Genomic DNA, 57,671 nt, shown 5'->3' on the forward strand with positions numbered 1-57,671 from the left:
AACGAGCCGATGAGGGCCCAGTCGAGGGTGACGTCCTGGCCGAGGCGGGAGAGCAGCGAACTGGCGCTGTTGATGGTGATGACCACCAGGGAGGTGCCGACGGCCACGGGCATGGGCAGCCGCATGGCCAGCACGAGGGCGGGCACGACGGCGAAGCCGCCGCCCACGCCGAAGAATCCGGTCAGCAGCCCGACGGCGGTGGCCGTCAGGAGCAGGACGCCGAGGGCGTGGCAGTCGCAGCGGAACGGGCGCAGGGAGACCACCGGGGTGGTCCGGGCCTCGACCTGGCCGTGGCCGGCGGCCTGGTTGCGGGCGGCGGCCCACCGGCGCCGGGTCATCACCGCGGCGACGACGAGCATGAGGCCCGCGAAGGCGGCGAGCAGGACGTTCTGGGGCACCGCCGTCGACAGCAGTGAGCCGACGAAGGCCCCGCCCAGGCCGAGGAGGCCGAAGACGACGCCCTGCCCCAGGCGCACCCGGCGGGCGCGCAGGTGCGGGAGCATCCCGATCAGCGTCGTGACGCCGACGATGACGAGCGAGCCGGTCGTCGCAGACCGGGGGTCGAGCCCGAGGAGGTAGACCAGGGCCGGGACGGTCAGGATGGATCCCCCGCCGCCGAGGGCGCCGAGGGTGATGCCGACGACGAGGCCGATCGGCAGGGTCAGGGCAAGCACGGACCGGGGGTCCTTCCCGAGGTTCGAGGGCACGCGACCCACCAGGTGCCCGCCCGGTGGTGCGTGCACCGCGGAGCGTGCCGGGGTGGTTGCCGTGACAAGCGGGGCCGCAGCCCACTCACGGTCAGGCGGAGGCCGGGGTCGCCTCGGTGACGATGGGCAGGCCGGCGGTCCGGGCGGAGCGGTCGAAGCTGTCGTCGACCACGACCACGCGGCGGCCGGTGGCCGCGACCAGCGAGGCTGCGATGGAGGCGCGGTAGCCGGACGCGCAGTGCACCCAGACCTCACCCTCGGGCACCTCGTCCATGCGCTTGACGATGTCGTGGATCGGGATGTGCACGGCGCCGTCGATGTGGGCCTCGCGCCACTCGCTGCCCCGGCGCACGTCCAGGACGGTGACGGGCCGGTGGTGGCGGACCTGGGCGAGGTCGGTGAAGCTCGCGGACGGCAAGGTGGCGAGCGGGGCGTCGGTCCACTCCTGCGGGCGGCCGGTCGCGGCCGCGGCGGGGCGGTCGATCCCGATCCGGGTCAGCTCGCGCTGGGCCTCGGCGACCTGCTCCCGGGACTCCCCGAGCAGGGTGACCGGGGTGCCCCACGGGATCAGCCAGCCGAGATAGGTGGCGAACTGCCCGTCCAGCCCGAAGTTGAACGTGCCCGGCACGTGGCCGGCGGCGAAGGCGGTGCGGGTGCGCAGGTCCACCAGCCACTCCCCGGCCGCGAGCCGGCGGCGGAGCTGGTCCTTGTCGGCCCGCTCGGGCTCGGACAGGTCCGAGGCGCTCGGGCCGACGGCGTTGGCCGGGCCCATGTGCACGTAGTAGGCGGGGTAGTCGTCGAGGCCGGCGAGGGTGTCGGCGACGTAGTCCCTCTCGTCCTGGCTCAGCACCGGGTTGATCAGCCGCTCCTGGCCGATCGTGGAGGCGGTGGTGTTCCCGCCGGCGGAGGTGGCGGCGCAGAAGGAGCCGAAGCCGTGGGTGGGCATGACCTTGGTGTCCTCGCTCAGCTCGGCCGCGAGCCTGCGGGCGGAGCTGTACTGGTGGCGGGCGAGGTCGTGGGTGTGGGCCTCGCCGAGCAGGTCGGGCCGACCGGTGGAGCCGAACAGCAACGACCCGCCGGAGAACACCGCGGGCTCGGCGCCCTCGAGCACGTAGGACAGGTGCGTGAAGGTGTGGCCCGGGGTGTGCATGGCGCGCACCCGCAGGGCGGGACTGACCTCGACGACCTGGCCGTCGCGGATCTGGGTGCGCTCGAAGGAGACCTCGTCCTCGGCGTTGACGTAGTAGCGCGCGCCGGTCTGCTGGGCGAGGGCGTAGCCGCCGGTGACGTAGTCGTTGTGGATGTGGGTCTCGAAGACGTGCGTGATCCGCACGCCCGCCTTCTCGGCGGCGTCCAGGACGCGGTCGATGTCGCGCTGGGGGTCGACGACGAAGGCGACCTCGCCGTCGTGGACGAGGTAGCTGCGGTCGCCGAGGGACGGGGTCTCGATCGAGATAATCGTGGTGGCCATCAAGGTGGTCCTTTCAGGGGGGTGAGGTGGCGGTCACGCCGCGGCGTGCGGGCCGGTCACGACGGTGTTGCCGGCGCTGATCCAGTCCTGGGTTCCGCCGCGGACCGAGTAGGCCTCGAAGCCCGCACCGCGCAGGTGGTCGGTGGCGCGCCGGCTGCGGTTACCGCTGGCGCAGATGACGTATACGGGCTGGTTCGTCGGTAGAGCGGCGGTCCGCTCCGCGACCTCGCCCAGCGGGAGCAGCTCGGCACCGGGGACGTGACCCTGCACGTACTCGAACGGCTCGCGCACGTCGATGACGAACGCGCCGTCCGCCTTCGCGGCGGCGAACTGGTCGATGGAGACCTCAGTCATGGTCTTTCCTTCCTGAGAAGATACCCCTGGGGGTATAGGTTCGGGAGTCTATAACGCGCCACCCGCCGACCGCATTCCCCGCCCGGCAACGACCCTCGAGGCCGCGGCTCGCCGCGCCGCCACATGACACCATCATACCCCCGGGGGTATAGTGCCGGTTGAGAGGAGTTCACCCATGACCACCACCACCCTTGTGACCCGGCTGCGCGCCTTGTTCGGCCGCGGCGCGGACGACGGGCGGCTCGGCTCGACGGTCAGCGCGGCGCGCGCGGTCGAGCTGGTCCGTGACGGCGCGGCCCTGCTCGACGTGCGCGAGCACCACGAGTGGCGCACCGGGCACGCCCCCCAGGCTGTCCACCTCCCCCTCGGCCAGCTCGACAAGGCCCCGCAGCGCCTACCCAAGGACGGCCCCGTCGTGGTCGTGTGCGCGAGCGGCATGCGCTCACGCACCGCCGCGAAGCGGCTGCGCGACCTCGGCTTCGAGGCCGCCAGCGTTGCCGGCGGCATGGGCGCCTGGCAGCGCGCCGGCGGCGCCGTCCGCCGCTGAGCACGCCGACCGACGAGCCCCGACACGCACGACCACCCCCGGAGATGACCCATGTGCAGTCCCGCACGTTGCACCACCTGCGGCAAGACAACCTGGACCGGCTGCGGCATGCACGTCGACGCCGTCCTGTCCGGTCTCGACCCGGCCCAGCGGTGCACCTGCCAGTGACCGCGCCCTGCAGACCGACGACCGACACCGGGCCCGCCGACACCGGGCCCGCCCACGCCGCCCGGGCGGAGGCGCTCCAGCGCGAGGCGATGACCCGACTGACCGAGACGGCCGGGAACCAGTCCCTGTGCACGCTCTCCCGCGACGGCTCGGCGTGCTCCGTGGCGAAGTACCACGAGGGTGCCATCGCCGCCCTGGCCCAGGCCCGACGCGCGCTCACCGCGGCCGAGCCGGGAGCCGACCCGGCCGACCGGATCAGGGTCGTGCGCGCCCGTTGGGTCGGGCAGGCAGGCGCAGGGACCACCGGCGCGGCCTGGCGGGCCTACCTCGAGGGCGGCCGTGACGGTCTCGACGTCCTGCTGGCCCCGGCCGCAGCCGGTGAGCGGGCCACCGGACCGGCGTCGCGAGTCCTTGTCGGTTCCGCCGCGGCAGGCCGGCTCGGCGGCGGGCGCTGGCCCCGCCGCCGCGTCACCGCCACGGCGGTGCTCACACCCGCACTCTTCGCCGTGCTGGTCGCCGCGGGCGGCGGCTTCCCCGCCGCTGCGCTGTGGACCGTGCTCGTCGCCCTCGTGGCGGTCGCTGCGGCCGCGACGCTGGCGACCTACCTGCCCGGCCCCGGGAAGGGCCGCCGACCGGACCTCGGGTGCTCCCCGTGCGCGGCCATGGCGGCGATGACGGTCCTGGCGGCCGCCTGGTTCCTCCAGGCGGCGCCGCACCAGCCGTCCATGGCCGCCGCAGCCCTCGCCGCGGTGGGGTTCGGGCTTCTCCAGCGCCTCACCCAGACCGACGCCAGCTGCGCCAGCTGACCCGCGCCGGTGCGGGCACCCGGACCGGAATATCGGCGTCCCACGAGTGTTGTATACCCCGGAGGGTATCTTCCGGAGACCTACGCAAGGGAGTTCGCCACATGGCTACCGTCAACCTCACCGCCCACGCCTTCATGGAGACCATCCACCGGGACGGCATCGTCCTGGTCGACTGGTGGGCGTCCTGGTGCGGCCCGTGCCGGATGTTCGCCCCCGTCTACGAGCGGGCCTCCCAGGCCCACGACGACATCGTGTTCGCCAAGGTCGACACCGAGGCCGAGCAGTCCCTTTCCGCCCAGGCCGGCATCACCTCCATCCCGACGTTGATGGCCTTCCGCGACGGCATCGGCGTCTTCGCCCAGCCGGGTGCGCTGCCCCCGGCGGCGCTCGAACAGGTCATCGCGGCCGTGCGCGACCTGGACATGGACCAGGTCCGCGCGCAGCTGGCGGAGCAGGAAAAGCAGTCCGCCTGACATCGGTCAGGTCCGACCCGAGAAACGGAGAGCAACCATGAGCTACAGCATCACCACCACCGTCGACCAGCCGTTCGACCAGACCGTCACCGCGGTCCGCGACGCTTTGGCCGGGCAGGGCTTCGGCATCCTGACCGAGATCGACATGGCCACGACACTGAAGAACAAGCTCGACGTCGACATCCCCCCGCAGGTCATCCTCGGCGCCTGCAACCCACCCCTGGCCCACCGCGCCCTGCAGGCCGAGGAGTCCATCGGACTGCTCCTGCCCTGCAACGTCGTCGTGCGCTCCGCCGGCCCGCACCGCACCGTCGTCGAGGCCCTCGACCCGCAGATCATGGTCGGGGTCACCCACAACGACCAGCTCGGCGCCGTGGCAGACGAGGCTGCCGGCCGGCTGCGCACGGCCCTGTCCGCCCTCCAGCGGGCATGACGACAACCACACCGTGGGCACGACCTGGCTCGATACCCGGCGGGGTAAATTGGCTGAACCAGCACGAGGGAGGCACGGTCATGGAGCTCGACCCCAGCGAGATGGGCAAGGTCGTCAACCGGCTCAAGCGCGCCCAGGGCCAGCTCGCCGGCGTCGTGCGCATGATTGAGGAGGGCCGGGACTGCGAGGACGTCGTCACCCAGCTCTCCGCCGTCTCCAAGGCCCTAGACCGCGCCGGGTTCGCGATCATCGCCTCGGGCATGAAGCAGTGCCTGCTCGAGTCCGACGGCCAAGACACCCTCGATGTGCAGAAGCTGCAGAAACTCTTCCTCTCACTGGCCTGACCGGAGCGCCGCGCGCCAGCGCAGCGCAGCTCGGCCCGTCTCAAGCTGCTCGTCCTCACCGGCGCGGCCACCGCGGGCGGTGCGCTGACCAACGCGATCGAGGTGGAACGCATCCCGGCTCACGGCACTGACGGTCGTGAGCTGATGCAGGACGTGCAGAGGCAGACCCTGCGCGGGGCGCGCCCGTCTGTCGCGAGCTGGAAGGCCACCACCAAGACGTCGCCGTCGACCTGACCGGCGTCACCAGATGGATCACACGCTTTCTTGTACGTCACGTTCTTGTACGTCACGCCGGCCGACAACGGCACCGCTTGTGTCGACCGCTACGACTCAGCGTGGAGGTGGATTGTGGGTTGGAACCAGATGGGGTCGGGGATGGGCTGGGGCTGGTTGTTCCTCGCCCTGCTTGTGATCGGCATCGTCGTGCTGGTGGTGGTGCTGATGCGTCTCCTGGCCGGGGGCGATCGTGGCCGGCCGCGTGACCCAAGGGTGACCGGCCGCAACCCGGCCCGGGAAACCCTTGATGAGCGGTACGCCCGGGGAGAGATCGACGCCGCGGAGTACGACGAACGGCGCCGGCGCCTCGCCGGGGACCGGGAGGGCTGAGGGGTGGAACCGATCACGCGTCGCCGGGCGCTCCAACTCGGCGCTCTCGGTGCGCTCGGTGCCGCGGCCGGCGGGGTGGGCCTGTCCCGGACCGGGCTGCCCTGGACCAACCCGTCCACCTGGTCGCCGACGTCGGAGGGAGCCCGCGTGGAAGCCGTCCCGGGCGGTGAGCTGCTGGAACCCGAGGTGCTGCGAAGCCAGGACGGCGTGCTCCGCGTGGACCTCGTGGCCGAAGCTCGGGTGACCGAGGTCGCCGGGCGGCGGGCACAGGTCCTGACCTACAACGGCACCCTCCCGGGGCAAACCTGGCAGGTGCGGCCCGGGGACCGGCTCGAGGTTCGCCTGCGCAACGAGCTCGACACCGCGACCAACATGCACACTCACGGGCTGGTGGTCTCCCCGCAGGGCAACGGGGACAACCCGTTCATCAGCATCGCACCCGGAGAGAGCTTCGACTACCGCATCGATCTGCCCGAGGACCATCCCACCGGGGTGTTCTGGTACCACCCCCACCGGCACGGCACGGTGGCCGACCAACTCTTCGGGGGCCTGTACGGGGCCATCATCGTCACCGGTGACGAGGTCCCGGTCAGCCGGGACCGCAGCCTCATCGTCTCCGACATCTCCCTGACCACCGACGGGACCATCGCACCGGTGTCCGCGCAGGAAGTGATGATGGGCCGCGAAGGAGACCTGGTCCTGGTCAACGGTCAGCACAAGCCGCGCCTGGCCGCCCGGCCCGGTGAGCGGGAACGGTGGCGAGTGATCAACGCCTGCACCTCCCGCTACCTGCGCCTGGCCCAGCCCGGGCAGGACCTGGAGCTGCTCGGCGTCGACGGCGGTCACGAACCGGCACCCCGGGCGGTGGATGAGGTGTTGCTGGCCCCCGGCAACCGCGCGGACCTGCTCGTGACCATGCGAAACGGGACCAGCGAGCTGCGCACGCTCGGCTACGACCGCGGCGGGATGGGCATGATGGGCGCAGGCATGTCCGGGCCCGTCACCCTGGCCACCCTCGCCGTCACCGGGCAGGACACCGGCACTACCCGCCCGGTCCCCGAGCGCACGGCTGACCCCGACCTGCGCGAGCGGCCCGTGGACCGGCGGCGGGAGATCGCCTTCACCATGACCATGGGCGGAGCGATGATGGGGCCCGGCGGGATGGGCGAGATGATGGACCTCGGGTTCGACGGTCGCGCCTTCGCCGCGGACCGGGTTGACCAGCAGGTCGCGGCCGGTGCGGTGGAGGAATGGACCATCACCAACCCCACCCCGATGGACCACCCCTTCCACCTTCATGTCTGGCCCATGCAGCTCATCGAGACCGACGGAGAACCAGTCCTCGAACCCACCTGGCGGGACGTCGTCAACGTCCCCACCCAAGGGCAGGTCCGTGTCCTGGTCGACTTCAGCCGCCACCCAGGCCGCAGCGTCTACCACTGCCACATCCTCGACCACGAAGACGCCGGCATGATGGCCACCGTCGAGACAGGCTGACCCCCGGCCCCACTGGCCATTCTCGAGAACGCTCGACAAGACAGGGCCGCCACTACGTCGGCACGTTTGATGGCCCCCGTGACCGACTCAGCCGCCACCGTGTACCCACAGAACCCCGCCACATAAGAGCGCAAGCCACAGTCGAGATCAACGCCTTCGGCGTCCTCGACTACAGCGCCATCACCGTCAAGTCCTGACCCTTTCAGGTCCGTTGAGATAGCAATCGCCCTGGCCGGTCACCGGTGCCCCCGGTGGCCGGCCAGGGCTTTGCGCGACTACCGGCGGAGGCTCGATTACCGGCCGGGGCGTGGCGCGATTAGAGTTCACCCCCAACAGATGTCCGAACCGAGCCGGGCGCTTCGCCCGGCTCCACTACGAGTACCAAGTGAAGGGTTGTGCGCATGGGGACCTACATCCTGCGACGCCTGCTGCAAATGATCCCCGTCGTCCTCGGGACGACATTCCTCATCTACTGGATGGTCTTCTCACTGGGCGATCCGACTGTCGGGCGATGCGGCGAGCGGGCTTGCCCCGACTCGTACGTGGCCAAGATGGTCGAGGAATACCATCTCGACAGGCCGCTGCCGGAACAGTACGTGCGCTACCTGGGCAATGTCGTCCAGGGTGACCTGGGAACAAGCTTCAACGGCGATTCGGTCTCGGAACAGCTTTCTGTCCGCTGGCCCACCACGATCCGGCTCTCGGTGATAGCGATCGTGTTCGAGACGCTCATCGGCATCGGTGCGGGTCTGCTGGCCGGACTACGAAGACGAAGTTTCTGGGATTCACTCGTGTTCGTCACAACCCTCCTCATCATCTCGATACCGTCGTTCGTCCTGGGTTCGGTAGCCCAATTGGTGTTCGGCGTCCAGCTCGGCTGGTTCCCGGTGACCTCCACGCAGGGCACCTGGAGTCAACTGATGCTTCCAGGATTCGTGCTGGGCTCGATGTCGATGGCCTACATCGCACGCCTGACCCGCAACTCGCTGACCGACAACCTCTCCGCCGACTATGTGCGCACGGCCCGCGCGAAGGGCCTCACACGCGGACGCGTCGTCGGCATCCACACCTTCCGCAACTCCCTGATTCCCGTGGTGACGTTCATCGGAGCCGACTTCGGTGCCCTGATGGGCGGAGCCGTCGTCACGGAGCGCATCTACAACATCCAGGGCATCGGCGGCTACATCTTCCATTCGATTCAGACGAAGGATGGCACCGCGGTGGTGGGAACGATCACCTTCCTCGTGATCGTCTTCCTCATCATGAACCTCATCGTCGACTTGCTCTACGGAGCCATGGATCCGAGGATCGCGCATGACTGAGCCCTGGCAGATTCCCACGGACGGCACGAACCAACTCGCTGCCCCGGAAGCGGGCGCGGAAGAGGACGCCGCTCCGGCCGGACCTCCCGAGAAGGAGGTGTCGCGCAGCCTCGGCCGTGACGCCTGGGACGATCTGAGGAAGCGTCCCGCGTTCTGGGTGTCGTCCGCGTTGATCGTCATCATGGTGCTGATGGCCGCGGCGCCCACTCTCTTCACGTTCTTCTCGCCCCAGCCCGACCCGACGTACGCCGACCTGTCCAAGGCCAGGCAGACGCCCTCGGCACAGGCCTGGTTCGGCTACGACGGCCAGGGCTACGACGTGTACTCGCGGACGATCTTCGGGGCACGCGCATCCATCCTCGTCGGCGTCCTGACGACCATCCTGACCACCATCCTCGGCAGCGTGGCGGGCCTGGTGTCCGGGTTCTTCGGCGGCTGGATCGATGCGGTCCTCAGTCGTCTGGGCGAGATCTTCTGGGTGATCCCGCTGCTGCTCGGCGGCGTGTTGTTCCTGTACACGTTCCCGTCCAACCTCAACACTCCCTACATGGTGGTCATCGGCAAGGTTGTGCTGGTGCTGTCGATCCTCGGCTGGCCGCGCATCGCGCGCATCATGCGCTCCACGGTGTTGCAGGTGAAGCCACTCGACTACGTCCAGGCCGCCCGGGCGCTCGGTGCCTCACCTTGGCAGATCATCGTCAAGCACGTCCTGCCCAACGCCTTCACTCCGGTCATCGTGGTGGCGACCATCGACCTCGGCGCCTACATCGCCACCGAGGCCACCCTGTCCTTCCTCGGCATCGGCCTGCAGCCGCCGACGATCTCGTGGGGCGTCGCGATCTCCGAGGCGTCCGGCCTCGGCCTGCTGCGCAGCGCGCCGCACATGCTGTTGTTCCCGAGCATCTTCTTGTCGATAACCGTCCTCGCGTTCATCATGCTCGGCGATGCCGTACGCGACGCGTTCGATCCGAAGGGCCGGTGAGGTTCTCATGACGCAGACTGCCACCGCAGGAACGGTGTCCCGTGGCACCGAGGCCGCGCTCGAGGACTGGTCGCCGGGAGACGGCCACCTTCTCGATGTCCACGACCTGCACGTCGAGTTCCGCACCCGCGACGGTGTGGCCCGCGCCATCAACGGCGTGAGCTTCCACCTCGACCCCGGCGAGTCGCTCGCGATCCTCGGGGAGTCGGGTTCCGGCAAGTCGGTGACCGCGCAGGCCATCATGGGCATCCTCGACACCCCACCCGCCTTCGTGACGGGCGGCGAGGTGCGCTTCCGCGGCGTGGACCTGCTGAAGATTCCCGACGACGACCGTCGCCACGTGCGCGGCCAACGCATCTCGATGATCTTCCAGGACGCCCTGTCCGCCCTGAACCCCGTGTTCACCGTCGGGTGGCAGATCGCAGAAATGTTCCGCGTCCATCGCGGCATGAACCGCACGGACGCCCGCGAGGCGGCGATCAAGCTGATGGAGCGGGTCAACATCCCCGGGGCCAGGCAACGCGCCGGCAACTTCCCGCACCAGTTCTCGGGGGGCATGCGCCAGCGGATCATGATCGCCATGGCACTAGCGCTCGACCCGGAGATCCTCATCGCGGACGAGCCCACGACCGCCCTCGACGTGACCGTGCAGGCCCAGATCATGGAGCTTCTCAAGGAACTGCAGACCGAGACCGGCATGGGGCTCATCCTGATCACCCACGACCTGGGCGTCGTGGCCGACGTCGCCGACCGCATCAACGTGATGTACGCCGGGCGCATGGTGGAATCCGCCCCCGTGCGCGAGCTCTACGCCTCCCCCGCACACCCCTACACCGAGGGGCTGCTGGACTCGATCCCCCGCCTCGATCAGACGGCCGGTGAGTTGGCCGCCATCGGCGGGCTTCCACCGAATCTGACCAGCATCCCGCCCGGCTGTGCGTTCAACCCGCGCTGCAAGTACGCCCGCGACGTGTGCCGGGTCGACCCGGTGCCCCCGCTGGTGGACCTCGGCGCCGGCCGGAGCAGCGCCTGCCACTTCACGCACGAGTTGCTGGAGGGGCGGCTCACGGTCACCGAGCCGGAGGTCATCGAGACGGTGCCGGCAGAGACGTCGGAGGGTTCGCATGAGTGAGGTCATCCTCCAGGCCAAGGGCCTGAAGAAGTACTACCCGATCCGCAAGGGCGTGTTCCGCCGGGTCGCGGGCCAGGTGAAGGCCGTCGACGGCGTGTCCTTCGAGCTGCACAAGGGCGAGACTCTCGGAGTCGTCGGCGAATCGGGATGCGGCAAGTCGACCCTCGGCCGACTGCTCGTCCAGCTCGAGAAGCCCACCGAGGGCACTGTCGAGTTCGAGGGGCAGGAGATCCGGCTCGGCAGCAACCAGATGCGGCGCCTGCGCCGCGACATCCAGATCGTGTTCCAGGATCCGTACACCTCGCTGAACCCCCGGATGACGGTCGGCGACATCATCGCCGAACCCCTGCTCATCCACCGCAGGGAGCTCGGCCTCAAGGGCGGCGAGCGCGACCGGGTGAAGGAACTGCTCGACCAGGTCGGCCTGAACCCCGAGCACATCAACCGCTATCCCCATCAGTTCTCCGGCGGGCAGCGCCAGCGCATCGGGATCGCCCGCGGTATCGCCCTCAACCCGAAGGTGCTGGTCTGCGACGAGCCGGTCTCGGCCCTGGACGTGTCGGTGCAGGCCCAGGTGGTGAACCTGCTCGAGAAACTGCAACGCGAGCTGGGTCTCACCTACGTGTTCATCGCACACGACCTGGCCGTCGTCCGCCACATCTCGCATCGCGTGGCCGTGATGTACCTCGGCGAGATCGTCGAGACCGGCGACAAGGACCAGATCTACGGCCATCCGATGCACCCGTACACCCAGGCGCTGCTGTCCGCGGCGCCGGTGCCCGATCCGGTGCTTCAGTCGAAGCGCGAGCGAATCGTCCTGTCGGGCGACGTGCCCAGCCCGGCCAACCCGCCCGCGGGATGCCGGTTCCACACACGGTGCTGGCGCGCCCAGACCAAGTGCGGCGTCGACCGTCCGGTCCTGGAGCTGAAGGACGCGTCCCAGAGCGGTCATGTCGTCGCCTGCCACTACGCCGAGGAGCTCGTCGAGGTCGTCACCGGCTGAGCACGTCGTTTCGACAAGCTCAACGACCGTTCCTTGAGCTTGTCGAAAGGACCCTCTCCGCCCACCAGAGGCCCTTGAGCTTGTCGAAAGGACCATCCCCGCCCACCAGAGGCCCTTGAGCTTGTCGAAAGGACCGCCCCCGCCCACCAGAGGCCCTTGAGCCCGTCGAAAGGACCGCCCCCGCCCACCAGGCCCTTGAGCTTGTCGAAAGGACCCTCCCCACCCACCAGAGGCCCTTGAGCCCGTCGAAAGGACCGCCCCCAACAGGCTCAACGGCCGCACCACCACCGGGCCACGTGCAGGGGGCGAATAAGGTGGATGCCATGCACCTCGTTCGCCCGCTCCGGCTCGTCCGCGTACTGGGGGCGGTCACCGCGGCGGTGCTGCTCGGGACGATCGGGCTCGCCCCCCGGGCGAACGCCGACGACGGGTGGGCGCAAGAGCCCGTGGCGTCGTCCGAGGCATCCGGTCAGGCTTGCGCGCGACTCATGTTCGTCGGCGTCCGGGGCTCCGGGGAAGATCCCGGGTACGGACGCACCATCACGGAGATCCGTGACCGCATCGGGGCGATGACAGACATCGAGGACGACGTCAGGCAGGTTTGGCTCGACTATCCGGCGGTCGCCCTCTCGGACTTCACGACCGACCAGTTGGAAGACCTGCTGTTCTCCTCCGACGACGCGTCGGAGGGCTACCGCGCGTCCGTGCTGAGTGGCGTCGACGAACTCCAGCGCCTTCTCGCGGACGAGGGCGGGCGCTGCCCGTCCGAGAAGGTGTTGCTGGTCGGGTACTCACAGGGTGCCGAGGTGGTGACCCGGACGCTCAGCGTCGATCCACTGGGCGATCGGCTCCTCGGTGCGGTGCTGGCCGGCAATCCGGCCCACTTCGAGGGCCAGCACGTCACCGAGGACGACTCGACGTCCTCGGAGTCTGCCTACGGCATGACGGCGGCGCTGGAATACCTACGGACGAGCGGGGTCTCCGCCGGCAGCACGCGGGATGCGCAGGTGCAGGGCATGATCGCCGCGCTCTTCGCGATGTACGACGGCGACGTGGACGCCACCGACATGGCGGGTGCGCTCGCCGAGAACCACCTCGATCTCGACGATTCCCTGACCTCCCGGGTGCACTCGGTGTGCATGGCCGGGGACATGATCTGCGACGCCGTGCCCACCCTGACGCGCATCCTGAGTTCGCAGACGACCTTCGACCAGGAACGCGAGCGGGCGCGTCCGCTGCACTCGAACTACTCGTCCGTGATGCCCCTGACGATGAACTGGCTCGAGGCGGCGCTGAAGCGCCTGGCGCTGGAGCCCGAGCCCTCCCCCACCCCGTCGCCGGGCGGCGGAACCACTGGCTGGTGGATCTGGGTGGTCGCCGGAGGTGGCGTTCTTCTCGTCGTGGCGGGGGCGGCGATCGTCTCGCACCGGCGGGGGCGTCCGGCCAAGCCCGGGAAGACCGCCGTGGACGACGGGGACGCCAGCGCGTCCGAAACCCACCAACCCTGATTTCCGCACATGGACACGCCAGAGCAAACGCTGTCCGCGGCGTCCCCGACCCGCTGGTGCGCAGAAATCAGGGTGGATGCCGCTGCCCGGGAGCACGCGACCTTCGTTTCCCGGAGTGAGTCTCCCACCGCACTTGCCAAAACAACATAAACGGGTGTAATACCAAACTAAACAACACTCCGGCTCGTGGGCCGGGTCCGCCGGACGATGCAGGGGAGCACCGTGTACGCAGAGGAGCGACAGCAGGCGATCGCGGCGATGGCCGTCCAATCCGGCCGGGTCTCCGTCGCCGAACTCGCCGCGCGCTTCAGTGTGACCACCGAGACCATCCGGCGCGACCTGTCCGCGCTCGAGGACGCGGGACAGCTCACCCGCGTGCACGGCGGGGCCATCCCCTCCGGCCGCATCAGGCTCGGCGAATCGGGGGTGAGGGCACGCGCGACCTCGCGTCCCCGCGAGAAGAACGCCATCGCACGCGCCGCACTGGCCCAGCTACCCCAGGACGCGGAGACGACCATCCTGGTGGACGCCGGGACCACGACCGCCCAGTTCGCCGAACTCCTTCCGGCGGGACGCGTCCGCACCATCGTGACGAACTCGGTGCCCATCGCGTCCGGCCTGGCCGCCCGCGAGACCGCCGAGGTGATACTGCTCGGAGGACGCGTCCGCGGCATCACGCAGGCGACCGTCGGGGACGAGGTCCTCAACGCCCTGCAACGCCTGCGCGTCGACCTGGCTTTCATCGGGACGAACGGGTTCAGCCGCATCCACGGGCTGTCGACCCCCGATCCGAGCGAGGCGGCCGTGAAACACGCGATGGTGGGCGCCGGGCAGCGCATCATCGTCCTCGCGGACTCGTCCAAACTCGAATCCGACTACCTCGTGAGCTTCGCAGGCATCGACGAGGTGGACATGCTGATCACCGACCAGGGGCTCGCTCCGCGCGCCCGCGCGACGTTCACCGAACTCGGGGTGGACGTCGTCCTCGCCTGAGATCCCGCCCACGACCCGAGAGGGTGAAGCCGCATGATCATCACGTTCACCGCGAACCCCAGCATCGACCGCACCGTGGCCCTGGACGCCCCGCTCGTCCGGGGCGAGGTGCAGCGCGCCGTCTCGGTCAGCGAGCAGGCGGGTGGCAAGGGGGTCAACGTCGCCAGCGTCCTGCAGTCGTCGGAGCGGGAGGCGCTGGCACTCCTGTCGTTCGACGACAGCGCGTTCACGGCGCTCGGCGCCCGGCACAAGGTCGCGTTCGGCATCGTCGGTGTGACCGTGGACGGGCCCTACCGTGTGCGGGTCAACACCACCATCACCGAGCCGGACGGGACGACGACCAAGATCAACGAACCCGGGCCCAGGTTGTCGGACGCGCAGGTCGCCGCGTCCACCGACGAGGTCGTCCGCCGGGCTCGGGAGACCGGGGCGACGTGGGTGGTGCTGTCCGGCTCGCTGCCCCCGGGGGCCCCGGCCGACTGGTACGCGACCATCGTCCGGCGGCTGCACCCCCTCGGCTGCAAGGTGGCCGTCGACACCTCGGACGACGCCCTCGACGCGACGATCGCCGCGCTGCCGGGCGCGTCATTCTCGCTCATCAAACCCAACAGTGACGAACTGGCGCAACTCACCGGCGGGGACGCCGCCGCGTTCGAGGCATCGGCGCGCGCGGGCGACGTGGGTGCGATCGTGGACGCCGCGACGGCGCTGCACGATCGCGGGATCGAGAACGTGCTCGTGACTCTGGGAGGAGCCGGCGCCGTGCTCGTGAACTCGCAGGGCGCATGGCAGGCCGGGGCACCGAGGATCGAGGTGCGCAGCACGGTCGGGGCAGGCGACTCGTCCGTGGCGGGCTTCATCCTGGCCGACGTCGCCGGGCGCACCCCCGATCGCTGCCTGGCCAGCGCGGTCGCCTACGGGTCGGCAGCCGCATCATTGCCCGGGACGACGCTGCCCGGGCCCGCTGAGGTGCACGTGGACGACGTGGTGGTGACGCGGCTCGCATGACCCCCGCCCAAGAGCCCTGAACGTCATCCACGTTGACGAGAATCGGGACGTCGTTTCCGCAGCACCCGGCGTGTCCGCGCGACGCGCCAGTGCTGGACGAATCGAGATCCCGATTCTCGTCGGATCAGCCCCCGCAGCGGCCCTCTGGTCACCCTCACGGGATTCGCGGACGCTCAGACCCGTGTGCTAGTCTTTCCAAGCTGGTCTCGCAAGAGACGCATGCGCGAGTGGCGGAATGGCAGACGCGCTGGCTTCAGGTGCCAGTGCCCTTTTTGGGCGTGGAGGTTCAACTCCTCTCTCGCGCACAAACCCAAAACCTCTGTTGACTAGATTCGTAGCCTAGTCAACAGGGGTTTTATCATGCCCACGCGTAGGCCAGGGGGACGGGGACCTAGGCTTCTGAGGGTCGCAGCCTCCACGTATCTCCCACGCTGACCGCTTCGACGCCAAACGCCATCAGCAACAGCGCTGCCTTCCACACGGAAGCAACCGCCGCCGAGGCATCGTGTCCAAGAACCCCTACCCGCTCAGGAAGCATTCTGCGTACGGCATTCCTATACCCCGCTAACCTGGCGCCAGGAGCGTCGCCGCTCGCCGCCGTACAGCACAGGGGGAGACCATGCCCCAGCAGCACCTTTCAGACCAACCCCGGTCCCTCGGGCCCGATCAGCTCGGCTTCGAGCCCGACCAGCCGTATGAGCCGGCCCAGCCACATCCACCGCTCCGGTCGCCACGGCCCATCCGAACCCGGGCATCGAAGCCGATCGTCGGTATCGGTATCGCGACGCTGGGTCTCCTCATCGGCACGAACGTCGGCACCAGTCCCGGGGAGTCACCGACACCGACCTCCACCATCCACGTCGTCATCGAGTTCGGCGCACCGACTCCGGAACCGACCACCGCCCAACCCACGGTCGTGCTCGAACGGACGACGCCAACCGGCATCGGCTCAGGCATGTGGGAGGTCGGCGTGGACATCCAGCCCGGCCAGTACACCGCCGAAGCCGAGGAGGACGACATCGCCGAATGCTTCTGGGCGCGTCTGTCGTCCTCCTCGCAGTTCATCGCAGGCGACGCCTCACGAGGGCGGCTGTACGCCACCGTCCGCCCCGACGACGCCTACTTCCTCACCACCGGCTGCACGCCCTGGGTGCCGACATAGCCCGATCGCCACGCGCCGAGGCGCGACCTTATGCGTCCCGATACCGCTTGGCGACCGCCAGGGCATGGACGAGTTGTGGCGCGCTGAACGGCTGCACGTACCCGGGGGTGTCTCGCTGGATGCGCCACCCCTCGCTCAGGGGCTGCACCGGCACCGGGTCGAAGCCGAAGGCGTCCAGCAGTCTCGCCACCACGCTCAGGGCCACAGCGCTGTCGGACGCCGCCACGAGCGCTCGCCGATCGGGGTCACCGGCCGGGCGACCCTCGGTGGTGATCTGGGCAGCGGGGATGTGGTTGAACGCCTTGACGACGAACGACCCGGGAAGGTGAGCCTGCAGCAATTCCGAGGTGGTCGTCGACTCGTCGTCCAGCACCGCGATCTGCCCGTCGCGTTGCGGGTAGTAGTTGTTCGTGTCGATGACGATCTTCCCGATCAGGGGCGTCACCGGGACGCTCTCGACCGCCTTGAGGGGGATGGTGACGACGGCCAGATCGGCCGCCTCGGCGGCTTCCTCCGGAGTCGCGGCGCGTGCGTGCGGCCCCAGCTCGTCGATGAGATCGGTGAGGGTCTCGGGGCCGCGCCGGTTGCTCACTACCACGTCGTAACCGAGCGACACTGCCTTGCGTGCTATCTGGCCGCCGATGTGTCCGGCGCCGATGAGCCCAATGGTTGTCATGCCATCCCCAACCACCTGCCGGGCCACGGCATTCCGCGTCTCCCGCTGTTCGGGAGCCCGGCTCGAGCGAGGTCCTTGCGTCGGCCTCGCGCCGACGCCTGTGTCCCTTCGACAAGCTCAGGGAGCGTCCGCCACCCGAGGATCGAGGACGAAGGAAGTCATCTCCCTTCGACAAGCTCAGGGAGCGTCCGCACGGGTTCAGGGGACGTCCGCACGGGTTCAGGGGACGTCCGCACGGGCTCAGGGAGCGTCCGCACGGGCTCAGGGAGCGTCCGCACGGGCTCAGGGGACGTCCGCACGGGCTCAGGGAGCGTCCGCAAGTGCCCGCCCGCCGGTCGTCACCGTGGCGGGGGGACGTCGGCACCGACCAGGGTGCTCCTCACGTCCGCGATGCGTCCACGCTCGTCGAGCCGCACCTCGTGGCGGCTCCCGCCCGGGTACCGGATCACCAGCCCGTCGGCGGTGCGCTCGAACCCGAGCCCGTGCCAGGCCGCATACGTCTCCAGCAGTTCGGCCGCCGGGGTCCCGGACGCGGACGCCGAATCGATCGCGACGCGTGGTAGAGCGACGGGGTCGGGCCGCGGCCAGGGCACCTGCTCGTCGTGGATGGTGAGGAACGCGCGTCCCGGGCCGTAGCTGAAGGTGTAGGTGGCGCGGGCACGCAGCCAGGCGAAGCAGGCGTAGAGCAACGGCCAGCCCGCCACCCCTCCTTCCGAGAGGGCCTCGTCCACAGGGAACTCGGCGGTACGCAGTTGCCAGGCCCGTTCGCGGTCCGGGCTCTCGTCCCGCAACCACCGCGCGGCATCCGTGACAGCCCGGTACCCGTCCGTCCCGTAAGCCGGATTTCCCCATGCCCACAGCCAGGTGCCCGCCCCGTAGGAGTGGGAACCCAGCAACTGCGCCTTCAGCCGCTTGTCACCGAGTTGGAGGATCCCCGTCCCGAGGTCGAGTTCGTAGTCGGGCGCCTCCCCGATCCAGGACGCGAACTGCTCCTGCGCCTCGTTGACCACGATGGCATGCCTTCCGCCGAATCGGTGCAGATCGCGATGATCGACCGGCGTGCCGGAGTCGATCGTGGGATACGTCGCATCGGTCATGCCCTCATTGTCGCCGACCACGGTTCAGCGGTTGCCCCTCCGCTTGTTGACGAGGTCGAATGCGACCGCCAGCAGGAGGACGAGACCCTTGATCGACTGCTGCCAGGCGGCGTCCACCGCGAGGATCGACAGCCCCATGTTCAGCACGCCCATGATCAGCGCACCGATGATGGTGCCCGACACCCGGCCGATACCGCCGCTGACCGCCGCGCCACCGATGAAGCAGGACGCGATGGCGTCCATCTCGTAGTTCTGCCCGGCGGCAGCCACCGACGCGCCGGAACGCGAGGTGGTGATGACGGCGGCGACCGCCGTCAGGAATCCCATGTTCAGGTACATCAGGAAGTGCGTCGCCCGGATGCTGATGCCCGACAGTCGTGCGGAGGCGATGTTGCCGCCGACCGCGTAGATGTGTCGGCCGAACACCGTCCGGCTCATCACGAAGTTGTAGACGAGCACCAGGATGCCGCAGATGATGAGGACGAAGGGTGTGCCGATCGCACTCTGTGCCAAGATGAACACGAAAGCGCCGATGACCAGGCTGATCACGATCAGCCTGCCGAGGAAGAGGCCTCCCGGCTCCACCCGCAGCTCGTTCTTCACCAGCGAGCGGCGCCTGCGCACCTCCGAGACGACGAATCCGACGATCAGCACCGCGCCGAGAGTGAGGGTGAACACGTCCAGCACGCCCATGTAGCCGAAGATCCCTAGGACGCCGCCGTTGCTGATGCGGACGAACCCGGACGGCAGGCCGGCGATGGTCTCACCGACCAGCACGATGGCCAGCCCACGGAACAGCATCATGCTGGCCAGCGTGACGATGAACCCGGGGATGCCGACATAGGCGACCCAGAACCCCTGCCATGCACCCACCACAAGGCCCAGCAGAACACCGATGAGCACAGCCACGCCCCACGGCAGATGCCAGTGCATCATCGCGATGCCCATGACACCGCCGAGGAACGCCACCACCGAACCGACCGACAGGTCGATATGTCCCGCGATGATGATCATCAGCATGCCGAGGGCGAGGACGATGACGTAGGCGTTCTGCTGCATGAGGCTCGCGACGTTGTTGGGGAGCAACAGCTTCCCGTCGGTGAGCACCTGGAAGAGCAACACGATGACCACCAGGGCCAGCATGATGCCGTACTGCCGCAGGTTGATCCGCTTGAGCGGGTTGCTGCCTGCCCGGGACGCGTCGTTGCCCGGGACGCTTGCCGTCTGCGTGGCGCTCATGCTGCCGGGTCCTCCTTCTGTTTGGTCATGTAGGTCATGAGGACTTCCTGGGTGGCGTCGGCCCGATCGACGACGCCGGTGATGTGCCCGTAGCTGAGCGCGTAGATGCGGTCGCAGATGCCGATGAGCTCCGGCAACTCGGAGGAGATCACGATGACTCCCTTGCCCGCGTCCGCCAGCGCGTTGATGTGTGTGTAGATCTCGTACTTCGCACCCACGTCGATGCCGCGTGTCGGCTCGTCCAGGATGAGCACGTCGGGAGCGGTGAACATCCACTTGGCCAGCACGACCTTCTGCTGGTTGCCACCCGACAGCGTCCCCACCTGGACGTCGACGCTGGGCGCCTTGATGTTGAGCCTGCCCCGGTACTCCTCACCCACGGTGTACTCGGCCGCGTTCTGCACCACCCCGGCCCGGCTCACCTTGCGCAGTGCCGCCAGCGTGGTGTTGTGCTTGATGTCGTCCAGCAGGTTGAGCCCGAAACGTTTGCGGTCCTCGGACGCGTACGCCAGCCCCGCGTCGATCGCCTCCTTGACGGAGCGCAACTCGACGTCCTGGCCGTTGACCGTAAGCCGGCCGGAGATGTCCCTGCCCCAGGAGCGCCCGAAGATGCTCATGGCGAGTTCGGTGCGCCCCGCCCCCATGAGCCCTGCGATGCCGACGATCTCACCACGCCGGACGAACAGGTTCGCCTTGTCGATCACCACCCGATCGGGCACCACAGGATGGTGGACCGTCCAGTCGCTGACCCGCAGCACCTCGTCGCCGGGATGCGACTCGTGGTCGGGGAAGCGGTTGTCGATGCTGCGTCCCACCATGTCCCGGATGAGCATGGCCTCGGTGACAGGCTCGGGACCGTGCATGTCGTAGGTGCGCACCGTGCGACCGTCACGCAGGATCGTCGTCGAATCGGCGACGGCGCGGATCTCGGACAGCTTGTGGCTGATGATGACGCAGGTCACCCCGTTGTCCCGCAGTCCTCTGATGAGGTCGAGCAGAGCTGCCGAGTCGTCGTCGTTGAGTGCCGCGGTCGGTTCGTCGAGGACGAGCAGCTTCACCCGCTTCGACAGGGCCTTGGCGATCTCGACGAGCTGCTGCTTGCCGACGCCGATGTCGATCACCGTGGTGTCGGGTGGCTCGTCGAGCCCGACGCGCGTCAGGAGCTCCTGGGCGGCCCTGTTCGTGACGGCCCAGTCGATCACGCCGCGGTTCGCGCGCTCGTTGCCGAGAAAGATGTTCTCCGCGATCGACAGATAGGGGCTGAGTGCCAGTTCCTGCTGGATGACGACGATGCCGTCGTGCTCGCTGTCGCGAATCGTCCGGTACTGGGCCGGGCGTCCCTCGAACCGGATCTCGCCCTCGTAGGTGCCGTACGGGTAGACGCCCGAGAGCACCTTCATGAGCGTCGACTTGCCCGCGCCGTTCTCTCCGCAGATCGCGTGGATCTCTCCGCGCCGTACCTGGAAGGTGACATCGGACAGGGCTTTGACGCCCGGAAACGTCTTCGTGATGGACCTCATCTCCAAGATGTGGTCCGGTTCGCCTGCCACCGGCCCGTCGGCCTGCGGCTGCTCACCATCGCTGTGTGGATTCATGCACAACCTCTTTGTCGTGATCCCAGTCGTGTCCCGGGCAGGCGGGTCACCCCGCCCGCCCGGGACACACTTACGGGTAGGTCACAGACCCAGGTCACCGGCTGTGTAGAAGCCGGATTCGATCAGGGTGTCCTGGATGTTGTCGCTGGTGACGACAACCGGGTCGAGCAGGTAGGTGGGCACGTCCTTCACACCGTTGTTGTAGGACGACGTGTCGTTGACCTCGACGGTCTCACCCTCGACGATCTGGTTGACCATGACAGCCACGCGCTCTCCGAGCTGGCGGGTGTCCTTCCAGACGGTCATCGACTGGCGACCGGCGATGATGTTGAGGACGTTGGCCTTGTCGGCGTCCTGACCGGTCAGGATCGGGTAGTCGGCACCGGGCTCGTACCCGGCGCCCTGCAGGGCCTGGGCGATGCCGAGGGCCAGCGAGTCGTTCGGTGACAGGACGACATCGAGCTTCTGGCCACCGGCGTAGAACGTGTTGAGCCGGTTCTGCATCTCGGACTGGGCCGTGTCGGAGCTCCATCCCTGGACGCCGATCTGAGTCCATTCGTCGTTCGAGGCGGGGGCCTTGCCCGAGGGCACGGTGATGTCACCCGACTGGATCAACGGGTTGATGACGTCCCAGGCACCGGAGAAGAAGAACTTCGCGTTGTTGTCGTCGGGCGAGCCTGCGAACGGCTCCAGGGTCACAGGCTTGTCGAGCGATGCGATCTGGTCCGCGATGTACTCGCCCTGCATCTGACCGACCTTGTAGTTGTCGAAGGTGGCGTAGTAGTCGACGTTGGCGCTCTGGTTGATCAGGCGGTCATAGGCGATGACCGTGATGCCCTTGCTCTTGGCGGTCTCGAGCACGGGAGCCAGCGCGCTGCCGTCGATGGACGCGATCACGAGCACCTTCGGATCCTGGTTGATCATGTTCTGGATCTGGGTGATCTGCTGGTCGACCTTGTTGTCGGCGTACTGCAACGTGGTCTGGTAGCCGTCCGCCTTCAGCAGTTCCTCCAGGTGGGCGCCGTCCTTGTTCCAGCGCTCGAGGGACTTCGTCGGCATCGCGATGCCGATGAGCGTGCTGCTCTTGTCTGCGGCTCCGCTCGAGGCGCTGCTCGCCTCGCCGCCACGCGTCCCGCTGCACGCGGTGAATGCCAGCACCACCGCAATTATCGGGGCGAGAAGTGTGAATAGTCTGGGCCTCATCAGCCTCATCCTTCCTGTGGGTTCTCGGCTTCACTGCCGGATCCGCGGTCACCACACAGTGGCCTTTTGTTCTTCGGCGAAACTATTTCATCGCACCCCCGAAGCGCAAGCCCCAGGAAGAGATTCGATACCCCTTCGTGACCTTTGGCAGCCAACCCGGTGGAGCAGGTGCTCTCAGCCGTCCTGCACCTGTTCCGCGATCCACCGCGCGGGGTCGTCCAGCACCTGCTCAAGGACGCGGTACGCGGCACCCGTGGACGCCGGGAGAAGATCGGGCCGCGCGGGCAACAGGACGACCGACTCGAAGTCGGCCCACAGCAGATGCTCGGCGATGATCCGGTGGATCTTCGGCAGCGTCCATGGCGCGATGTCAGCCAATGAGGTGCCCAAGACCACCTGCCGCATGTCGAGGATGTTGAGCGTGTTGGCGATCGCGATGCCCAGCGCCCAGGCTGCCTGGTCGACCGCCCGCGACGCGTCGGGGTCGTGCTCGCGCAGCAGTTCGAGAAGACGATCGGAGTCGAAGCTCGTCTCGAGTCCGGCGGCCTCCTGGACGGCCCAGCGTCCCGCATACCGCTCGAGGCACCCGCGCGACCCGCAGGCGCACTCCGGCCCGAGCGGGTCGATCGTCATGTGCCCCATCTCGCCCGCCCATCCGTGCTGGCCGCGTTGCACCTGGCCACGCTCGACGATCGCGGAGCCCACGCCGACGTCGCCCGCGATGAACAAGAATGTCGGATCAGCCACCAATCTGCCTGGGGCAAGGCGTGACACTGCCAGTGCCTGAAGATCGGCGTCGTTGTCGACCACGAAATCGACGCCCAGACGCGCGAACGCGCGTCCCATGAGATCGGCGGGCACCACATCGCGCCATCCGAGATTGGGAGCGAACCTGATCTGGCTCAGCCCGCTGACGAATCCGGGTGCGGCCAGGCAGACGCCGCACAGCCGGAGCCCGGGATGACTCGACATCACGCGGCGCACCATGCTGGCGGCCCGTTTGCCCAACTGTTCGAACCGCTCGCCCGGGGTGGCGCCGCGGGTGTCCTCCGACGTGACGAACTCGCCCAGGATGGTCCCCGCCAGGTCGATGACCCGCCCGGCCGTGTGGTCGATGTTGATCTCCAGGCCGACGGCCGCCACGCTGGCTGCTGCGGGACGCAGCTGGGTGCCGGGCCTGCCGGGCTGCCCGCTCTCCGCGGGCCCGGCCTCCTCGACCAGTTGCGCACCTATCAGCTCGGAGACCAGACGCGAGACAGTGGCCCGCGTGAGACCGGTCCGGGCGGACAACTCGGCGCGGGTCAACCCGCCGCCCGCACCCCACAGCGTCTGCGCGACCACCCGGAGGTTCTGGTCGCGCAGGGACGATTGGTTGAGCGCGCCATGGCGCCCACGGCGGGCTTCCACCCGCGCAGACTATCCGACGCCGATTGACGACGCCCCATTGCCCACGTATGTTTTGTGGAAAAACAATCTAGGAGGCAATCGCAATGGCGCGCAAACCAACCAAGCAGGACAAGTTCTCATTCGGGCTGTGGACCGTCGGCTGGCCGGCCTCGGACCCCTTCGGCGACCCGACTCGTACTCCTGCCGACCCCTGGGACGCGGTCGCGGAGCTCGCCGAACTCGGCGTGTGGGGCATCACCTTCCACGACGACGACGTCATTCCGTTCGGCACCGGCGACGCCGAGCGCCGCGACCGGATCGACCGCCTCGCCGAGGCGTGCCGCGCGCACGAGATCGTCATCGAGATGGTGACCACCAACACGTTCACCCACCCGGTCTTCAAGGACGGCGGGCTCACCTCGAACGACCGGGGGGTCCGCCGGTTCGGGCTGCGGAAGATCCTTCGCCAGGTCGATCTCGGAGCCGAGCTGGGCGCGAACATCTTCGTGATGTGGGGCGGACGCGAGGGCTCCGAGTACGGCGCCTCCAAGGACTTCAAGGCCGCCTTCGACAGGTACGCCGAGGGCATCGACACGGTCGCGGCCTATATCAAGGAGAAGGGCTACGACATGCGCATCGCGCTGGAGCCCAAACCCAACGAGCCCCGCGGCGACATCCTGCTGCCCACCGTCGGGCACGCACTCGGGCTCATCGCGAACCTGGAGAACGGCGACATCGTGGGCGTGAACCCGGAGGTCGGGCACGAGCAGATGGCCGGGCTCGACTACACAGCCGGCATCGCTCAGGCGCTGTGGGCGGGCAAACTGTTCCACATCGATCTCAACGGTCAGCACGGCCCGCGCTTCGACCAGGACCTGGTGTTCGGCCACGGCGACCTGACCAGTGCCTTCTTCACCGTCGACCTGGTCGAGAACGGCTTCCCGGGCGGAGGCCCCACCTACGACGGCGCGCGACACTTCGACTACAAGCCCTCGCGCACGGACGCGGGCCGCTCGGTGTGGGACAGCGCGTCCGCCAACATGGCCACCTACCTCGCCCTCGCGGACGCGGCGAAGGAGTTCCGCGCCGACCCGCGCGTCCAGGAGGCCATGGAGTACGCCGGGGTGTTCGAACTCGCCCGACCGACGCTGGGAGCAGGCGAGTCGCTGAGCGATCTCCTGGCCGACCGGACGGCGTTCGAGGACTTCGACGCGCAGTCCGCAGGCGAGCGCGACTATGGGTTCGTCCGCCTGAATCAGCTTGCCATCGAACACATCCTGGGCGTCGCGCGGTAGCGGCACCCCGACTAGAGTGAGGCATCGTGACGCTGGTAGCGGGGGTCGACAGTTCGACCCAGTCGTGCAAGGTCGTGGTCAGGGATGCCCGGGACGGTCGGATGGTCCGCCACGGCTCAGCCTCGCATCCCGACGGCACCGAGGTCGACCCCCGCTACTGGCTCGACGCGCTCGACCGGGCGATCGCGGCGGCCGGGGGCCTGGACGATGTCGCGGCCCTCAGCGTCGCCGGGCAGCAGCACGGCATGGTCGTCCTCGACGACCGTGGTGAGGTGATCCGGCCGGCCCTCCTGTGGAACGACACCCGGAGCGCACAGGCCGCGGCGTCCCTCACCGACGAACTGGGCGGCAAGGGGCCCTGGGTACAGGCCACGGGCAGCGTCCCGGTCGCCTCGCTGACGGTCTCCAAGCTCCGCTGGCTCGCCGACCACGAGCCCGGCAACGCGCGTCGCGTGGCGGCGGTCGCCCTGCCGCACGACTGGCTCACCTGGCATCTGCGGGGCGGCCCGTCACTGGGCCTCGAGGCGCTGACCACCGACAGGTCGGACGCGTCCGGCACCGGATACTTCGACCCGGCGACGAACCGGTACGAGCGGGAACTCCTGGCGCTCGCTCTTCGCCGGGACGAGGCCGACGGCATCGTCCTGCCGCGAGTGCTGTCCGGTGCCGAGCGGGCCGGGACGACGCCCGCCGGAGCCGTCGTCGGGGCCGGTTGCGGCGACAACGCGGGGGCGGCGCTGAGCCTGCAGATGACACCCGGCGACGTCTCGGTCTCGATCGGCACGTCCGGGGTGGTCGCCGCGATCAGTTCAACACCCGTGCGGGACGCCACCGGCGCGATCAACGGGTTCGCCGACGCCACGGGCAACTTCCTGCCGCTGGGGGTCACCCTCAACGCGGCGCAGACCCTCGACGTCGTCCGGGACCTGCTCGGCGTCGGGTACGAGGAGTTCGACGCCCTGGCCCTCGGGGCGCCCGCCGGCGCGGGCGGGCTCACCCTCGTCCCCTACTACCAGGGGGAACGCACCCCCAACCTGCCCCGCGCCACCGCATCCCTGGTGGGCATGACCCTGGCCGGCCTCAGCCGGGCCAACCTCGCGCGCGCCGCGGTCGAGGGCCTCCTGTGCTCGCTCGCGGACGCCCTGCGCCTGTTCGTCTCGCACGGCATCCCGGTCGCGTCCGTGCGGCTCATCGGCGGCGGGGCCAGGTCGAGGGCCGTGCAGCGCATCGCCCCGGCGGTGTTCGGCATGGACGTGCTGGTGCCCGAGCCCGGCGAGTACGTGGCCGACGGGGCGGCCCGGCAGGCGGCCTGGGCGCTGGACGGCGAACTGCCCGACTGGCTCGGCCTCGGCGGGGGGTCCGTGCCCCGCGTGACGGCCGAGCCGACACCCCAGGTGCTCGACGCCTATCGCGAGCGGGCCGGGTTGCACGCCGACCGCCCTTTACTCTGACGACCTCGTCCTGACAACGGTCGACGAGGGTAGGCATGGCTAGGACGAGTCGTTACCTACGGTAGCGTAGGCTGGAGATCGCTCACAGCGACCGACAGCGAGGCAGCCCACATGACTTCGATCGACGACCTCTGGACCGCCGCCTACGATCCGCACGTGCCCCGGCATCTCGACTATCCCGGGGGATCGCTGATCGACGCCTTCGACCGGTTCACGAGCCGGTTCGCGGAGCAGACCGCCCTGGACTTCTTCGGGCGGCCGACCACCTACGCACGGTTGCGCCGCGACGTGGGCCGGGTGGCCGGGCACCTGCACGATCTCGGCGTCGGGCCCGGCGACCACGTGGCCCTGCTCATGCCGACCTGCCCTCAGCACGTCATCGCGTTCTACGCCGTGCTCGCATGCGGGGCCACGGTCGTCGAACACAATCCCCTGTACACGACCCGCGAACTCACCCCGCTGTTCGCCGACCACCGCGCGAACGTCGCCATCGTCTGGGACAGCGCCGCCCCGTCCCTGCAGGCGCTCCCCGCCGCCATCCGCCCTCGCACGATCGTCTCGGTCAACCTCGTCGAAGCCATGCCGCTGTCGAAACGGCTCCTGCTGCGACTGCCGATCAGCAAGGCGCGACGGTCCCGTGCCCAGCTGTCGGTCCCCGCGCCGGGGACGATCAGGTTCCGTGAACTGCTCGCCCCGCACCCCGCACCGCCCCGCGCGCTGCGTCCCCGGCCGGAGGACCAGGCCCTGCTGCTCTACACCTCGGGCACGACCGGTACCCCCAAGGGCGTTCCCCTGACCCACACGAACCTGCTGGCGTCCACCACCCAGGCCATCGCCTGGATGCACGTGCTGCGTCCAGGACGCGAGGTCTTCCTCGCCTGCCTGCCGCTGTTCCACGTGTTCGGGTGCTCGCTGTCGATGAACGCCGGGCTGACGATCGGCGCCGCCGTGCATCTCATCCCCAAGCCCGAGACCGGGCTCATCCTGGACGCGATCAAGCGCCGGACGCCGAGCGTGGTCATCGGCGTCCCGCCCCTGTTCGAGCGCATCGCCCACGGCGCCGCGGAGCGCGGGGTGAGCCTGCGCGGCATCGCCGTCGGCATCAGCGGTGCCATGTCGCTGCGCGGCGAGCTGATCGACCTGTGGGAGAACGCCACCGGCGGCTTCCTGATCGAGGGATACGGGCTGTCCGAGTGCTCACCCATCGTGGCCGGCAATCCGGTCAACACCACGCGCACGGCGGGATCCATCGGCGTCCCCTTCCCCGACACCCGGGTGCGCCTGGCCGACCCGGCCGACCCCGGTCGCGATGCCGCACCGGGCGACCCCGGCGAGATCCTCGTCAAGGGACCGCAGGTCTTCGGTGGATACCTCGATCGCCCCGCGGAGACCGCGGCGGCCTTCCACGACGGCTGGTTCCGCACCGGCGACGTGGCGGTCACCGACGAGCGCGGCTTCCTGCGGATCGTCGACCGCATCAAGGAGGTCGTGATCACCGGCGGCTTCAACGTCTATCCCTCGGAAGTCGAGGCGGCGATGCGGGGACACGACGGCATCGAGGACGTGGCGGTCGTCGGGCTCGCCAACGAGTTCGGGGCCGAAGAGGTGGTGGCCGCCGTCGTCACCAGGGACGGGCTGCTGCCCGACCTGGAAGACCTGCGGCGCTCGGTGAAGAAGCGGCTGGCCGCCTACAAGGTGCCCCGGCGGGTCTTCGTCCTTCCCGAACTGCCCCGCAACGAGATGGGCAAGGTGCTTCGCCGGGAGGTGCGGGGCCACGTCGACTCCCTCGATCTCTCCCAGCGGCTGGCCTCGTTCGCCCCGGAGCTCAGGGTCAGGCTGGAGGAACTCGGGCCTGGTATCCGGGACCGTCTGGAGGAACTCGGCCCCGAGATCCGCGAGCACCTGGAGTCCCTGGACGCCGACCTGCGTGCCTACCTCGAGTCCCTGGGGCCCGGGATACGGGAGCGCCTGGCGGGCTTCGACCTGCAGAAACGTCTCGACCTGCTGCTGCCCCGGGCGGCGAGCGCCGTCTGAGCCCGGCCCCGGCGGCGGGCCCTCAGTTCCGGCGGTGCCGCGGCCGCAGCCTGACCGCCGGCATCGGCGGAGCCGGATACGCGGGCTCGTCGTCCGTGCGCGGCGTCAGCGGGAAGTTGCCGGCGTTGTCGCCGCCGGTCTCGGCACCGATGGCGAGCTGCCAGTTCGCCCGCCACCTGACGATCTCGTCGTGGCTGCGCCCGACGAAGTTCCACCACATCACGATGTCGGCGTCCAGTGGCTTGCCCCCGATGAGGATCGCGGTGACCACGCGGCCGGGCTCCGCGTCCGCCGACAGGGTGAGAGTGCTTCGTCCCGGAGGCGCGTAACCGAGCCGGCCCCTCGGCACCTCCACGCCCTCGATGCGGGCGGCGCCGCTGTCGGCGAGCAGCCCGAACTCCCAGCTCTCGTCCACGTCGACGACCAGCGGGGTCTCGTTGGTGAACCGGATCTCGGCCCCCACGAGCGGCGAATGCACCTCGACGGGCGATTCCGCGTCCCCGAACCGGCCCACGAACACGGCGACCTCGTGGTCGTCCATGCGCACCGGCTCGGGTGCGAAGTGCTCGAACCGGGGATCGACGAAACGATGCGAATCGGGTAGCGCGATCCACAGCTGCACACCGTGCAGCGGCTCGGGCCCCACCGAGTACTCGGTGTGCGTGATCCCCCAGCCCGCGGTCATCAGATTGACCTCTCCCGGCAGGACGACGGCCTGGGTGCCCAGCCCGTCGCGATGCTCGATCTCACCCGAGAACAACCAGGTGACGGTCTGCAGGCCCGTGTGAGGGTGCGGGGCCACGCGCATGGACGCGTTCGCCTGCCCGTCCCCGACGTCCTGCCCGAAGTGATCGAGGAAACACCACGCCCCGACGAGGCTCAACGCACGTTGGGGAATCGCCCGCTCGACCTGCATCGCGTCGCCCGTGCCCAGCGGCACCGTCCGCGGCTCAACAACCTCGATCTGCGTCACGTGCACCAGTATGACCGCGGCCCGCAATCAGTGTGGAAGATTGTGGTTCGACTACGCACCACAATCTTCCACACTGATCCCGATTCCGGTGGCCGGGCTCCCCCCACCTATTCCGCACACGGGAGGCTCTCATGTGCGACCCTGATGGCAGGCCACGATAGAACAGGATTCAACCATGCTGACGATGCATCCGTACCTGAGCTTCAATGGCAACGCCCGAGAGGCCACGACGTTCTACCAGGAGGTCTTCGGCGGAAAGCTGACGGTCTCGACCTTCGGTGAGTACGGGGCGGACGGCATGCCCCCCGAGGGCGTCATGCACGCCGAACTCGCCACCGACCACTTCGTCCTCTATGCGTCGGACGCCTTCACGGGCTCCGCGGAGACCTGGCGGGGCCAGCGCATCGCGCTCGCACTCATGGGCGACGAACCCGGCACCGACCTCGAACTCGCCACCCGGTGGTTCGACAGGCTCGCAGTGGACGGGACGATCGGTCAGCCACTCGCCGAGCAGCTCTGGGGCGACGTGTATGGCCAAGTCACCGACAAGTACGGGATCGATTGGATGGTGGACGTCGGCCAGGCCGGCCAGGGCTGAGACTGGCAACAGGGCGGCAACCTTCGAGCCCGAGGCCGCGCCATGGATAGTATCCCCGCATGGTACAGGTCTCTGTGCTCGACCTCATCCCCGTACGACAAGGGCAGTCGACGGGCCACGCGGTAGCGGCATCGGTGTCGCTCGCCAAAGTGGCCGACCGGGCGGGTTGTACCCGCTACTGGGTGGCCGAGCATCACAACACGCCCGCAATCGCATCCACCAACCCTCCCGTACTGATCGGGATGCTCGCGTCCCAGACCAGCCAGCTCATCGTCGGCTCGGGCGGCGTCATGCTGCCGAACCACGCGCCGCTGGTGATCGCCGAGCAGTTCGCACTGCTGGAGGCCGCCTTTCCGGGGCGGATAGATCTCGGAATCGGACGGGCACCGGGCACCGATCCGGTGACGAGCTGGGCGCTGAGGGGCGGAACCGACGACCAGACCCTGGTGGAGTTCCCGAACTGGGTCGAGCAGGTGATCGCCATGCTGGGGCCCACCGGCGTCCAGGCCGACATCGGCACCCGGCGGGTCGCGATCCACTCGACCCCGGCACCCACCAGCGTGCCCGCGGTATGGCTGCTGGGATCGTCCGACTACTCGGCCCGCCTGGCGGCACGGCTGGGTCTGCCCTACGTCTTCGCCCACCACTTCACCGGCGAGGGCACGGACCAGGCGCTGGCCCTGTACCGGCACGAGTACCGGGGCGAAGGACGTCCGACGACCTTCATCACCGTCAATGTGGTCGTCGGCCGCGAGCCGGGTGAGGCGGAACGCCTCGCCCGCCCCCACCTCTACTCGATCGCCAACCTGCGCCTGGGACGACCGCTCGAGCCGCTCATGAGCGTCGAGGAGGCCGAGACGGCGGTGCCCCCCGTGTCCGAGGAGAGCCTCGCCGCCCTGGCATCCCCATGGCTCATCGGCGAGGCGCACGAGGTGGCCGAGGCCATCTTCGCGCTGGCCGATCGGTTCACCGTGGACGAGGTGATGATCCAGCCCGTGGCGGGCAACTACCGTGACGACCCGCAGTCGATCAACCGGGCACGCGAGTACGCCGTGAAGGAACTCGCCACCCGGCTGGTGGACAGCCGCTGACGGGCGCCGGGACGCCGACTCACAGCTTGCGCAGGTGGAAGCCGCCGTCGACGTTGATGACCTCCCCGGTCGAGTACAGGAAGGCCCCGCCGACCAGCCCGCTGATCGCCAGCGCCACGTCGGACGGCTGGCCCCAGCGGGCGATCGGGAAGGCGTCCTCCTTCTCGATCATGCGGGTGTACTTCTCGTGGACGACCTGGGTCATCGGGGTGTCGATGACACCGGGCCGCACCTCGTACACGTAGACCCTGTCGGGTGCCAGGCGCCTTGCGAAAGTCCTGGTCAGCATGGCCACGCCGGCCTTCGACACGGCGTACTCGACACGGTCGGTCGCGATGACGTAGCTGTTGAGCGAACCGTAGTTGACGATGTAGCCGCGCACGCCGTCGACGATGTCCTGGTCGGTCATGACGCGTGCCACCTGCTGGGTGAGGAAGAAGTTCGCCTTGAGGTTGGTGCCCAGGACGAAATCCCACGACTCCTCGTCCACCTCGAGAAGGTCGCGGCGCACCCGCGGGGCCACACCGGCGTTGTTGACGAGCACGTCGATGCGTCCGAACCGCTCCTGTGCCCCGCTGACGAAGGCCTCCCGGTCGGCGGGCGAGTTCAGGTCGCCGGACATCGCCCAGAGACGGTGATCCTGCGCGACGAGGTCGGCGAACCCGGGATCAGCGCGTTCCAGGTCCTTCTCAATCACCGCTACGCGGCACCCTTCCGACAAGAACTGCTGGACGACGCCCAGGCCGATACCCCGGCCCCCGCCGGTCACGAGCACCGTGCGCGGACGATCGGCTCCCGCCTGTGTGGCATCTGTCATCGGTCACTCCCCCGTGTACCGCGCCGGGCGCTTCTCGAGGAACGCCGTGAGGCCTTCGCGGGCGTCGGTGGTGGTGAGCAGGAAGGCGAGCATGGCGGCGTCCCGCTGCAGCACCTGCTGGGGCGAGAGCCCCGCCGACATGCCGATCATCTCCTTGGTCGCCCGCATGGTGAGGGGTGCGAAGCCGGCCAGCTTGGCCGCGAGTTCGTCGGTGCCGGCACGCAACGCGTCCACCGAGTCGAACAACCGGTAGACCAAGCCGTTCGCGAGGGCCTCGTCCGAGGTGATCATCTCGCCGGTGAGCATCATCGCGGCTGCCCGGGACTGGCCGATGAGACGTTGCAGGCGCTCGGTGCCACCCCACCCGGGCACCATGCCGATGTTCATCTCGGGCAGGCCGAACTTCGCATTGGCGCTGGCGATCCTGATGTCACAAGCCATGGCGATCTCGAGTCCGCCGCCGAGGCAGTACCCGTTGACGGCCGCGATCGTCGGGACGTGAAGGTTCTCGATGCGCGTGAACAACGTGTGGCCGACCTCGATGTGCCGGTAGGCGAGAGCCGGCGTGTAGGCGACCAGTTCGTTGATGTCGGCACCCGCGACGAACGACTTGGGCCCGGTACCGGTCACCACCAGGACGCGGATGCCCGGGTCGCGCTCGATGCCGTCCATGATCTCGTGCATCCGCTCGCACACGGGGATGCTCAACGCGTTCCGCTGTGCCGGACGATCGACGACCAGCGTGGCCACCGACCCCTCGCGCTCGACACGAATGTCCTCGCCGCTTCCGGCGGCGAACCGTTCACTCACTGCTGTTCTCCGTTCCTCCAGCTCGGTCTCCCCAACTCGGCCATGAGCTTGGAAAGCGCTTTCAGCGTAGCATGGGGCAACCCGTCCGGCCCCACGGAGTACGGCGACGAGCCGCGGGCGACCAGCCCGGAACCCAGGACGGCGCCCCGCCCCGCGAACGGGACGAGACGCCGTCTGGATGAGTCGGCGACCGAAGTCACCTACCAGGGCCTCCGGGCCTGCCGGAGGACGCCTGAGTCTGTCGAAGGAGCACTCCTGTCGTTTCGACAAGCTCAACGACCACCTCCGCGATGACCCCTGAGCCTGTCGAAGAAGCACTCCTGTCGTTTCGGCAAGCCCAACGACCACCTCTGCGATGGCCCCTGAGCTTGTCGAAGGGCAACGGCCGTCCGAGCGGCCGCTAGCGGTCGACGCGGGCCGAGCCGCCGCCCGCCAGCTTCTTCACCTCGGCTGCGGTGGCCATCGAGGTGTCGCCCGGGGTGGTCATCGCGAGCGCGCCGTGCGCCGCACCGAAGTTCACGGCGACCTCGAGCGGCTCACCCGTCAGGAGGCCGTAGACCAGGCCGGACGCGAAGGAGTCGCCACCACCGACGCGGTCGAAGATCGCCAGGTCGTTGCGCTGGGCCGCCTGCACCAGGCCTGCGTCCGCCGACCAGGCGATGGCCGACCAGTCGTTGATCGACGCGGACTTCACCGCGCGCAGGGTGGTGGCGATGACCTTGAGGTTCGGGTAGGCCTTGGCCACGTTCTCGACCATGCGGCCGAAGCTGTCCACCGGCAGGACGGTGAGGTTCTCGTCCACGCCCTCGATCTGGAAGCCCAGGGCGGCGTCGAAGTCCTCCTCGTTGCCGATCATGACGTCGACGTACGGGGCGACGGCGCGGTTGACCTCGCGCGCCTTGTCCTGCCCGCCGATCGACTTCCACAGGCTCGGCCGGTAGTTGAGGTCGTAGCTGATCTTCGTCCCCGCGGCCTTGGCGGCCTTGCAGACGTCGATGACCGCCTGGGCGCTGACCTCCGACAGGGCCGCGTAGATGCCGCCGGTGTGCAGCCAGCGCACACCCTGCTTGTTGAAGACGGTGTCGAGGTCCCAGTCACCGGCAGCGGTCTGCGCGATGGCGGTGTGACCGCGATCGGAGACGCCCTTCGACCCGCGGACGCCGTAGCCACGCTCGGTGAAGTTGAGCCCGTTACGCACCGTGCGGCCCACGCCGTCGTCACCGACCCAGCGGATCAGCGACGTGTCGACGCCACCGGCCTCGACGTAGTTCTCGACGAGGTGACCGACCTCGTTGTCCACCAGCGCGGTCAGCACCCCCGCGCGCAGCCCGAACACCTTGTGCAGGCCGCGCACGACGTTGTACTCGCCGCCGCCCTCCCACACGGTGAACGTCCGCGCGGTGCGGATCCGGGTGTCACCCGGGTCGAGGCGCAGCATGACCTCGCCGAGGCTCAGAGCGTCCCAGCGGCATTCCTCGGCGGGACGAAGCCCGAGATCGACACTCACTTGCCCTCTCCCGTCAGCTCGGCGACCAGGGCCACCGCCTCACGGACCAGACCCTCGATCTTGTCGAACTCACCGGCGTCCACGACCTTGGCCGGCACCATCCAGGAGCCGCCGACAGCGGGGATGCACTTCAGGGCGAGGTACTCGCCCAGGTTGCTGGTGCTCACCCCGCCGGTGGGCACGAACGAGATGTCGCCGAACGGGGCGGACAGGCCCTTGATGGCAGCGGCGCCACCGTAGACGTTGGCGGGGAAGAACTTGACGGTCTTGAGGCCGAGCTGCTCGGCGAGGAGGATCTCGCTCGGGGTGACCGCGCCGGGCAGCACGGGGACGCCCAACTCCTGGGCGCGCGTGACGATGTCGGCACGCAGCCCCGGGCTGACGATGAAGGTGGCACCGGCGTCCACGGCCTGGTCGACCTGGGCGACCGTGCGCACCGTGCCCGCGCCGACGATCAGGTCGTCACGCTTGGCGAGGATCTTGATGGAATCGGCGGCGGCAGCGGTGCGGAAGGTGACCTCCGCGACCGGAAGGCCGCCGGCCACCAGCGCGTCACCGAGACCGGACGCGTTGGCGGCATCGTTGAGCACCACGACGGGTACGATGCGGTGCTTGGTGATGTCGTCGAGAGCGACGCTCATGTGCACTCCTCAGGAGATTCGCCAGCCGACCGGGGCTGGCACCGGTTCGATCCCGACAGCTGATTGGCCAAATCGCCCGCCAACGTCGGCGTTTCGCTCAGTGAAACCATCGGGTCATTTGTCGAAACGAGATTCTATCAGGTCGGCCGACGGTGCGCAGCAGCAGGTCGTCCGCTACACTTCTTGGTAAGCGCTTTCCAAACGACGGGGTGAGGACGCGCACAGATCTGGCGGGAGGACGAATGAACCACCTTGACCAACCCGTGGCGATGGTCACCGGCGGCAACCGGGGCATCGGCCGGGGCATCACCGAGCGCCTGCTCCAGCAGGGATGGGCCGTGTCGATCATGGCGACCAGGCCCGCACCGGACGACCTGCTGGCCGAGTTGGGCACCCTCGGGCCGGTGCGCTACACCCGGGGCAGCGTCGACGACCTGGCGTCCCACGAGCGTTTCGTCGCCGAGACACGGGATGCCTGGGGCCGCATCGACGCCCTGGTGAACAACGCGGGCGTCGCGCCCGCCGAGCGACTCGACATCCTGGAGGCGACCCCGGACAGCTTCGACCGGGTGCTGGGCATCAACCTGCGTGGGCCCTACTTCCTCACCCAGAGGGTTGCCCGCGAGATGATCCGTCTGCGCGACGCGGGCGAGGCCACCCGGGCCGAGGTGGTGGGGACGATCGTGAACGTGACCTCCATCTCGTCCGAGGCCGTCTCGACCAACCGGGGCGAGTACTGCATCTCGAAGGCCGGAGCGACGATGGCCACCAAGCTGTGGGCCGCCCGGCTCGCACCGGAGGGAATCCTCGTCTACGAGGTGCGTCCAGGAGTCGTCGAGACCGACATGACCGCCGGGGTCAAGCAGAAGTACGACGACGGCTTCGCCCACGGCCTGGCCCCGATGCCGCGCTGGGGCCGCCCGTCCGACGTCGGCGGGGCTGTCTTCCAACTCGTCAGCGGCCAGATGCCGTACTCGACCGGCGACGTCGTCCACGTGGACGGCGGCATGCACATCGCGCGGCTGTGATCGCACGTCCCCCACGAGAGGCCATCTGATGGAGCACATCACCACCCGGATCCAGGGAGTCGACGTCCCCACCATCGCCGTCACGACCGTGGTCGTCGGCACCGGATCGGCGGGCTACTGCGCCGCGGACCGGCTCGCGATGGCCGGGCACACCGATCTGCTGGTGATCGCCGACAAGATCCGCGCCGGGGCGTCCCGCAACGCGGGCTCCGACAAACAGACCTACTACAAGCTGGGTCTGGGCGGCGAGGCCCCCGACTCGGTCGCCGACCTCGCCGCCACCCTGTTCGCGGGCGGGGCGATGGACGGCGACAACGCCCTGGTCGAGGCGGCGCTGTCGTCCCGCGCGTTCCTGCATCTCGTCGACGCCGGTGTCGGCTTCCCCACCGATCGGTACGGCCAGTTCATCGGCTATAAGACCGACCACGATCCCCGGGAACGCGCGACCTCCGTCGGCCCCTACACCTCCAAGCAGATGACCGAGCGCCTGGAGGCCCGCGTGAGGGTGGCGGGCATCCCGATCATGGAGGGCTGCCGCGTCGTCGACGTGCTGGTCGACCGCCGAGCCCCGCAGCCGCGTGTCGTGGGTCTCCTCGTCATGAACAAGACGTCGGCGCCCACCGAGCAGGGGGACGAGACCGCCGCCCGCTTCCTGCTCATCGCGTCGTCCAACGTCGTCTACGCGACCGGCGGGCCCGCCGGCATCTACGCCGACTCGGTGTACCCCCACGGTCAGTGGGGCGCCACCGGGGCGGCCCTGCGAGCGGGGGCACCCGGGAAGAACCTCACCGAATGGCAGTTCGGGCTGGCCTCGCTCGCCCCCAGGTGGAACGTCTCGGGGAGCTACATGCAGGTGGTGCCGAGGTTCTTCTCCACCGATGCCGAGGGCGGCGACGAGCGCGAGTTCCTCTCCGAAGCTCTTCCTGACTACGGCATCCAGTCATCCCTGGTGTTCCTCAAGGGCTACCAGTGGCCCTTCGACGCCCGCAAGGCAGCAGACGGTTCCTCGGTGATCGACCTGCTCGTCCACCGGGAGACCGCCGTTCGCGGACGACGCGTGTGGCTCGACTACCGCACCAACCCGATGGGCCGGGACTTCGACCTGCGTGCGCTGCGTCCGGAGGCCCGCGAGTACCTCGAGCGCACGGGGGTGGACGCCGTGGCGCCCGACGCCCCACCCGTGGAGCGCCTGAGACGACTCAACCGGGCGGCGTACGACTTCTACCTGGAACGGGGCCCGCGCGTCGATCTCGCGACCGACCCGCTGGAGGTCGCCGTGTGCGCCCAGCACAACAACGGCGGGCTCGAGGTGGACCACTGGTGGCGCTCGCCGCTCGCGGGCCTGTTCCCCGTGGGTGAGGCGGCCGGCGCCCACGGCGTCTACCGGCCGGGCGGGGCCGCGCTGAACTCCGGGCAGGTGGGGGCCACCCGTGCGGCCCAGTGGATCGCCGAGAAGGGCGCGAAGCGCCCGCCGGACGCGGACGTCTTCGAGGCCGCCGCCACTCCGGCCGTGGAGGCGGCCACCGGGCTCGTCGCCGCCGCCGACGCCAGGTTCAGGTCGGGACGGCCCGACAGCACCGCCGAGGCGCTGAGCAGTGCCGCGGCACTCATGAGTGCCCGAGCGGGCCTGGTGCGCTCGGGCGCCTCGATCAGGGTCGCGCTCGACGAGACCCGCGCCCGCCTGGCACGCCTCGGCGAGACGATCGCGGCCGACGCGTCCAGCCGGCGCTCGGTCGACCGCCTGTTCCTCGTCCGCGACATCCTCACCACCCAGTACGTCTATCTGACCGCCATGGCCGACTACCTCGACCACGGCGGACGCAGCCGCGGCTCGGTCCTGTACACCGAACCCGACGGAGACCTCCCCTGCCGGGAGGACGGAACCGGCGGATACGCCGACCTCGGGCTGGACAAGCGATTCCGTTTCGTCCGGGACGACGGGCGGCTGGACGGCCTCGCACAGATCGTCCGCGCCGATCCCACGGACGGGCCCGTGCCGCCCGTGCGCTGCTCGTGGCGCCCGGTGCGCCCGATCCCACACACCGACGAGCCGTTCGAGGTCGTCTGGCGCACCTACCTCGACGACCGCAACATCAACTGAAAGGCTCACCGATGCCCCGCCTGTCCATCAACCAGTGGTCGATGAAGACCACCCCCTGCGATCGGTTCATCGACGCGGTCGCCCGCGCCGGTCTCGACTCGGTCGGCCTGTGGCGCCAGAACGTCGCCGAGATCGGCGTCGGACGCGCTGCGAAACAGGTGGCCGACGCCGGCCTGAGCGTCAGCACGTTGTGCCGGGGCGGGTTCCTCACCGCGTCCACCCCGGCCGCACGTGCCGAGGCCCTGGACGACAACCGGCGCGCCATCGACGAGGCGCACGCGCTCGGCACCGACACCCTGGTCATGGTGGTCGGCGGGCTCGAACGCGGCCAGTCGATCCGCGAGGTGCGCCGGGCGATCCCGGCGACGATCGCCGAACTGGCACCCTATGCACGCCAGGCCGGCGTCCGGCTCGCACTGGAGCCCATGCACCCCATGTTCGCCGCCGACCGGGCGGTGATCTCGACGCTGGGCGATGCGCTGGCCATGGCGACCGCCTCGGGGGACGACTCGGTCGGCGTCGTCGTCGACACCTACCACATCTGGTGGGATCCGGCCGTGCTGGACGACATCGCCCGCATCGCGCAGGCCGGCCGGCTGCTCAGCTACCAGGTGAGCGACTGGTCGCTGCCCCTGGCGTCCAACCCGCTGAACTCCCGTGGGGTCATGGGCAACGGGTACATCGACTTCGCGGAACTCACCGGGGCCGTCGCGGCGACGGGCTACTCCGGCAAGGTGGAGGCGGAGATCTTCAACGAGAGCCTGTGGGCCATGCCCGTGGACGACGCCCTGGCCCTGGTGAAGATGCGCTTCGACAGCCTGGTCGCACCGTACCTGTGAGCCGGTTGCCGCGCACAGAGCGGTACGCCGGTCACGTGGCAGACTTGGGCGCATGACTAGCGGCGGCGATACGGCAGGACCGACACCGGTCGAGGCCATCGACCGCGCTATGGCACTGCTCACCGCCTTGTCGGACGCCGACTCCGAGGGGGCCACACTGGTCGGCCTGTGCCGCGACCTCGGCTTCAACAAGTCCACCGCCTACCGCGCCCTGGCGACCATGCGTGCCAAGGGCTTCGTCACCCAGGACGAGGACGGCACGTATCGCCTGGGGCCGGCGGCCGTCGGCCTGGGCGCGCGCTACTTCGGCCCCGACTCGCTGGCGCAGCTGTTGCACCCGGCCCTGCTCGTCCTGTCACGCGACCTGGGCGAACTCGTCCACCTGGGCATCCTCAACGGAGACCGTGTCGTCTACGTCGACAAGGTCGAGCCCGACAAGGCTATCCGCGTCTGGTCACAGGTAGGACGCAACGTGCCCGCGGCCACCACGTCGCTCGGGCGGGCCATCCTCGCCTGGCGGAGCGTCTCGGACGAGCAGTTGGACGCGTTCGTCGGCTCGGCACGGGAAGCCGCGACGCTGAGGGACGCCCTGGCCGGCGCACGCCGGCGCGGCTACTCCACGGAGATCGAGGAGAACGAACCGGGCATCGCGTGCATGGGCGTCCCGATCCTCACCAACGGCTCGGCGGTGGCGGCGATCAGCGTCACCATGCTGGCCCCCACCCTGGACGACGACCGCGTCGCCCAGGTCGCCGGACGCATGGCCGAACTCCTACCCCCCCGGCTGCCCGATCCCCTGCGGTTGCCCTCGCAACTCGCCGGGTGAGCCTCGGAAACTACTGAGGGGCTGGCGAGAAAACCCGCCCGCTACGCATCGCGAAGCGTTCGCTCGCTGGCTCCCCGCTATGTGGGGAGTGTGCCTTCGGGGAATGCCTCTTCTGGAAGCGCTTTGATATATGCGAGGCGCGCGGCGACGGACGCCTCGAAGTTCGCGAACGAAAGGTCGAAGACGGGCTCGTCAGCGACGCCTTGATCTCTGACGGTCGCTGCCACGACGGCAGCGTCGTACTGCTTTTCGCGTACGAGACGCTGCATCAAGATGCGGTATCGATCGAGATACCCGGTGTCGTTGAAAACAGGGTCTGTGGGAAACAACGCCTTCGAGTTGCCAAGCAGCAGTCAGCGGGGACGAGAGGTCGACTGAGCATCGAGCTTCGGCGTCGGGAGCTCCGAGCCGGGATGGCATATCACCAGTACGCGGTTGGCAAGGCCGTCACCAACCCGGACGAGCCGGAGTGGACGGTCGTCGAATGGCAGGATCGGTGCCTTCCTGTTCGGGCAAACGATGCGTTCACCGCCGAAGAGGCAGCCGGGGCGTACTCCTGCTATCGGGTCACGACACCGTGCCACCACAGATGACACTGAGATTCATCGACGCCTTCCCCGAATAGCCTTGGGATGTCCTCACATAGGAGGGGCGGGCCCGGCGCGGGGGCGTGGTGGTTGAGGACGCGCGAGGGTCGTCCCGCTGGCCGCGGCCCCGTAGCTGCCCAGTAGGGGAAGCGTCGGGGCTGCTGCGTCACCCTGATTTCTGCACATCGACGCGCCCAAACGGCGGCGGAAAACGCTTGCTCTGGCGCGTCGATGTGCAGAAATCAGGGCGGACGACCGATTTGCCGTGATTGCCGGCCTAAACAGCCAGCGCCCACGGATTCAGGCAGGTGACGCCGAGCGGCTCGAAGTGCCGGGTGTAGAAGTCCGCCTCATGCGAACAGGACTCGCAACGCGTCCCGATAACTATCGGGTGAATGGCGAGTCGTCGGCGAGACAAGCAGAATGTGGCGTCCTAAGCGCGTCGCATACTCGCCGGCGAGCGGAAGCATGACGCAGGTGGTAAAGCCGTTGCTCCAGGCTGCGATCAGGTCGTCAAGCGCTAGGTAGTCCGGCGATGTCCGGAAAGGACCCGATGGGTGTCGGTGAGTCCGTTGCTGCCATTTCTGGAAACTGATGCCCAGTTGACTGTCTATATCGCGGTCGCTGGCACGGGGGTGAAGCGCATCGAAGATGCCCTGTCGTGAAGGTGTGCCAGCGGCTCGCGAACGCTCACCTCTGACAAGTTCAGCGAGGGCCGCGGACCACTCGGTCTCCCAACGGTCCGATCGCCACCCCTGCGGGGCGGCAGCATGCTCAGATGGAGCCGGATCAAGACCCGGTAGCCGTGTCTGTGTGCTGAGCTGATAAACCTCGCGCACATATAGCAACTGGAGCATTCTGAGCGTCGCCGACTGCACAGAGATCACCATCTCCGGTGGCCAGCGATCGCTGTCCTCTTGATTCAGATATAACATCTCGTCCTATCGCCGAGCTGGTTGAGGGCGCCCCGATAGGACACCCTCAACCAGGTGCCGCCACATTCAGAAGCTGGTCTGCGGCCCGTAGGAGTAGCAGACAGCTCCAGTGACCAACATCACGTGCGAACCAGCAGTCACGTAGCCGATTCCTCCGGACGGGTAGAAGACGGTCCGAGAATCACCCCAAACGGCCGGGCTCTCGCCCCCTGAGAAGGGCTGATGATTAATTCCTGCAGTGCCCATCAACTGGACACTCCAGGACCGGTAGCTGACGGGCGCGGTGACTGCGAATCCGGTGTTGATGTAGACATCCCTGTTGTTCAAATCACGAGTAAGAGAAACGTAAGCACTGCCGCAAGGTCCCTCTTTCTCATCAAATCCCTGTGGCGAGGCCCCGCTATCAGGTACCCCGTTCACGAGGGGGTACTCTGCCGCAATCGCTTGTGCCTCCTGGGTGACCGGAACCGGGTGCTGGTTTCCATCGGCTCTCGTGCGAATCTCGAAGCCGTGTGCAGCAGCCACCGCAGCGTCGTAGTGGTCAACGCTGAGTGGCACGCTGCTCGTCCGGGAAATCGTGCCCGGTTCGTCTGGCGCAGCACTAGCCGCTTGCGTCGAGGTACTCATCACGACCAACAGGGCCGCAAAGGCGACCGCCAGTCTTCGAACGTGCTTGGCAGGCATGATAAGTCTCCAATGTTCTGGGTGGGCATCGTTGGCTGCAGCGTGCTTTCAGGCTACATGTGAGACGAGCAGGGGTCCAGCATTTTAGGTAATCGCCTAAAAAATCACACGACGGAGGTGAGCAGAGTGCGGCGTGCCTGGTAGAGCGGGTCGTCTCTCATCCCGCGACGGCTGAAGATGCCGTGCTGGACGCGGTGGCGGCCGTTCTCCATCGAGTCACCGGCGGGACGGATGACGCGGCCAGATCTAGGAAACTCCCGCCCTCGTGGTGCCCCTTCGTACCCGCACCGTCGGCACCACTGATCGGGTTCGATGACAGCGTGCTCCAGCACCGGGCCCGGTTTGGGCCGAGGCGCGCCCCACGCTCCAAGCGAGCCTAGGATTGAGACGAGGTTGAGGCGAGGAGTGTGTGTGCGGCAGGACGAGCGGTCCGAACGAACGCGTGACCTCATTTTGAGTGCCGCGGCCGGTGAGATCTGTCGAAGGGGATTCGGCTTGTCCTCGCTGAGCGCGATCGTCTCAGCAGCCAACGTGAATGCGGGCAGTGTGCACTACCACTTCAAGACCAAGCTGGCCATTGGTGCGCAGATCATCCACGATGAGCATGCGCAGTGGGGTGAGTTTCTGCGAGTACACCAAATTCCAAGTCGGCGCGGCCTGATCTCCTTGGCCGCACTCGGAATGCTGGTCGCCGAACGCGCACTGACCAACACACGAGCGCGTGCAGCGCTGGTGCTCGCCACCGACCGGGGTGCGGCTTACTCGGGTCTGCCACCTCAAATCCCAATCTGGAAGACGACTGTGCAGGCGCTGCTCTTCGAAGCGGTTGCTCTCGGGCAATTGAGACCCGAAGCGGCGGCTGATGAAGTGGCGGAGGCAATAGTGTCAGCCTTCATTGGCTATCTTGAGATTCATGACTGTCTGAGGTCCGACATATCAGAGCCGAGCGTGCGCACGGCATCCTGTATCGCCACCATAACAGCCCTGCGTGCCGGTGGAATCGGTGACGTGGCCGAGGTGATTGAAGCCGCCGCGCAGGTGGCGGACGAATTCCTCGAGGATCGAGAGAATGTGCCTACCGGTAACGAGCAGTTCCGTGCGTATCAACCGGAATTCGCAGCCGCGCTTCGTCTGCGGACCCTTCGCCTCGATCCAGACGGGCTCATCGCAAACGAGGGTGTAGGTGGGGTCTGAAGCCGCCGGTTTCGAGCACGCCGCGCGCGATGTAGCTGGGGCAGGTTCCGGAGCCCACACTTGGTCTCCTTAGCCCACGAGGAACGGGACGACGATGATCTTCGCGATGATGCAGATCGCGAACAGTGCGGCATAGCCCGACTCGACCCGTTCGTCGTTGGTCTTCGTGGTCGCGAACGACAGGATCGCCGGCTGGCCGACCAGCCCCGCGAAACCACCCATCGTCCGCTGCGCGGACAGATCGAGCAGCCGCCCACCGAGCAGGAAGAGGCCGGCGGCGGCGATCACGACGACGGCGGCCAGCACACCCACCTTGACCCCCGTCCACGTGAGCATGGACGCGGCGAACGCCGGACCGCTGGCCAGTCCCACGGCAGCGAGGAACAGCAGCAGACCCAGCTGCCGGATCGTCAGGTTGGCGGCCTGCGGCAGGTCCCACTGCATGGGTCCGGTGCGGTGCAGCGCGCCGAGCACCATGCCCATCACCAGGGGCCCGGCGGCAGTGCCCAGTGAGAACGAGCCGCCACCCGGCAGCGGCACCGCGACCAGCCCGAGCAGCAGCCCCGCGGTGAGGCCGAGCGCGAAACCCAGGGCGTCGATCTCGCTGATCTTGCGTTCCGAGTCGCCGAACAGGGCCGCAGCGTCCTCCATGTGCTCGCGCGGGACGACCGCGAGGACGCGATCGCCGGGTTGCAGGACGAGGTCGTCAGCGGCCACCATGTCGAGGTCACCGCGCTTGACGCGGGTGACGGTGCCGCCGAAGCGTCCGGGCAGGTCGATCTCGGCCACGGTGCGCCCGGTGAGACGAGGGCTGGAGATGAGGAAGCGCCGGAAGTCGACATCGGCACGATCGTGGGTGAGCATCGTCCTCGCGGGGCGTCCGAGGGCGGCGGCCGCCGTCTCGACAGCCGTCTTCGGCCCGACGACCAGAACCATGTCGTCCACCCCGAGGTACTCCCCCGGCTGGACGACCTGCGTCCGGTTGCCCCGGCGCAGATAGCTGAGCTTGATGTTCTGGGTGTTCCAGCCGGGCAGGTCGTCGATCGCCGTCGGGTGTTCGACGATCACGCTCATCGTCGCGATGCCCGCGCCGGCGAGCGACGCGGTGTCGCGCCGGGCCGGCCACTCGCGGCCGATGCCGAGGGAGACGACGAGGATCGCGATGATCACGCCCACCGGGTAGGCGAGCGAGTAGCCGACGGCGACCTGCGGATCGCCCCCGGAGGCGGCCGATGCCGCGGCCAGAGCCGGGGTGGCCGTCAGCGAGCCGGCGAACGCGCCCGCCACCGTGGTGCCCGGGACGCCGACCATGCGCGCCCCCACCCCGGCCACGACTCCGACGACGAGGACGACCACCACCCCCAGCGCCATGAGCGGCCATTGGGTGCGCAGGTCACGGACGAAGGTCGACCCGGCGGCCAGCCCGACCGTGTAGACGAACAGCGCCAGGCCCAGCGCCTGGAGGACGCCGAGAGACTGGCCGATGCGCGGATCGAGGCAGCCGACCGCCAGCCCCACGAACAAGGCGCCGGCCGCGCCGAAGCGCAACGGCCCGAACGGGATCTGCCCGACGGCGGCGCCGACGGCAAGAACGATCATTACCGCCAGCAATGGATTGCTGACAAGCACCTCCACCATGTGACAATCCCTTCCGCAGCTCGGCCGCCGTGTGCAACGCGGACGCCGTCGTCCCCATTCCCCCATCGTGGCAACACGCGGGGTCCCGTGGGCGTGTCGTCGGCGTGTCGCGAGCTTTCGCCCCCGATCGGACGCCCCGCGCATTCCTGAAACGACGGTGTCCGCCATTCACGGCAAACCCTCAGGTTATTCGTGGGAGCGATAGTGGCAGGCGACCCCCTTTCGTGGCATTCTGATGTTCACGGTCGATTCCGGCAGTCCCCCCGGCTTGCCGATGCGCGACCATATGACCGGGGCTCGCGTCTCAGGGGGTGGGTGCGCGAGTCCCGGTCTTTGCGTTCACCACTCCGGGTTCGCCGGTGGACGAATTCGAGCCACCCCGCGCGGTGTCGGAATAATGCGACCCCAGGGGCTCGTTTTCCACGATGACAGACGTGACCGCGGTCGGATCGGCGATCGGCAACCGGTCCACACGAACCAGGAGACAGCAATGGCCATCACCACCGTCACCAGCGAGAACATCAACGAGACGCTGGCGAAGAACGACATCGTCTTCCTCGACTTCTGGGCCGGCTGGTGTATGCCCTGCCAGCGCTTCGCCCCCATCTTCGAGGCCGCGAGCGACAAGGACCCCGACATCGTGTGGGGAAAGATCGACACCGAGGACCAGCAGGAGCTGGCCGGCGCGGCCGGGATCACCTCCATCCCCACCCTGATGATCTTCCGCGAGGGCGTCCCCGTCTTCTCCCAGGCCGGCGCGCTGCCCGCGTCCGCACTCGACAGCCTCGTCGAGCAGGTGCGCTCGCTCGACATGGACGAGGTGCGCAGGCAGGTGGCCGAGATGGACGCGCGGGACGCGTCCCCGGCGGGCGACCAGCGCGCCTGACCTTCGCAGTCTTCAACGCCCGCGCGCAGGGTGCTCCTCCTGTGCGCGGGCGTTCTGCGTCCGGAGCCCGTCGGCGCCACGGTCGCCTGGTGGACATTTATTGATATAGATTCTCGTTAAGATTAGACTCCCGAGCACGGGGTCGGAGGCCGATCCACGCCTTTCGGACCCCCTGTTCGACCTCCGGAACCTGTGTATAAGGTTAGCCTTACCTAATAGAACATGGTTCAGGAGTTCGACATGGGAGAACCCACGAAGCTGTCCGCTCGGCACCTGGTGAACATCGGCGTCTTCACCGCCATCTATTTCGTCATCATGTTCGGTGGCGGCATGCTCGGCATCATCAGCCCGGCGATGATCCTCGTCGGAGCGCTGATCGCCAGCCTCATCGACGGCGCGGTGATCGCGCTGTTCCTGGCCAGGACCCCGGTCATGGGCGCGATGACGATCCTCGGGACGATCGTCGGCCTGCTCATGCTGCTGACCGGCCACTACTGGGCGACGATCGTGCTGGCCTGCGGTCTGGGCCTGGTCGCCGACCTGATCGTGAGGTCCGGGCAGTACCGGTCGCGCGGCAGAGCCGTCCTGGCCTACGCGGTGTTCCAGATGTGGTACCTCGGCCCCGTGCTCCCGATCTTCTTCGGGTCCCAGGCCTATTTCGACGAGATCAGCGAGTCCATGGGTGCCGCGTACGCCGACGCGGCCCGCGGCGTCCTGACGCCCTGGGTGGTGGTGGTCTTCATGATCGTCCTCTTCGCCGTCTCGTGTCTGTCGGGATGGATCGGCACCAAGCTGCTCGACAAGCACTTCGCCCGGGCGGGCGTCGTCTCGTGACGAACGACACGGCGTCCGCCCTCGTCGTGCCGACCGCCGTCCACCAGGACGAGGGGACGCTGAGGCCCCCGTCCCGCGTGAGGTTCTGGACGCTGGACCCCCGTACCAAGCTGCTGGCCCTTCTGGTGGTGAACGCGCTGGTGCTGGGCACCGGGCCGTTCGTCGTGACCGTCGCCGCAGCCGTGGTCGCGGCCGTGCTCCTGGCCTCCGTCACGACCGGCGCGGCCTGGCGCGTGTACCTGGCGGTGTTCGCGGCCGGGACGGCCTGTTTCTTCCTGGCCTCCGATCTCCTGCCCAACGGTCTGGGCGCGCTGCTCACCGGGGGAGGATTCTGGTTCGCACGGTTCAGCGTCTCGCTCGCGCTGGCCGGATACGTCCTGGCCTCCACCGGGGCGACCGAGCTGGCCGCGGCCCTGCGTGCCCTGGGGCTCCCGCGCGCGGTCGTCATCCCCTTCTCGGTCATGCTCCGATTCATCCCCACGGTCGTCGGAGAGCTGCGGGCCATCACGGACGCGATTAGGCTGCGCGGCCTCGTCCCCACCACATCGAGCCTTCTCGTACACCCCGTCCGAACAGCGGAGTTCATCCTGGTCCCGCTGCTGTCGTCCACCAGCAGGATGGCCGACGACCTCAGCGCCTCGGCGATCATCCGGGGGCTGGGCTCCGAAAGACGGCCGACGTCGATCGTGCGGCTGCGCTTCAGCCGTCGGGACGCCGCGATGGTCGTCGTCCTCGCGGGTCTCGTGGCCCTGCGGATCTCGGGCTGGCGGCCATGACGTCCGCACCGATCATCGACGTCACGGACGTCACCTTCGACTACGGCCGCCCCGGTGGCGCCGCCGGCCCGTACGACGACAGCCCGTCGTCCGCCATCGATGAAGGGCCAGGCGACGAGACCCTCCCCTGCCTGCGCGACCTGTCGTTCCAGGTACGGCCGGGTACTCTCACGCTGCTGTGTGGGGCCAGCGGATCGGGGAAGTCGAGCGCGCTGCGGCTGCTCAACGGGCTGGTGCCGCACTTCCACTCGGGACGGCTCAGCGGCACGGTCACGGTCGCGGGCGTCGACGTCCCCCACACGAACGTCGCCGACGCGGGGCGCACGACCGCGACGGTCTTCCAGAATCCCCGCACGCAGTTCTTCACCTCCGACGTCACCAGCGAGCTCGCGTTCCGGGGTGAGAACTACGGCGACGACCCGGACGTGATCGCCCGGCGCATCCTCGACGCTGCCCGGCGACTCGGCATCACCCCGCTGCTGGGCCGCAACCTCGACCGGCTGTCGGGAGGCGAACTCCAGAAGGTCGCATGCGCCCAGGCGGTGGCCGCGCAGACCCGGGTCGTCCTGTTCGACGAGCCGACCTCCAACCTGTCGCCCGAGGCCATCGACGAGTTCGCCGACCTTCTGGCCGGGCTCAAGGCCGACGGGCACGCCGTCGTCGTGGCCGAGCACCGTCTCTACTTCCTGGCCGATCTCGTGGACGAGGTCATCCTGCTGGACGAGGGACGCGTCATCGCCCGCTTCGACCGCCAGGGGTTCGGGCGGCTCACCGACGACGACCGGCGCACCCTGGGTCTGCGCTGCCTGACCCGGCCTCCGACACCGGTGGCGGAACCGGTCGCCGAGGCCTCCGGGGACGACGGTCTCGTGCTCGACGATGTGCGCTTCGGCTACGGAAGTCACCAGGTGCTCGACATCGGGCACCTGTCCTTCCCGGCCGGCGGCGTCTCGGTGCTGGTCGGCGACAACGGAACCGGGAAATCGACTCTGGCGAGATTGATCTGTGGGCTGCTCAGGCCCTGGTCGGGGTCGTCGATCCGTCTTTCCGGCCGGCCCGCGAACGAGCGGCGGCGCCTGGCCGACAGCTACATCGTGATGCAGGACGTCCACCGCCAGCTGTTCAGCGACAGCGTCGCCCGCGAGGTGACCCTCGGCCTGCCCGACGAACAGGCCCGCCACCTGGACGTCGCGGACCTGCTGGCACGGTTCGACCTCGACGGCCTGGCCGGCCGTCACCCGCTGTCACTGTCGGGAGGGCAGAAGCAGCGGCTCGTCATCGCCTCGGCCATGGCCTGCCACAAATCCGTCTACGTCTTCGACGAACCCACCTCGGGAGTCGACCATCGGCACATGGTCGAGATCGTCGGGCAACTGCGCGTCCTGGCCGACCAGGGTGCCGTCGTCATCGTCATCACCCACGACCTGGAACTGATCGACGCCTGCGCCGACCTGCTGGTGACCCTGCGCCGCCTCGGCACGGGACACCCCGGTGAACCCCAGGCCGAAACCCGTACTCCGATCCACAACCCACCGAAGGGAACCCTATGAGCACCGCTCCATCCCTTTCCGACACGACCACCGCGCCATCCCCGGACGCCGTGACGCTGGAGTCCGACCCTCGCGCGAAAGACCGCGCGGGACGCGCCGCCATGACCGAGCTCATGCGGCCGGTCGCGGGCATGCTCCGGCTCGGCAGGCTCCTGTCAGGTGCCTCCGCCGTACTCGCGATCGCCCCCTACGTCGCGCTCGTCCGCCTGGGCGAAATCCTGCTGCGCGCCTGGTCGTCCGGGTCCGCGCCCGACGCCGGACAGGTCACACTGACCGTGAACGTGCTGATCGGCACGTTCTGCGCCCGGCTGACGCTGTATTTCCTCGCCCTGGCGATCACCCATTTCGCCGACGCCAAGCTCGGCGCGCACATCCGCGGCCGTATCGTCGACGCCATCGGCAGAGCCCCGCTGGCGTGGTTCACCTCGACCAACTCGGGGCGCATCCGCAAGGCCATCCAGGACGACACCCACACCGTCCACACCCTGGTGGCGCATGCCCCCGTCGAGACGACCTCTGCCGTCGTGATGCCCCTCGCGCTGCTGGCGTACGCGCTGGTCATCGACTGGCGGCTGGGGTTGCTGACCATCGCCGCCTTCCCCCTCTACGCCGCGCTGCAGGCCTGGTCCATGAGGGACATGAACATCAAGACCGCCGAGATGGACACGCGCCTGGCGCGGGTGTCGGCCACGATGGTGGAGTTCGTCAGCGGGATCACCGTCGTGAAGGCGTTCGGCCGCGTCGGCCACGCCCACGACAACTACGCGAAGGCCGCGCGGGAGTTCTCCGACTTCTACCTGGCCTGGACGGTCCCCCTGCTCAAGGGCTCCGCGCTCTCCTCGTCGATCGTGGCCCCACCCGTGCTGCTGCTGATCAACCTCGGCTTCGGCTCGCTGATGGCCGGCGCCGGGTGGGTGTCGGCGGCCGACGTCATCGCCTGCGCACTCATCGCGCTCGTCCTGCCGGCGTCCATCGAGGTGATCGGCCATTCGCAGTGGTCCTACCAACTGGCCGGGGCATCAGCGCTGCGCATTCTCCAGGTGCTGGAGACCCCCTCGCTCCCCACCCCGCCCCACCCCGCCGAGCCGCAGGGCAACGACATCCGGTTCGACCACGTCAGCTTCTCCTACGGCGAGACCCTGGCCGTGGACGACGTCAGCCTCGACCTGCCGGCCGGGACCACGACCGCTCTCATCGGGCCGTCCGGCTCGGGGAAGTCGACGCTGGCGACGCTCGTCGCCCGGTTCGCCGACCCCGACCGGGGAACCGTGACGATCGGTGGGGTCGAGGTGCGGAAGATGACCACCGAGGTGCTCTACCGGCACGTGGCCTTCGTCCTGCAGGACCCGCAACTCCTGCGCATGTCGATCCGCGACAACATCGCACTGGCGAAGCCGCTCGCGACCCTCGACGAGGTCCGGGAGGCCGCGCGAGCGGCGATGATCGACGACTTCGTCCTCACCCTCCCGAACGGCTACGACACCGTCCTCGACGACGACACCGACCTGTCGGGCGGTCAGGCCCAGCGCATCGCCATCGCCAGGGCACTCATCGTGGACGCGCCGATCCTCGTCCTCGACGAGGCCACGGCGTTCACCGACCCCGAATCCGAGTCGGAGATCCAGCGCGCCCTCAACCAGCTCGTCGCGGGTCGCACCGTGCTGGTCATCGCCCACCGACCCGCGTCGGTCAAGGGAGCCGACCAGATCGCGGTGATGGAACGCGGACGACTCGTCGCGGTCGGCAGACACGACGAGATCGCCGACCAGCCCTACTACGCGGGCCTGTTGCGAGCCTCGGCCACCGACGGCGACCGTTCCGCCGCCACGAAGGAGAACTGATCATGCGCACCGAAGCGGCACGACGCGGCCTGCTGGCCCTCTACCTGCAACTGCTCACTGCACGAGGCCAGACGGCGCTACGGCGGAGCCTGGCTCTGAGCGCGGTGTCAGGGATACTCCAGGGCACGGCACTGGTCCTCCTGCTGCCCGCTTCCGTCGCCCTGTCGACGGGAGAGCCCTGCTGGGGACTCGGCTTCGCCGGGTGGCTGTGGGTGTTCGCCGGCCTCGCCCTGGCGAGCGGGCTGGTGGCCTACGTCAACGCCATCATCGGCTACACCGCCGCCCTGGACATGATCGAGTCCGTCCAGACCAACCTCGGCAACCGGATCGCGAAGCTTCCGCTGGGCTGGTTCCAGGCGTCGTCCGCCGGCCATCTGTCGCGCATGGTGACCCAGCAGATGATGATGCTCGGCGAGAGCCTGGCACACCTGCTCGCGCCGACGGTCACCAACTCGACCTGCGCGCTGGTCATGGTCGTCGGAAGCTGGGCCTGGGACTGGCGACTGGGGCTCGTCCTGACCATCGCGGCCCCCGTCTTCTGGGGGTTCCTCAAGCTGGCCCAGCGGTGCCTGGCCCGCGGCAAGCAGATCAGCGAACCGGCCGAGATCGAGCTGGGCTCGCGAATCGTCGAGTTCGCCCAGTCACAGGGCGCGCTGCGTGCCTGCGGCCGGGCTACCTCGTTCACCGAACTCGACCAGGCCAACACCCGGGCACTCGCGGCCCAGCGCAAGGACCTGTGGTGGAGCCTGCTGGCGAACCTGCTGCACGGCATGCTCGGCCAGATCATCGTGGTCACCCTGATCGTCCTGGCAGCCCACCTCGCCACGGGTGGGCTGCTGGGCGCCACGCAGGCGATCGCCTTCATCGGCCTGTGCCTGCGGTTCACCACCACGCTGGAAGAGGTCGGCTCCAAGCTCATGGGCGTGGAGGACCGCCGGCCGATGCTCCACCAGGTGGACGACGTCCTGAGTGCTCCGGCTCTTCCCGAGCCCGACTCCTCGGCGCCGACGCCCACGGCCGGTACCGTCGAGTTCCGCCATGTGGGATTCGGCTACGTGCCCGGCACACCCGTGCTGACCGATGTGTCGTTCCACGTGCCCGCCTCGTCGATGTGCGCGCTCGTCGGCCCGTCGGGATCCGGCAAGACGACGATCGCCAAGCTGGTGGCGCGCTTCCACGACGCCGGGGAGGGCTCGGTGCTGGTCGCGGGCGCGGACGTGCGCGGCCTGACGGTCGCTGACCTCATGGCACAGCTGTCGATGGTGTTCCAGGACGTCTACCTGTTCGACGACACGCTGGAGGCCAACATCCGGATCGGGCGTCCGGACGCCTCCGAGGACGACCTGCGCGAGGCCGCACGGTTGGCCGGGGTGACCGAGATCGTCGACCGCCTGCCGGACGGCTGGCGAACCCGCGTCGGCGAGGGCGGACGTGCCCTGTCCGGCGGTGAGCGCCAACGTGTGTCCGTGGCCCGCGCGTTGCTGAAGCAGGCGCCGATCGTCCTGCTCGACGAGGCCACGAGCTCGCTCGACCCCGAGAACGAGGCCAACATCGTCGCCTCGATGGAACAGCTGCGGCGCACCTCGACGCTGATCGTGATCGCGCACAAGCTCGACACGATCCGCACGGCCGACCAGATCGTCGTCCTCGACTCCACGGGGAGCATCGCTGCCATCGGGACGCACGACGAACTCATCGACCGGCAGGGCCCCTACCGCGACTTCTGGAGGGCCCGTGAGAGCGCCCAGGGGTGGCAGTTGGTCTGAGCCGCATCACCTCGCGAGCCGGTGGACGGCCCCCAGCGCTGGCGATCCGCCCTTGCCCATGGCATAGGATCGCCGTGTCGGCGTTTGGGTGCGTCCACCGACTGGGCAGACTGAATCCTACAACCGGCCACAGGATCTGCCGACCGCCGGTCGCAGGAGGGAGGAGGCGCGATGGCTTGGCTGCACAGCCTTGAGCGAAGGCTCGAGAGCTTCGTCAACACCCTTTTCGCACGTGCCTTCCGGGGCGAGGTCGAACCGATCGAGATCGCCACCCGGCTGCAGAAGGAACTCGACGCGCAGGCCAAGCTGCTCAGCCGCGACAAGCGTCTGGTGCCCAACAACTTCACCGTGCACCTTTCGCCGCACGACTACGACGAACTGGCTCCCATGGCCCGCACGATCAACGACGACATCGTCCCCGAGTTGCGTCGCCACGCGGGGGAACGGCACTACGTCTTCAACGGCCCGATCCGCATCGACTACGCCTGCGACCAGTCGCTGTCGGTCGGCAGGTTCCGCGTGGACAGCGAATCGGTGGCCACGGTTGCCGAGTCCGGCGGGCCGGCGTCCACCACGACGATCAGGCGGGCACCGCTGGTGCTGGAGGTCAACGGGGTGCGTCACCCGCTGCTGCCGCCCGGGTTCACCGTGGGGCGCGGCAGCGAGGCCGACCTGCGCATCAACGACCCCGGCATCTCGCGGCTGCACGCCCGCGTCGTCGTCCGGCCACACAGCGACGGGGATGTGACGGTGACCATCGAGGACCTCGGATCGACCAACGGAGTGATCGTCAACGGCCAGCGCGTCACCCGCACCGAACTGGACGACGGCGCGCGTATCGAGATCGGGTCCACCCGCATGCTCGTCCACTCGCCGGTGGGGTCCTGATCTTGAGCGCGCTCCTGCTTGCGGCCCTCAAGGTTGCGTTCCTGCTGCTGATGTGGCTATTCATCCTCTTCGTGACCAACGTGATCCGCACCGACGTCTTCGGTCGCCGGGTGACACCCGACGAGCTGGCCGCCGGGGGCGGCATCGTCCACCAGGCGCCCCCGGCCCCCGTGCCGACCGCACCCCCCGAGCCCGCGCGCATCGTCATCACCAGCGGACGGGCGCAGGGCACCTGGGCCTCGCTGCCCGCCGTCGGGGAGGAGATCGTGCTCGGACGAGCAGCGGACTGCCAGCTGGACGTCGACGACGACTACGCCTCCAGCCGCCACGCGCGCGTCTGGCACGACCGTGAGGGGTTCGTCGTGGAAGACCTGTTGTCGACCAACGGAACCTATGTGAACGGGCAGCAGATCTCACAGCCGACACGCATCGGCTTCGGCGACGTGGTGCGCGTCGGGCGCTCGCAGCTGCAATTGGAGGCATGAGCCGTGGCCTTCTCACTGAGGATTCGTGCGCATTCTGAGATCGGTCTGGTGCGCACCAACAACCAGGACTCGGCCTACGTCTCACCCAGCCTGATCGTGGTGGCCGACGGCATGGGGGGCGCCGCCGCCGGTGACCTCGCCAGCGCGGTGGCCATCCGGGAGCTGGCCCGGGCCGACGAGGTCAACCGGGCGCCCCGGGCCCCCGGGGTTCCCCCGCCACCCGAGGACCCGCTGCAGCCCACCCTCGATTTCGGCGGCCCCGTCGCCGGTGAGCCACGGCACCTCGCCGGCGAGCAGATGCTCGAGTCCCTCGGCGGCGCACTGTCGAAGGCGAACGACACGCTGGCCGACCTCGTGGTGTGGGACCACTCACTCGAGGGCATGGGCACGACCGTGTGCGGCGCGATGTTCTCCGGGACCCAGTACGGCATCTGCCACATCGGCGACTCCCGGGGCTATCTCGTGCGGGACGGCGGGCTCCGCCGCCTGACCCACGACCACTCCTGGGTGCAGTCGCTGGTCGACGAGGGCAAGATCTCCCCCGAGGACGCGGCCACGCACCCCCACCGGTCGCTGCTGTTGAAGGTGCTCAACGGCCAGCCGACCCACACCCCCGATTTCCATCTGGTGGACGCGCAACTGGGCGATCGCCTGCTGTTCTGCTCCGACGGGCTGTGCGGGATGGTCGACGACGACGTCATCCACCACCTGCTCACCAGCAACGACAGCCTCGACCAGGCCCTGACCGATCTCACCGCGGCGGCCCATGCGGGCGGGGGGCTCGACAACATCACGATCATCGTCGCCGACGTGGTCGAGTACAGCCCCGGCCTCGAGGCGGCATCCCCACGGGTGCTCGGTGCAGCGTCCACGGTCGAGATCCCACAGGTGGACGCGACCCACCCGATCGACCTGGGCGACGGCTCCGAGGACACCCAACGGCTCCACAGCCACGTCCCGACCGCTCCCGTCCCCCTCGCGCCGGCTCCCGGCACCCCGCCCGAGGGCGTCATCGACCCCGATCGGTTCGAGGCCTATCGCTACACGCCCAAGCTGGCCGGCCGCCGCCTGCGATGGATGCCGCTGGTCATCACCTTCGTCCTGCTCGCTGCCCTGGCCGTGGGTGCCCTGCTCGGGGCGCGCGCCTACGTGACGTCCCAGTACTTCATCGGGCCGAGGGACGACAACGTCGCCGTCTACCGCGGTCTGCCGGACGAGTTCATCGGCCGCTCGCTCGCCGAGGTGGTCGAGGACAGCTCCATCCGCATCGACGACCTCCCCCCGTACTACGCCGGCCTGGTGCGCGACTCCCGACTGCGGTACGACAACGCCGACGAAGCCCGCGAGCAGCTCGACAAGCTCGATCAGATGGCCCGCAAGTGCATCGCCGAACGAGCCGCCGGGCAGTCGCCGACACCCGAGACGCCCTCGACGAGCCCGGCCGACCCGTCCACGCCGACAGACCAGTCGACGCCCGGCGACGCCGACTCCTCGTCCCCCGCGGAGACGGCCGTGACGGTGACGCCCGGCACTCCGAGCGGCTCGCCCACCTCGTCGACCAGCGACCGGCCCGATCTGGAGGCCTGCGGATGACCGCGCAGGCCGTCGCCGACCAGCCGGTGGTGGTCTATCACAAGCGCCGCAACACCGAGCTGGTGCTTGTGCTGGCGGCCTCGCTGATGGGCATCGGTGGCTGGCTCATCACCCACATCAACCGGGACGACGCGGTTCCGTCCAACTGGTGGCTCATCGCCGGTGTCTGGCTGTTGGTCTGTGTGGGCGCCCACGTCGTCGTCCGCCTGCGCAGCCCCTATGCCGACCCCGTGATCCTGCCGTGCGTGCTGGCGCTCAACGGGCTGGGGCTCGCCATGATCCACCGCATCGACCTCGGCAACGAACCAGTCACCAACGGCGCCACGAACCAGCTGGTCTGGACGGTGCTCGGCGTCGTCCTGTTCGCGCTCGTGCTGGTGTACATGCGCGACTACCGGGTGCTGCAGGGCCTGTCGTACGTGCTGTTCCTCGCGGGCATGGTGCTGCTCCTGCTGCCCCTGGTGCCGGGGCTCGCCTCACGGAACAACGATCTCAACGGCTCGCAGATCTGGATCGAGGTGTTCGGCTACTCGTTCCAGCCCGCCGAGATCGCGAAGATCGCCCTCACCCTGGCGTTCGCGTCCTATCTGACCGAGAACCGCGACCTGCTCCAACTGGCCGGCCGACGGGTGCTCGGCTTCCAGCTTCCGCGCATGCGCGACCTGATCCCCGTGCTGGTGATGTGGGCCGGCGGCATCATCGTGCTCGTCTTCGAGAACGACCTCGGCACCTCGCTGCTGTTCTTCGGCCTGTTCATCATGATGTTGTACGTGGCCACCAGCCAGGCGCGCTGGGTGGTCATCGGCGGGGTGCTGTTCACCGGCGCGGCCCTGGCCGTGGGCCGGATCGCTCCGCACGTGGCGACACGCGTCAGTTCGTGGCTCGACCCGTTCAGCAACTACGACGTCAACTACCAGATCATCACCGCCCAGTACGGCATGGCCTGGGGTGGGCTGTTCGGCAAGGGCTGGGGGCTGGGTCGCCCCGGGCTGACGCCCGTCGCGAGCTCCGACTTCATCTCGGCCGCCATCGCCGAGGAACTCGGCCTGGCCGGGCTGGTCGCCGTCCTGCTCATCTACATGCTCATGATCGGACGCGGGCTGCGCACCGCGCTCACCTCGTCCGACGTGTTCGGCAAGCTCCTGGCCGCGGGGTTCAGCTTCGTCTTCGCGCTGCAGGTGTTCGCCATCGTCGGGGGCGTCACGCGGTTGCTGCCGCTCACCGGCCTGACGACCCCGTTCATGTCCCAGGGCGGCAGTTCGCTGATCGCCAACTGGGTGATCGTCGCGATCCTGCTCCAGATCAGCCACGAGGCGCGCCAGCCCGTCCCCGCGGAGGCGCCGCTGGGCTCGATCGCGAATCTGGCGGACGACCGCACCGCACTCATCGACGTGAAACCGGGTGGGCTGTCATGAACCGTTCGTTGCGCGGCGTGTCACTGGTGGTGGGCCTGATGTTCCTGGCGCTGCTGATCAACGTCACGGCCGCCTATGTCGTCCGCACCGACGACCTGGTCAACGACCCGCGCAACACGCGCGTCCGGGACGAGCAGTTCGGCGGCCAACGCGGGCCGATCCTGGCGGCCAACACCCCGATCGCCGAGAACGTGGAGACCGGGACGCGACCCTACGAATACGCACGCACCTACCTCAACGGGCCCCTGTACGCGCCGATCACCGGCTACTACTCGTACAACTACGGCCGCTCGGGGCTGGAGGACCAGTACAACGCCGAACTCACCGGCCAGGCGGACTCGCAGTTCACCAGCCGCGTCGTCGACATCCTCTCGGGTCGCACCTCCGGCGGCGGCCAGGTGCAGACGACGATCCAACCGCGCATGCAGCAGGCCGCATGGGACGCGCTGGCGGGCCGCGAGGGCGCCGTCGTGGCGATCGACTACACGACCGGTGCGGTGCTGGCCTGGGTCAGCTACCCGAGCTACGATCCGTCCGCGCTCGCCAGCACCGATTTCGGTTCGGCTCAGCAGTCCTGGGACCAGCTGAGCACCGACGCCTCCCGGCCGATGAACGACCGCGCGACCGGCGAGATCTACCCGCCCGGGTCCACGTTCAAGATGATCGTCGCCGCGGCCGCTCTGGAGGCGGGCTACGCCCCGGAGACGCTCATCGACACGCCCGCGTCCCTGCCGCTGCCCGACTCCGACCGGGAGCTTCCCAACGAGGCGGCGTGCGGTAACACCCAGCAGACGATGGACAATGCGTTCACGCTGTCGTGCAACACCAGCTTCGCCAACATCGGCATGGCCTTGGGGGCCGACGCGGTGCGCGAGC

Annotated in this window: 53 protein-coding genes and 1 tRNA gene (1 of these 54 running past the window's edge); 37 read left to right on the forward strand and 17 right to left on the reverse strand. The window is 68.8% G+C overall.

Translation table 11 applies throughout. The annotated features are described in order from the left end of the window. The 3 genes from FB473_RS16755 to FB473_RS16765 all read right to left on the reverse strand — a co-directional run. A partial coding sequence (locus tag FB473_RS16755; protein WP_167171718.1) for a TSUP family transporter occupies positions 1-674 on the reverse strand: 674 nt, incomplete at its 3' end. Positions 675-798: 124 nt separating this feature from the next. Beyond that, positions 799-2,178: an MBL fold metallo-hydrolase gene (locus FB473_RS16760; RefSeq protein ID WP_167170294.1), complete on the reverse strand. Its 1,380-nt coding sequence runs from the start codon at positions 2,176-2,178 to the stop codon at positions 799-801. 33 nt (positions 2,179-2,211) lie between these two features. After that, positions 2,212-2,532, reverse strand: a complete 321-nt coding sequence (locus FB473_RS16765; protein ID WP_106298890.1) for a rhodanese-like domain-containing protein — start codon at positions 2,530-2,532, stop codon at positions 2,212-2,214. A 175-nt stretch (positions 2,533-2,707) separates the two neighbouring features. Here FB473_RS16765 and FB473_RS16770 point away from each other — a divergent pair, with 175 nt between their 5' ends. The 16 genes from FB473_RS16770 to FB473_RS16845 all read left to right on the forward strand — a co-directional run bounded on the left by FB473_RS16770 (position 2,708) and on the right by FB473_RS16845 (position 16,516). Further along, complete coding sequence (locus tag FB473_RS16770; RefSeq protein WP_106298889.1) at positions 2,708-3,079, forward strand: rhodanese-like domain-containing protein; 372 nt, start codon at positions 2,708-2,710, stop codon at positions 3,077-3,079. 164 nt (positions 3,080-3,243) lie between these two features. Further along, positions 3,244-4,053, forward strand: coding sequence for a hypothetical protein (locus FB473_RS16775; protein ID WP_167170291.1), 810 nt, complete (start codon positions 3,244-3,246; stop codon positions 4,051-4,053). A gap of 101 nt (positions 4,054-4,154) precedes the next feature. After that, positions 4,155-4,526 (forward strand): thioredoxin, encoded by a 372-nt coding sequence (gene trxA / locus FB473_RS16780; protein WP_106298887.1) that lies wholly within the window; start codon positions 4,155-4,157, stop codon positions 4,524-4,526. A 37-nt stretch (positions 4,527-4,563) separates the two neighbouring features. Next, positions 4,564-4,959 carry a DUF302 domain-containing protein gene (locus FB473_RS16785; RefSeq protein ID WP_106298886.1) on the forward strand — a complete coding sequence of 132 codons (396 nt, stop codon included), beginning with the start codon at positions 4,564-4,566 and terminating at the stop codon, positions 4,957-4,959. Positions 4,960-5,039: 80 nt separating this feature from the next. Continuing rightward, a complete protein-coding gene (locus FB473_RS16790; protein ID WP_106298885.1) occupies positions 5,040-5,303 on the forward strand; it encodes a metal-sensitive transcriptional regulator in 264 nt (87 codons plus the stop codon). Positions 5,304-5,651: 348 nt separating this feature from the next. Beyond that, positions 5,652-5,909 (forward strand): SHOCT domain-containing protein, encoded by a 258-nt coding sequence (locus tag FB473_RS18545; protein WP_208390819.1) that lies wholly within the window; start codon positions 5,652-5,654, stop codon positions 5,907-5,909. 3 nt (positions 5,910-5,912) lie between these two features. Continuing rightward, positions 5,913-7,406 carry a multicopper oxidase domain-containing protein gene (locus FB473_RS16800; protein WP_167170288.1) on the forward strand — a complete coding sequence of 498 codons (1,494 nt, stop codon included), beginning with the start codon at positions 5,913-5,915 and terminating at the stop codon, positions 7,404-7,406. A 401-nt stretch (positions 7,407-7,807) separates the two neighbouring features. After that, complete coding sequence (locus tag FB473_RS16805; RefSeq protein WP_167171721.1) at positions 7,808-8,728, forward strand: ABC transporter permease; 921 nt, start codon at positions 7,808-7,810, stop codon at positions 8,726-8,728. Beyond that, positions 8,721-9,710, forward strand: a complete 990-nt coding sequence (locus tag FB473_RS16810) for an ABC transporter permease (protein ID WP_167171724.1) — start codon at positions 8,721-8,723, stop codon at positions 9,708-9,710. The genes FB473_RS16805 and FB473_RS16810 overlap by 8 nt, the downstream gene beginning before the upstream one ends. Positions 9,711-9,717: 7 nt before the next feature. After that, positions 9,718-10,842, forward strand: a complete 1,125-nt coding sequence (locus FB473_RS16815) for an ABC transporter ATP-binding protein (RefSeq protein WP_167171728.1) — start codon at positions 9,718-9,720, stop codon at positions 10,840-10,842. After that, on the forward strand, positions 10,835-11,845 hold the full coding sequence (locus FB473_RS16820) for an ABC transporter ATP-binding protein (protein ID WP_167171731.1): 1,011 nt from the start codon (positions 10,835-10,837) through the stop codon (positions 11,843-11,845). Before FB473_RS16815 ends, FB473_RS16820 begins: the two co-directional genes overlap by 8 nt. Before the next feature lie 323 nt (positions 11,846-12,168). Continuing rightward, positions 12,169-13,353 (forward strand): cutinase family protein, encoded by a 1,185-nt coding sequence (locus FB473_RS16825; protein ID WP_167171735.1) that lies wholly within the window; start codon positions 12,169-12,171, stop codon positions 13,351-13,353. Between the two features lie 186 nt (positions 13,354-13,539). Continuing rightward, positions 13,540-14,346 carry a DeoR/GlpR family DNA-binding transcription regulator gene (locus tag FB473_RS16830; protein WP_341770158.1) on the forward strand — a complete coding sequence of 269 codons (807 nt, stop codon included), beginning with the start codon at positions 13,540-13,542 and terminating at the stop codon, positions 14,344-14,346. A 33-nt stretch (positions 14,347-14,379) separates the two neighbouring features. Continuing rightward, complete coding sequence (locus FB473_RS16835) at positions 14,380-15,354, forward strand: 1-phosphofructokinase family hexose kinase (protein ID WP_167171738.1); 975 nt, start codon at positions 14,380-14,382, stop codon at positions 15,352-15,354. Between the two features lie 221 nt (positions 15,355-15,575). After that, positions 15,576-15,659 (forward strand) — tRNA-Leu (locus tag FB473_RS16840). 314 nt (positions 15,660-15,973) lie between these two features. After that, positions 15,974-16,516, forward strand: a complete 543-nt coding sequence (locus FB473_RS16845; protein WP_167171741.1) for an Rv1352/Rv1906c domain-containing protein — start codon at positions 15,974-15,976, stop codon at positions 16,514-16,516. A 28-nt stretch (positions 16,517-16,544) separates the two neighbouring features. On the opposite strand, the gene FB473_RS16850 is transcribed toward FB473_RS16845, so the two are convergent. From FB473_RS16850 to FB473_RS16875, 6 genes are all read right to left on the reverse strand, one after another. Then, positions 16,545-17,192, reverse strand: coding sequence for an NADPH-dependent F420 reductase (locus tag FB473_RS16850; protein ID WP_167171744.1), 648 nt, complete (start codon positions 17,190-17,192; stop codon positions 16,545-16,547). 338 nt (positions 17,193-17,530) lie between these two features. Beyond that, positions 17,531-18,289 (reverse strand): DUF6882 domain-containing protein, encoded by a 759-nt coding sequence (locus tag FB473_RS16855; protein WP_167171748.1) that lies wholly within the window; start codon positions 18,287-18,289, stop codon positions 17,531-17,533. A 24-nt stretch (positions 18,290-18,313) separates the two neighbouring features. Then, on the reverse strand, positions 18,314-19,528 hold the full coding sequence (mmsB, locus tag FB473_RS16860; RefSeq protein ID WP_167171751.1) for a multiple monosaccharide ABC transporter permease: 1,215 nt from the start codon (positions 19,526-19,528) through the stop codon (positions 18,314-18,316). After that, positions 19,525-21,123: a multiple monosaccharide ABC transporter ATP-binding protein gene (gene mmsA, locus FB473_RS16865; protein ID WP_167171754.1), complete on the reverse strand. Its 1,599-nt coding sequence runs from the start codon at positions 21,121-21,123 to the stop codon at positions 19,525-19,527. The genes mmsB and mmsA overlap by 4 nt, the downstream gene beginning before the upstream one ends. Before the next feature lie 81 nt (positions 21,124-21,204). After that, on the reverse strand, positions 21,205-22,326 hold the full coding sequence (locus FB473_RS16870; RefSeq protein WP_208390896.1) for a substrate-binding domain-containing protein: 1,122 nt from the start codon (positions 22,324-22,326) through the stop codon (positions 21,205-21,207). Positions 22,327-22,500: 174 nt separating this feature from the next. Continuing rightward, complete coding sequence (locus FB473_RS16875) at positions 22,501-23,733, reverse strand: ROK family protein (protein WP_167171760.1); 1,233 nt, start codon at positions 23,731-23,733, stop codon at positions 22,501-22,503. 83 nt (positions 23,734-23,816) lie between these two features. On the opposite strand from FB473_RS16875, the gene xylA reads away from it, so the two are divergent. The 3 genes from xylA to FB473_RS16890 all read left to right on the forward strand — a co-directional run bounded on the left by xylA (position 23,817) and on the right by FB473_RS16890 (position 28,492). Next, positions 23,817-25,007 (forward strand): xylose isomerase, encoded by a 1,191-nt coding sequence (xylA, locus tag FB473_RS16880; protein WP_167171764.1) that lies wholly within the window; start codon positions 23,817-23,819, stop codon positions 25,005-25,007. A 26-nt stretch (positions 25,008-25,033) separates the two neighbouring features. Further along, the gene (xylB, locus tag FB473_RS16885) at positions 25,034-26,458 is read left to right on the forward strand and encodes a xylulokinase (protein ID WP_167171767.1); all 1,425 of its coding nucleotides are present in this window, start codon (positions 25,034-25,036) and stop codon (positions 26,456-26,458) included. A 111-nt stretch (positions 26,459-26,569) separates the two neighbouring features. Beyond that, positions 26,570-28,492, forward strand: coding sequence for an AMP-binding protein (locus FB473_RS16890; RefSeq protein WP_167171770.1), 1,923 nt, complete (start codon positions 26,570-26,572; stop codon positions 28,490-28,492). A 22-nt stretch (positions 28,493-28,514) separates the two neighbouring features. Here the strand turns inward: FB473_RS16890 and FB473_RS16895 are convergent, their stop codons facing one another. Beyond that, entirely contained in the window at positions 28,515-29,465 is a 951-nt protein-coding gene (locus FB473_RS16895; RefSeq protein WP_167171773.1) for a pirin family protein, read from the reverse strand. 175 nt (positions 29,466-29,640) lie between these two features. On the opposite strand from FB473_RS16895, the gene FB473_RS16900 reads away from it, so the two are divergent. Then, the gene (locus FB473_RS16900) at positions 29,641-30,063 is read left to right on the forward strand and encodes a VOC family protein (protein WP_167171776.1); all 423 of its coding nucleotides are present in this window, start codon (positions 29,641-29,643) and stop codon (positions 30,061-30,063) included. 59 nt (positions 30,064-30,122) lie between these two features. Then, positions 30,123-31,154 (forward strand): LLM class flavin-dependent oxidoreductase, encoded by a 1,032-nt coding sequence (locus tag FB473_RS16905; RefSeq protein ID WP_167171780.1) that lies wholly within the window; start codon positions 30,123-30,125, stop codon positions 31,152-31,154. Between the two features lie 19 nt (positions 31,155-31,173). On the opposite strand, the gene FB473_RS16910 is transcribed toward FB473_RS16905, so the two are convergent. The 4 genes from FB473_RS16910 to eda all read right to left on the reverse strand — a co-directional run bounded on the left by FB473_RS16910 (position 31,174) and on the right by eda (position 34,929). Next, a complete protein-coding gene (locus FB473_RS16910) occupies positions 31,174-31,971 on the reverse strand; it encodes a 3-ketoacyl-ACP reductase (protein WP_167171783.1) in 798 nt (265 codons plus the stop codon). A gap of 3 nt (positions 31,972-31,974) precedes the next feature. After that, positions 31,975-32,781 carry an enoyl-CoA hydratase-related protein gene (locus tag FB473_RS16915; RefSeq protein ID WP_167171787.1) on the reverse strand — a complete coding sequence of 269 codons (807 nt, stop codon included), beginning with the start codon at positions 32,779-32,781 and terminating at the stop codon, positions 31,975-31,977. A gap of 400 nt (positions 32,782-33,181) precedes the next feature. Continuing rightward, positions 33,182-34,288, reverse strand: a complete 1,107-nt coding sequence (locus tag FB473_RS16920; RefSeq protein WP_167171790.1) for a PfkB family carbohydrate kinase — start codon at positions 34,286-34,288, stop codon at positions 33,182-33,184. After that, positions 34,285-34,929: a bifunctional 4-hydroxy-2-oxoglutarate aldolase/2-dehydro-3-deoxy-phosphogluconate aldolase gene (gene eda / locus FB473_RS16925; RefSeq protein WP_167171794.1), complete on the reverse strand. Its 645-nt coding sequence runs from the start codon at positions 34,927-34,929 to the stop codon at positions 34,285-34,287. Before eda ends, FB473_RS16920 begins: the two co-directional genes overlap by 4 nt. A 242-nt stretch (positions 34,930-35,171) precedes the next feature. Here eda and FB473_RS16930 point away from each other — a divergent pair, with 242 nt between their 5' ends. From FB473_RS16930 to FB473_RS16945, 4 genes are read left to right on the forward strand one after another with little or no spacing between them, the layout of a single operon-like run. Then, a complete protein-coding gene (locus tag FB473_RS16930) occupies positions 35,172-35,957 on the forward strand; it encodes a 3-ketoacyl-ACP reductase (RefSeq protein WP_167171798.1) in 786 nt (261 codons plus the stop codon). A 28-nt stretch (positions 35,958-35,985) separates the two neighbouring features. After that, positions 35,986-38,058: an FAD-dependent oxidoreductase gene (locus FB473_RS16935; protein ID WP_167171802.1), complete on the forward strand. Its 2,073-nt coding sequence runs from the start codon at positions 35,986-35,988 to the stop codon at positions 38,056-38,058. 11 nt (positions 38,059-38,069) lie between these two features. Next, a complete protein-coding gene (locus FB473_RS16940) occupies positions 38,070-38,897 on the forward strand; it encodes a sugar phosphate isomerase/epimerase family protein (protein ID WP_167171805.1) in 828 nt (275 codons plus the stop codon). Between the two features lie 52 nt (positions 38,898-38,949). Beyond that, positions 38,950-39,723: an IclR family transcriptional regulator gene (locus tag FB473_RS16945; RefSeq protein WP_167171809.1), complete on the forward strand. Its 774-nt coding sequence runs from the start codon at positions 38,950-38,952 to the stop codon at positions 39,721-39,723. Between the two features lie 77 nt (positions 39,724-39,800). Here FB473_RS16945 and FB473_RS18640 read toward each other — a convergent pair whose 3' ends face one another. Together FB473_RS18640 and FB473_RS16955 are read right to left on the reverse strand one after the other, a co-directional pair. Further along, positions 39,801-40,052: a PaeR7I family type II restriction endonuclease gene (locus FB473_RS18640; RefSeq protein ID WP_167171812.1), complete on the reverse strand. Its 252-nt coding sequence runs from the start codon at positions 40,050-40,052 to the stop codon at positions 39,801-39,803. A gap of 1,259 nt (positions 40,053-41,311) precedes the next feature. Beyond that, positions 41,312-41,929 carry a hypothetical protein gene (locus FB473_RS16955; RefSeq protein WP_167171815.1) on the reverse strand — a complete coding sequence of 206 codons (618 nt, stop codon included), beginning with the start codon at positions 41,927-41,929 and terminating at the stop codon, positions 41,312-41,314. A 411-nt stretch (positions 41,930-42,340) separates the two neighbouring features. Between FB473_RS16955 and FB473_RS16960 the strand changes: the two genes are divergently transcribed. Further along, entirely contained in the window at positions 42,341-43,123 is a 783-nt protein-coding gene (locus tag FB473_RS16960) for a TetR family transcriptional regulator (RefSeq protein ID WP_167171820.1), read from the forward strand. 69 nt (positions 43,124-43,192) lie between these two features. Here the strand turns inward: FB473_RS16960 and FB473_RS16965 are convergent, their stop codons facing one another. Then, positions 43,193-44,761 carry an aspartate:alanine exchanger family transporter gene (locus tag FB473_RS16965; RefSeq protein ID WP_167171823.1) on the reverse strand — a complete coding sequence of 523 codons (1,569 nt, stop codon included), beginning with the start codon at positions 44,759-44,761 and terminating at the stop codon, positions 43,193-43,195. 490 nt (positions 44,762-45,251) lie between these two features. Here FB473_RS16965 and trxA (FB473_RS16970) point away from each other — a divergent pair, with 490 nt between their 5' ends. From trxA (FB473_RS16970) to FB473_RS17020, 11 genes are all read left to right on the forward strand, one after another. Next, entirely contained in the window at positions 45,252-45,647 is a 396-nt protein-coding gene (gene trxA / locus FB473_RS16970) for a thioredoxin (RefSeq protein ID WP_167171827.1), read from the forward strand. A 240-nt stretch (positions 45,648-45,887) separates the two neighbouring features. Next, positions 45,888-46,481, forward strand: a complete 594-nt coding sequence (locus FB473_RS16975) for an MptD family putative ECF transporter S component (protein ID WP_167171830.1) — start codon at positions 45,888-45,890, stop codon at positions 46,479-46,481. Continuing rightward, positions 46,478-47,257 (forward strand): CbiQ family ECF transporter T component, encoded by a 780-nt coding sequence (locus FB473_RS16980; RefSeq protein WP_167171834.1) that lies wholly within the window; start codon positions 46,478-46,480, stop codon positions 47,255-47,257. The genes FB473_RS16975 and FB473_RS16980 overlap by 4 nt, the downstream gene beginning before the upstream one ends. After that, positions 47,254-48,807 (forward strand): ABC transporter ATP-binding protein, encoded by a 1,554-nt coding sequence (locus tag FB473_RS16985; protein WP_167171837.1) that lies wholly within the window; start codon positions 47,254-47,256, stop codon positions 48,805-48,807. Before FB473_RS16980 ends, FB473_RS16985 begins: the two co-directional genes overlap by 4 nt. Next, positions 48,804-50,648, forward strand: a complete 1,845-nt coding sequence (locus FB473_RS16990; protein WP_167171840.1) for an ABC transporter ATP-binding protein — start codon at positions 48,804-48,806, stop codon at positions 50,646-50,648. The genes FB473_RS16985 and FB473_RS16990 overlap by 4 nt, the downstream gene beginning before the upstream one ends. A 2-nt stretch (positions 50,649-50,650) precedes the next feature. Further along, on the forward strand, positions 50,651-52,414 hold the full coding sequence (locus FB473_RS16995) for an ABC transporter ATP-binding protein (RefSeq protein ID WP_167171843.1): 1,764 nt from the start codon (positions 50,651-50,653) through the stop codon (positions 52,412-52,414). Between the two features lie 171 nt (positions 52,415-52,585). Further along, positions 52,586-53,302: an FhaA domain-containing protein gene (locus FB473_RS17000; protein WP_167171846.1), complete on the forward strand. Its 717-nt coding sequence runs from the start codon at positions 52,586-52,588 to the stop codon at positions 53,300-53,302. Positions 53,303-53,304: 2 nt separating this feature from the next. Continuing rightward, on the forward strand, positions 53,305-53,787 hold the full coding sequence (locus tag FB473_RS17005) for an FHA domain-containing protein FhaB/FipA (protein ID WP_167171849.1): 483 nt from the start codon (positions 53,305-53,307) through the stop codon (positions 53,785-53,787). Between the two features lie 3 nt (positions 53,788-53,790). After that, on the forward strand, positions 53,791-55,380 hold the full coding sequence (locus FB473_RS17740) for a protein phosphatase 2C domain-containing protein (RefSeq protein ID WP_208390897.1): 1,590 nt from the start codon (positions 53,791-53,793) through the stop codon (positions 55,378-55,380). Beyond that, positions 55,377-56,795 carry an FtsW/RodA/SpoVE family cell cycle protein gene (locus FB473_RS17015; RefSeq protein WP_167171853.1) on the forward strand — a complete coding sequence of 473 codons (1,419 nt, stop codon included), beginning with the start codon at positions 55,377-55,379 and terminating at the stop codon, positions 56,793-56,795. Before FB473_RS17740 ends, FB473_RS17015 begins: the two co-directional genes overlap by 4 nt. Beyond that, positions 56,792-57,671, forward strand: partial view of a peptidoglycan D,D-transpeptidase FtsI family protein gene (locus FB473_RS17020; protein ID WP_167171856.1) — the 5' portion only. The gene runs 527 nt beyond the window's last position; the window shows 880 of its 1,407 coding nt (coding positions 1-880); the start codon lies at positions 56,792-56,794; its stop codon lies off the right edge, out of view. The genes FB473_RS17015 and FB473_RS17020 overlap by 4 nt, the downstream gene beginning before the upstream one ends.

The sequence above is a fragment of the Brooklawnia cerclae genome (assembly GCF_011758645.1).
GTDB classification, from domain to species: domain Bacteria; phylum Actinomycetota; class Actinomycetes; order Propionibacteriales; family Propionibacteriaceae; genus Brooklawnia; species Brooklawnia cerclae.

What these genes read in the sequence shown, in the direction of transcription:
- FB473_RS16760 (WP_167170294.1), bottom strand. Translation starts at nt 2,178, where the DNA reads ATGGCCACCACGATTATCTCGATCGAGACCCCGTCCCTCGGCGACCGC.
- FB473_RS16765 (WP_106298890.1), bottom strand. Translation starts at nt 2,532, where the DNA reads ATGACTGAGGTCTCCATCGACCAGTTCGCCGCCGCGAAGGCGGACGGC.
- FB473_RS16770 (WP_106298889.1), top strand. Translation starts at nt 2,708, where the DNA reads ATGACCACCACCACCCTTGTGACCCGGCTGCGCGCCTTGTTCGGCCGC.
- trxA (WP_106298887.1), top strand. Translation starts at nt 4,155, where the DNA reads ATGGCTACCGTCAACCTCACCGCCCACGCCTTCATGGAGACCATCCAC.
- FB473_RS16785 (WP_106298886.1), top strand. Translation starts at nt 4,564, where the DNA reads ATGAGCTACAGCATCACCACCACCGTCGACCAGCCGTTCGACCAGACC.
- FB473_RS16790 (WP_106298885.1), top strand. Translation starts at nt 5,040, where the DNA reads ATGGAGCTCGACCCCAGCGAGATGGGCAAGGTCGTCAACCGGCTCAAG.
- FB473_RS16805 (WP_167171721.1), top strand. Translation starts at nt 7,808, where the DNA reads ATGGGGACCTACATCCTGCGACGCCTGCTGCAAATGATCCCCGTCGTC.
- FB473_RS16810 (WP_167171724.1), top strand. Translation starts at nt 8,721, where the DNA reads ATGACTGAGCCCTGGCAGATTCCCACGGACGGCACGAACCAACTCGCT.
- FB473_RS16815 (WP_167171728.1), top strand. Translation starts at nt 9,718, where the DNA reads ATGACGCAGACTGCCACCGCAGGAACGGTGTCCCGTGGCACCGAGGCC.
- FB473_RS16820 (WP_167171731.1), top strand. Translation starts at nt 10,835, where the DNA reads ATGAGTGAGGTCATCCTCCAGGCCAAGGGCCTGAAGAAGTACTACCCG.
- FB473_RS16825 (WP_167171735.1), top strand. Translation starts at nt 12,169, where the DNA reads ATGCACCTCGTTCGCCCGCTCCGGCTCGTCCGCGTACTGGGGGCGGTC.
- FB473_RS16835 (WP_167171738.1), top strand. Translation starts at nt 14,380, where the DNA reads ATGATCATCACGTTCACCGCGAACCCCAGCATCGACCGCACCGTGGCC.
- FB473_RS16845 (WP_167171741.1), top strand. Translation starts at nt 15,974, where the DNA reads ATGCCCCAGCAGCACCTTTCAGACCAACCCCGGTCCCTCGGGCCCGAT.
- FB473_RS16850 (WP_167171744.1), bottom strand. Translation starts at nt 17,192, where the DNA reads ATGACAACCATTGGGCTCATCGGCGCCGGACACATCGGCGGCCAGATA.
- FB473_RS16855 (WP_167171748.1), bottom strand. Translation starts at nt 18,289, where the DNA reads ATGACCGATGCGACGTATCCCACGATCGACTCCGGCACGCCGGTCGAT.
- mmsB (WP_167171751.1), bottom strand. Translation starts at nt 19,528, where the DNA reads ATGAGCGCCACGCAGACGGCAAGCGTCCCGGGCAACGACGCGTCCCGG.
- mmsA (WP_167171754.1), bottom strand. Translation starts at nt 21,123, where the DNA reads ATGAATCCACACAGCGATGGTGAGCAGCCGCAGGCCGACGGGCCGGTG.
- FB473_RS16870 (WP_208390896.1), bottom strand. Translation starts at nt 22,326, where the DNA reads ATGAGGCCCAGACTATTCACACTTCTCGCCCCGATAATTGCGGTGGTG.
- xylA (WP_167171764.1), top strand. Translation starts at nt 23,817, where the DNA reads ATGGCGCGCAAACCAACCAAGCAGGACAAGTTCTCATTCGGGCTGTGG.
- FB473_RS16890 (WP_167171770.1), top strand. Translation starts at nt 26,570, where the DNA reads ATGACTTCGATCGACGACCTCTGGACCGCCGCCTACGATCCGCACGTG.
- FB473_RS16900 (WP_167171776.1), top strand. Translation starts at nt 29,641, where the DNA reads ATGCTGACGATGCATCCGTACCTGAGCTTCAATGGCAACGCCCGAGAG.
- FB473_RS16905 (WP_167171780.1), top strand. Translation starts at nt 30,123, where the DNA reads ATGGTACAGGTCTCTGTGCTCGACCTCATCCCCGTACGACAAGGGCAG.
- FB473_RS16910 (WP_167171783.1), bottom strand. Translation starts at nt 31,971, where the DNA reads ATGACAGATGCCACACAGGCGGGAGCCGATCGTCCGCGCACGGTGCTC.
- eda (WP_167171794.1), bottom strand. Translation starts at nt 34,929, where the DNA reads ATGAGCGTCGCTCTCGACGACATCACCAAGCACCGCATCGTACCCGTC.
- FB473_RS16930 (WP_167171798.1), top strand. Translation starts at nt 35,172, where the DNA reads ATGAACCACCTTGACCAACCCGTGGCGATGGTCACCGGCGGCAACCGG.
- FB473_RS16935 (WP_167171802.1), top strand. Translation starts at nt 35,986, where the DNA reads ATGGAGCACATCACCACCCGGATCCAGGGAGTCGACGTCCCCACCATC.
- FB473_RS16940 (WP_167171805.1), top strand. Translation starts at nt 38,070, where the DNA reads ATGCCCCGCCTGTCCATCAACCAGTGGTCGATGAAGACCACCCCCTGC.
- FB473_RS16945 (WP_167171809.1), top strand. Translation starts at nt 38,950, where the DNA reads ATGACTAGCGGCGGCGATACGGCAGGACCGACACCGGTCGAGGCCATC.
- FB473_RS16955 (WP_167171815.1), bottom strand. Translation starts at nt 41,929, where the DNA reads ATGCCTGCCAAGCACGTTCGAAGACTGGCGGTCGCCTTTGCGGCCCTG.
- FB473_RS16965 (WP_167171823.1), bottom strand. Translation starts at nt 44,761, where the DNA reads ATGGTGGAGGTGCTTGTCAGCAATCCATTGCTGGCGGTAATGATCGTT.
- trxA (WP_167171827.1), top strand. Translation starts at nt 45,252, where the DNA reads ATGGCCATCACCACCGTCACCAGCGAGAACATCAACGAGACGCTGGCG.
- FB473_RS16975 (WP_167171830.1), top strand. Translation starts at nt 45,888, where the DNA reads ATGGGAGAACCCACGAAGCTGTCCGCTCGGCACCTGGTGAACATCGGC.
- FB473_RS16985 (WP_167171837.1), top strand. Translation starts at nt 47,254, where the DNA reads ATGACGTCCGCACCGATCATCGACGTCACGGACGTCACCTTCGACTAC.
- FB473_RS16990 (WP_167171840.1), top strand. Translation starts at nt 48,804, where the DNA reads ATGAGCACCGCTCCATCCCTTTCCGACACGACCACCGCGCCATCCCCG.
- FB473_RS16995 (WP_167171843.1), top strand. Translation starts at nt 50,651, where the DNA reads ATGCGCACCGAAGCGGCACGACGCGGCCTGCTGGCCCTCTACCTGCAA.
- FB473_RS17000 (WP_167171846.1), top strand. Translation starts at nt 52,586, where the DNA reads ATGGCTTGGCTGCACAGCCTTGAGCGAAGGCTCGAGAGCTTCGTCAAC.
- FB473_RS17015 (WP_167171853.1), top strand. Translation starts at nt 55,377, where the DNA reads ATGACCGCGCAGGCCGTCGCCGACCAGCCGGTGGTGGTCTATCACAAG.